48 protein-coding genes (2 of these 48 cut by a window edge) are annotated in these 57,671 nt (G+C 33.1%); 19 read left to right on the forward strand and 29 right to left on the reverse strand.

Annotated elements, in window-relative coordinates; all coding sequences use genetic code 11:
* Positions 1-37: the 3' end of a heavy-metal-associated domain-containing protein gene (locus tag CLU82_RS06695; RefSeq protein WP_100842358.1), read on the forward strand. 344 nt of this gene lie to the left of the window's left edge; 37 of the gene's 381 nt are visible here — the last part of the coding sequence; its start codon lies beyond the left edge, outside the window; its stop codon occupies positions 35-37.
* Between the two features lie 204 nt (positions 38-241).
* Here CLU82_RS06695 and gldD read toward each other — a convergent pair whose 3' ends face one another.
* The 6 genes from gldD to mutY all read right to left on the reverse strand — a co-directional run bounded on the left by gldD (position 242) and on the right by mutY (position 5,812).
* Positions 242-805: a gliding motility lipoprotein GldD gene (gldD, locus tag CLU82_RS06700; protein ID WP_100842359.1), complete on the reverse strand. Its 564-nt coding sequence runs from the start codon at positions 803-805 to the stop codon at positions 242-244.
* Positions 806-813: 8 nt separating this feature from the next.
* Positions 814-2,109, reverse strand: coding sequence for a gliding motility-associated protein GldE (locus CLU82_RS06705; protein ID WP_100842360.1), 1,296 nt, complete (start codon positions 2,107-2,109; stop codon positions 814-816).
* Between the two features lie 23 nt (positions 2,110-2,132).
* Positions 2,133-2,573, reverse strand: a complete 441-nt coding sequence (locus CLU82_RS06710; protein ID WP_100842361.1) for a single-stranded DNA-binding protein — start codon at positions 2,571-2,573, stop codon at positions 2,133-2,135.
* A 115-nt stretch (positions 2,574-2,688) separates the two neighbouring features.
* Positions 2,689-3,858, reverse strand: a complete 1,170-nt coding sequence (locus CLU82_RS06715; protein WP_157813333.1) for a hypothetical protein — start codon at positions 3,856-3,858, stop codon at positions 2,689-2,691.
* A 36-nt stretch (positions 3,859-3,894) separates the two neighbouring features.
* The gene (locus tag CLU82_RS06720) at positions 3,895-4,698 is read right to left on the reverse strand and encodes a tetratricopeptide repeat protein (RefSeq protein WP_232735227.1); all 804 of its coding nucleotides are present in this window, start codon (positions 4,696-4,698) and stop codon (positions 3,895-3,897) included.
* A 76-nt stretch (positions 4,699-4,774) separates the two neighbouring features.
* Entirely contained in the window at positions 4,775-5,812 is a 1,038-nt protein-coding gene (gene mutY / locus CLU82_RS06725; RefSeq protein WP_100842364.1) for an A/G-specific adenine glycosylase, read from the reverse strand.
* A 133-nt stretch (positions 5,813-5,945) separates the two neighbouring features.
* On the opposite strand from mutY, the gene CLU82_RS06730 reads away from it, so the two are divergent.
* A complete protein-coding gene (locus tag CLU82_RS06730) occupies positions 5,946-6,236 on the forward strand; it encodes an HU family DNA-binding protein (protein WP_035634379.1) in 291 nt (96 codons plus the stop codon).
* Positions 6,237-6,601: 365 nt separating this feature from the next.
* On the forward strand, positions 6,602-8,146 hold the full coding sequence (locus tag CLU82_RS06735) for a ribonuclease E/G (RefSeq protein WP_100842365.1): 1,545 nt from the start codon (positions 6,602-6,604) through the stop codon (positions 8,144-8,146).
* 328 nt (positions 8,147-8,474) lie between these two features.
* Here the strand turns inward: CLU82_RS06735 and CLU82_RS06740 are convergent, their stop codons facing one another.
* Complete coding sequence (locus CLU82_RS06740; RefSeq protein WP_100842366.1) at positions 8,475-9,647, reverse strand: MFS transporter; 1,173 nt, start codon at positions 9,645-9,647, stop codon at positions 8,475-8,477.
* A 130-nt stretch (positions 9,648-9,777) separates the two neighbouring features.
* On the opposite strand from CLU82_RS06740, the gene CLU82_RS06745 reads away from it, so the two are divergent.
* A complete protein-coding gene (locus CLU82_RS06745) occupies positions 9,778-10,611 on the forward strand; it encodes an AraC family transcriptional regulator (protein WP_100842367.1) in 834 nt (277 codons plus the stop codon).
* Between the two features lie 5 nt (positions 10,612-10,616).
* Here the strand turns inward: CLU82_RS06745 and pbpC are convergent, their stop codons facing one another.
* The 5 genes from pbpC to CLU82_RS06770 form a co-directional block, all read right to left on the reverse strand.
* Positions 10,617-12,992 (reverse strand): penicillin-binding protein 1C, encoded by a 2,376-nt coding sequence (pbpC, locus tag CLU82_RS06750; RefSeq protein WP_100842368.1) that lies wholly within the window; start codon positions 12,990-12,992, stop codon positions 10,617-10,619.
* 319 nt (positions 12,993-13,311) lie between these two features.
* Positions 13,312-18,978 (reverse strand): alpha-2-macroglobulin, encoded by a 5,667-nt coding sequence (locus CLU82_RS06755; protein ID WP_100842369.1) that lies wholly within the window; start codon positions 18,976-18,978, stop codon positions 13,312-13,314.
* A 181-nt stretch (positions 18,979-19,159) separates the two neighbouring features.
* Positions 19,160-19,603 (reverse strand): nucleoside deaminase, encoded by a 444-nt coding sequence (locus CLU82_RS06760; protein ID WP_100842370.1) that lies wholly within the window; start codon positions 19,601-19,603, stop codon positions 19,160-19,162.
* Between the two features lie 46 nt (positions 19,604-19,649).
* Complete coding sequence (locus tag CLU82_RS06765) at positions 19,650-19,943, reverse strand: type II toxin-antitoxin system RelE/ParE family toxin (RefSeq protein WP_100842371.1); 294 nt, start codon at positions 19,941-19,943, stop codon at positions 19,650-19,652.
* Positions 19,940-20,179 (reverse strand): hypothetical protein, encoded by a 240-nt coding sequence (locus CLU82_RS06770; protein WP_100842372.1) that lies wholly within the window; start codon positions 20,177-20,179, stop codon positions 19,940-19,942. The genes CLU82_RS06765 and CLU82_RS06770 overlap by 4 nt, the downstream gene beginning before the upstream one ends.
* 138 nt (positions 20,180-20,317) lie before the next feature.
* On the opposite strand from CLU82_RS06770, the gene CLU82_RS06775 reads away from it, so the two are divergent.
* Genes CLU82_RS06775 through CLU82_RS06790 form a run of 4 tightly spaced genes read left to right on the forward strand, consistent with a single transcriptional unit; the run spans position 20,318 to position 26,214 of the window.
* A complete protein-coding gene (locus CLU82_RS06775) occupies positions 20,318-22,678 on the forward strand; it encodes a mechanosensitive ion channel family protein (RefSeq protein WP_100842373.1) in 2,361 nt (786 codons plus the stop codon).
* Positions 22,679-22,705: 27 nt separating this feature from the next.
* Positions 22,706-23,347: a hypothetical protein gene (locus CLU82_RS06780; protein WP_100842374.1), complete on the forward strand. Its 642-nt coding sequence runs from the start codon at positions 22,706-22,708 to the stop codon at positions 23,345-23,347.
* 32 nt (positions 23,348-23,379) lie between these two features.
* Entirely contained in the window at positions 23,380-25,161 is a 1,782-nt protein-coding gene (locus tag CLU82_RS06785) for a 1-deoxy-D-xylulose-5-phosphate synthase (protein ID WP_100842375.1), read from the forward strand.
* 39 nt (positions 25,162-25,200) lie between these two features.
* Positions 25,201-26,214, forward strand: coding sequence for a DUF3078 domain-containing protein (locus CLU82_RS06790; RefSeq protein WP_100842376.1), 1,014 nt, complete (start codon positions 25,201-25,203; stop codon positions 26,212-26,214).
* 59 nt (positions 26,215-26,273) lie between these two features.
* Here the strand turns inward: CLU82_RS06790 and dgt are convergent, their stop codons facing one another.
* Positions 26,274-27,611 carry a dGTP triphosphohydrolase gene (gene dgt / locus CLU82_RS06795; RefSeq protein WP_100842377.1) on the reverse strand — a complete coding sequence of 446 codons (1,338 nt, stop codon included), beginning with the start codon at positions 27,609-27,611 and terminating at the stop codon, positions 26,274-26,276.
* A gap of 272 nt (positions 27,612-27,883) precedes the next feature.
* On the reverse strand, positions 27,884-28,345 hold the full coding sequence (locus tag CLU82_RS06800; protein WP_100842378.1) for an Lrp/AsnC family transcriptional regulator: 462 nt from the start codon (positions 28,343-28,345) through the stop codon (positions 27,884-27,886).
* A gap of 155 nt (positions 28,346-28,500) precedes the next feature.
* On the opposite strand from CLU82_RS06800, the gene metE reads away from it, so the two are divergent.
* Positions 28,501-30,825, forward strand: coding sequence for a 5-methyltetrahydropteroyltriglutamate--homocysteine S-methyltransferase (gene metE, locus CLU82_RS06805; protein WP_100842379.1), 2,325 nt, complete (start codon positions 28,501-28,503; stop codon positions 30,823-30,825).
* A gap of 96 nt (positions 30,826-30,921) precedes the next feature.
* Here metE and CLU82_RS06810 read toward each other — a convergent pair whose 3' ends face one another.
* The 3 genes from CLU82_RS06810 to CLU82_RS06820 all read right to left on the reverse strand — a co-directional run bounded on the left by CLU82_RS06810 (position 30,922) and on the right by CLU82_RS06820 (position 32,748).
* Positions 30,922-31,362: a hypothetical protein gene (locus CLU82_RS06810; protein ID WP_100842380.1), complete on the reverse strand. Its 441-nt coding sequence runs from the start codon at positions 31,360-31,362 to the stop codon at positions 30,922-30,924.
* Between the two features lie 278 nt (positions 31,363-31,640).
* Positions 31,641-32,390 (reverse strand): SDR family oxidoreductase, encoded by a 750-nt coding sequence (locus CLU82_RS06815; protein WP_100842381.1) that lies wholly within the window; start codon positions 32,388-32,390, stop codon positions 31,641-31,643.
* A gap of 70 nt (positions 32,391-32,460) precedes the next feature.
* Complete coding sequence (locus CLU82_RS06820) at positions 32,461-32,748, reverse strand: helix-turn-helix transcriptional regulator (RefSeq protein ID WP_100842382.1); 288 nt, start codon at positions 32,746-32,748, stop codon at positions 32,461-32,463.
* Between the two features lie 123 nt (positions 32,749-32,871).
* Between CLU82_RS06820 and CLU82_RS06825 the strand changes: the two genes are divergently transcribed.
* Positions 32,872-34,620 (forward strand): ABC transporter ATP-binding protein, encoded by a 1,749-nt coding sequence (locus CLU82_RS06825; protein ID WP_100842383.1) that lies wholly within the window; start codon positions 32,872-32,874, stop codon positions 34,618-34,620.
* Between the two features lie 54 nt (positions 34,621-34,674).
* Here CLU82_RS06825 and CLU82_RS06830 read toward each other — a convergent pair whose 3' ends face one another.
* The 6 genes from CLU82_RS06830 to CLU82_RS06855 all read right to left on the reverse strand — a co-directional run bounded on the left by CLU82_RS06830 (position 34,675) and on the right by CLU82_RS06855 (position 42,564).
* Complete coding sequence (locus CLU82_RS06830; RefSeq protein ID WP_100842384.1) at positions 34,675-35,199, reverse strand: hypothetical protein; 525 nt, start codon at positions 35,197-35,199, stop codon at positions 34,675-34,677.
* A gap of 95 nt (positions 35,200-35,294) precedes the next feature.
* A complete protein-coding gene (locus CLU82_RS06835; RefSeq protein ID WP_100842385.1) occupies positions 35,295-35,594 on the reverse strand; it encodes a hypothetical protein in 300 nt (99 codons plus the stop codon).
* Positions 35,595-36,783: 1,189 nt separating this feature from the next.
* A complete protein-coding gene (locus tag CLU82_RS06840) occupies positions 36,784-37,701 on the reverse strand; it encodes a hypothetical protein (RefSeq protein WP_100842386.1) in 918 nt (305 codons plus the stop codon).
* Positions 37,702-38,047: 346 nt separating this feature from the next.
* Positions 38,048-40,468 (reverse strand): ribonucleoside-diphosphate reductase subunit alpha, encoded by a 2,421-nt coding sequence (locus CLU82_RS06845; protein ID WP_100842387.1) that lies wholly within the window; start codon positions 40,466-40,468, stop codon positions 38,048-38,050.
* Positions 40,469-40,754: 286 nt separating this feature from the next.
* On the reverse strand, positions 40,755-41,732 hold the full coding sequence (locus CLU82_RS06850) for a ribonucleotide-diphosphate reductase subunit beta (RefSeq protein WP_100842388.1): 978 nt from the start codon (positions 41,730-41,732) through the stop codon (positions 40,755-40,757).
* 259 nt (positions 41,733-41,991) lie between these two features.
* Positions 41,992-42,564, reverse strand: coding sequence for a DUF3109 family protein (locus CLU82_RS06855; protein WP_100842389.1), 573 nt, complete (start codon positions 42,562-42,564; stop codon positions 41,992-41,994).
* Positions 42,565-42,837: 273 nt separating this feature from the next.
* Between CLU82_RS06855 and CLU82_RS06860 the strand changes: the two genes are divergently transcribed.
* The 3 genes from CLU82_RS06860 to CLU82_RS06870 all read left to right on the forward strand — a co-directional run bounded on the left by CLU82_RS06860 (position 42,838) and on the right by CLU82_RS06870 (position 44,347).
* Positions 42,838-43,413: a MarC family protein gene (locus CLU82_RS06860; RefSeq protein WP_369829044.1), complete on the forward strand. Its 576-nt coding sequence runs from the start codon at positions 42,838-42,840 to the stop codon at positions 43,411-43,413.
* Positions 43,414-43,535: 122 nt separating this feature from the next.
* The gene (locus CLU82_RS06865) at positions 43,536-43,739 is read left to right on the forward strand and encodes a hypothetical protein (protein ID WP_100842391.1); all 204 of its coding nucleotides are present in this window, start codon (positions 43,536-43,538) and stop codon (positions 43,737-43,739) included.
* Positions 43,740-43,741: 2 nt separating this feature from the next.
* Positions 43,742-44,347 (forward strand): FAD-dependent oxidoreductase, encoded by a 606-nt coding sequence (locus CLU82_RS06870; protein WP_100842392.1) that lies wholly within the window; start codon positions 43,742-43,744, stop codon positions 44,345-44,347.
* 10 nt (positions 44,348-44,357) lie between these two features.
* On the opposite strand, the gene CLU82_RS06875 is transcribed toward CLU82_RS06870, so the two are convergent.
* Genes CLU82_RS06875 through CLU82_RS06890 form a run of 4 tightly spaced genes read right to left on the reverse strand, consistent with a single transcriptional unit; the run spans position 44,358 to position 47,329 of the window.
* The gene (locus tag CLU82_RS06875; protein ID WP_100842393.1) at positions 44,358-44,669 is read right to left on the reverse strand and encodes a hypothetical protein; all 312 of its coding nucleotides are present in this window, start codon (positions 44,667-44,669) and stop codon (positions 44,358-44,360) included.
* A 46-nt stretch (positions 44,670-44,715) separates the two neighbouring features.
* A complete protein-coding gene (locus tag CLU82_RS06880; RefSeq protein ID WP_100842394.1) occupies positions 44,716-46,293 on the reverse strand; it encodes a S41 family peptidase in 1,578 nt (525 codons plus the stop codon).
* A gap of 1 nt (position 46,294) precedes the next feature.
* Positions 46,295-46,729, reverse strand: a complete 435-nt coding sequence (locus CLU82_RS06885; protein ID WP_100842395.1) for a dCMP deaminase family protein — start codon at positions 46,727-46,729, stop codon at positions 46,295-46,297.
* A gap of 9 nt (positions 46,730-46,738) precedes the next feature.
* Positions 46,739-47,329, reverse strand: coding sequence for a HupE/UreJ family protein (locus CLU82_RS06890; protein WP_100842396.1), 591 nt, complete (start codon positions 47,327-47,329; stop codon positions 46,739-46,741).
* 151 nt (positions 47,330-47,480) lie between these two features.
* On the opposite strand from CLU82_RS06890, the gene CLU82_RS06895 reads away from it, so the two are divergent.
* Positions 47,481-47,912 carry a TerB family tellurite resistance protein gene (locus CLU82_RS06895; RefSeq protein ID WP_100842397.1) on the forward strand — a complete coding sequence of 144 codons (432 nt, stop codon included), beginning with the start codon at positions 47,481-47,483 and terminating at the stop codon, positions 47,910-47,912.
* Between the two features lie 176 nt (positions 47,913-48,088).
* Here the strand turns inward: CLU82_RS06895 and fbp are convergent, their stop codons facing one another.
* The gene (gene fbp / locus CLU82_RS06900) at positions 48,089-49,108 is read right to left on the reverse strand and encodes a class 1 fructose-bisphosphatase (RefSeq protein WP_100842398.1); all 1,020 of its coding nucleotides are present in this window, start codon (positions 49,106-49,108) and stop codon (positions 48,089-48,091) included.
* A 170-nt stretch (positions 49,109-49,278) separates the two neighbouring features.
* On the opposite strand from fbp, the gene CLU82_RS06905 reads away from it, so the two are divergent.
* The 5 genes from CLU82_RS06905 (at position 49,279) to CLU82_RS06925 (ending at position 57,117) form a co-directional block, all read left to right on the forward strand.
* A complete protein-coding gene (locus CLU82_RS06905) occupies positions 49,279-49,758 on the forward strand; it encodes a GNAT family N-acetyltransferase (RefSeq protein ID WP_100842399.1) in 480 nt (159 codons plus the stop codon).
* 59 nt (positions 49,759-49,817) lie between these two features.
* Positions 49,818-51,074 carry an aspartate kinase gene (locus CLU82_RS06910; RefSeq protein ID WP_100842400.1) on the forward strand — a complete coding sequence of 419 codons (1,257 nt, stop codon included), beginning with the start codon at positions 49,818-49,820 and terminating at the stop codon, positions 51,072-51,074.
* Positions 51,075-51,287: 213 nt separating this feature from the next.
* Complete coding sequence (locus tag CLU82_RS06915) at positions 51,288-54,722, forward strand: hypothetical protein (protein WP_100842401.1); 3,435 nt, start codon at positions 51,288-51,290, stop codon at positions 54,720-54,722.
* Positions 54,723-54,785: 63 nt separating this feature from the next.
* Positions 54,786-55,373, forward strand: coding sequence for a hypothetical protein (locus tag CLU82_RS06920; protein ID WP_100842402.1), 588 nt, complete (start codon positions 54,786-54,788; stop codon positions 55,371-55,373).
* A gap of 682 nt (positions 55,374-56,055) precedes the next feature.
* Positions 56,056-57,117, forward strand: a complete 1,062-nt coding sequence (locus tag CLU82_RS06925) for a glycosyltransferase family protein (protein WP_100842403.1) — start codon at positions 56,056-56,058, stop codon at positions 57,115-57,117.
* 73 nt (positions 57,118-57,190) lie between these two features.
* Here CLU82_RS06925 and phoU read toward each other — a convergent pair whose 3' ends face one another.
* Positions 57,191-57,671, reverse strand: partial view of a phosphate signaling complex protein PhoU gene (phoU, locus tag CLU82_RS06930; RefSeq protein ID WP_100842404.1) — the 3' portion only. The gene runs 200 nt beyond the window's last position; only the last 481 of its 681 coding nucleotides appear in the window; its start codon lies off the right edge, out of view; its stop codon occupies positions 57,191-57,193.

A 57,671-nucleotide genomic window follows, 5' to 3' on the forward strand; every position in this document is an offset into this window, starting at 1 on the left:
CGGAAAAACATATAAAGTGAGTAATATGAAGTCTTAATTGACTAAATTGTTGAGACAAATTACTTCAATTTTCACAATTCAATTATAAAAAAAGCCAAAAGCTGAATTCTTAGCTTTTGGCTTTTTTGTTGCTTTATTTCGAATAAAAAAACTGTGACCTATTTATAGTGAGATTGCTTCGTTCCTCGCAATGACTTTGATTTCAAACTGAAAACTATATTCTTCAAACTGCAACATAAAACTATTTCCACTTCAAAGTTTCCATCAAACGCTGCATATCATTTTTCACATAACTTGCTGCTGGCATAATAGAATCAAAATTAGGCTTAGTATAAAAATAAACTGAACCAGTAACAAAATGTTTAACGCTATCAGTAGCGTAAAATTGAGAGTTGGTTGCCGCATTTCCGTCTACCTGATAAAACATCCCATATACTTTTTTATCTGGGTTTATAAATGGCTGTTCCAATATATCATCCGCTTTTATAACATGCTCATATGTCAATTTTTGAGCATCTCTTAACAACTTATTTATATTTCCATTTACTGATTTGTATGTAATATATATTGTCGCTTTCATCTTTGGATACGTAATTGAATATCCGCAACCTTTATCTTCTTTTACAATCGCTTTGGAGTTCACATCAAATTCAAATGGACAATTACTTTTAAAACCAATATATTCGGCTTCTGGATAATCTAGTCGCAAATAACTGGAAGGTTTAGGTAAAACATCATTTTTACACCCTACTACAGATAAGAAGAATGCAAAAAACACAACTAGAACGGTAATTTTTTTAAGCATTTTGTATTTTATTCAATCGTTACTTTAATTTGTTTGACACGTTTTTGATCTACAGATTCGATGACAAACGTACAGTTTTCAAAAACTATTTTCTGCCCTTTTTTAGGGAAATTACCCAACAGCTCCAAAATAAATCCTGCTAACGTTTCAGCTTCGCCTTTTTTCTCCTCGAATAAATCTTCATCAACATCAATAATTCTATAGAAATCTTTTAGATTTATTTTACCTTCAAAAATATAATTTCTATCATCAATTTGAGAAAAATTAACAGGCGCATCATCAAATTCATCACTTATATCACCAACTATCTCTTCTATAACATCTTCCAATGAAACCAATCCAGATGTTCCTCCGTATTCATCAACAACAACTGCCAAATGGCTTTTCATACTTTGAAAATCTTTGAGCAAATTATCTAATTTTTTATTTTCTGGAACAAAAAAGGGCTCTCTTAATAAAGTTATCCAATCAAATTCTACATCATTAATATAAGGAAGTAAATCTTTAACAAACAAAACGCCTTCAATTTGATCTATATTATCGCGATATACAGGAATTCTCGAAAATCCTTTTTCAATAATTTTAGGGTAAATTGACGCAAAAGACTCCGTAATTTCCAAAGCAAAAACATCAATTCTCGGACTCATTACTTGTTTAGTATCAGTATTACCGAAAGAAACAATTCCTTCCAATAACTTTTGTTCATCGGTTGAAGTTTCATCTGTAGCAGTTAATTCCAAAGCCTGTGAAAGCTGATCTACAGAGAAATTTGTTTTTTGTTTACCCAATTTATTTTGCAAAAATAATGTAACAGAACGCATAGGTATACTTACAGGCGATAAAACCTTATCTAATCCAGAAACAGGATAGGCAATCAATTGAGCAAATTTCACATTGTTTCTGCTGGCATATACTTTTGGTAAAACTTCACCAAAAAGTAATAATAGAAAAGTCACTAAAATCACTTCGATTATGAATTTTAAAACAGGAGAATTTATGGCTGCAAAAATATCTTTCCCAACAAAAGAGAATAAAATTACCACGCCGATATTAATGAAATTATTAGCGACAAGTAATGTTGCTAAAAGTTTTTTTGGTTTTTCTAAAAGCCTTGCTATAATTTTTCCTTTTGAATTATTTTCTAAAAGAGAATCTTCTAAATCTTTTTGTGATAAGGAAAACAAAGCTACTTCGGCGCCTGAAACTATTGCGGAAAAAAACAACAAAATAATAATTCCGATAAAACCGAATATTAAAGTAAAATCAACTTGAGAAGCAATCTCTAAACTGGGCTCTGGGTCCAAATTTGTAAAAATTAGTTAAACAATTAAAACGGCAAGTCATTGATTGGCAAGTCGTTATTTTGAGGGTCAAAGTTAGTGTTTTTTGTGGATTCCGAAGAATTTAATATCTTATTACTTTCCGCATCTTTTTTGGTAGTCAAAAAAGTAAACTCGGTTACTTGGATTTCCATAGTATGCTTTGTTGAACCATCTTCTGCTTGCCATTGTCTTGATTTAATACGCCCTTCCACATATATCTTATCTCCTTTTGAAAGATACTTTTCACAAATTTCGGCGGCTTTATTACGCACTACCAAATTATGCCATTCTGTAGAAACAATTTTTTCGTTAGTCGTTTTATTGATATAAACTTCATTTGTAGCCAATTGAAATCTCCCAATGCAGTTTCCTCCTTCGAAATAATGCATCTTAACATCCTCGCCAAGATGACCTATAAGCATCACTTTGTTTAATGATCCATTCATGATTGTGTGGTATTTCTATCAAAGGTACATTATTTTTTGAAATCTGCTTTTATTGGATTTAGCAAATATATTCCACAAGAAATCAACTTCATCTCAAACTATTCAACTTTACTACTTATCTTTTTTTAATCAAAATCCAAACTTGCTCATTAAAATTGACCTTATTGATTCCTGTTAATTTCTCCAATACTTTAAAATAGTTATCATTACCTTTTTCGTATTTCCCACAACTTAGTAATTCAACAACAGCAGGAAATCCTTTTTCTTTTTCAATTTTTTCAACGATTAAAGCGTTGATTAAGTAACTCACGATTAAATGTTTCTCTTTGCTTTCACCAAAATTATAAAATCCATCATACAAACTAAGCCAATCAGATTTGGGATTCGAAGCTACTTTCTCTTTGAATGTTTTAAGAATTTGTTCCCAACTAATCCCCCAACTTCCACCATATAAATAAGCACAACCTTCATCAACAGGTTTATTAATTAGATTTTTTTGAATTGCATTTCTCGCTCTTTCATGCCACAAATCGTGGGGATCAAAACTATTAAAATTGGTGTTATATGTTCCGTTAACCAATAAAGTAGTTCGATTTTCAATGGCATTAATAGTACCAACAGAATGCCCATTATACTCTAACTTATACAACACACCAATATTTTGCATCACTTCTAGCATGTCATTACAACCATACCAAACAATGCTATTTTCTGGTGCATTTAGCTTTTTATCAAATAAAGCTACATCCTTAACATAGTCTGTAGCGACTTTTGTATTTAATTCTTTTTTAAAATAAAAAATACTGTTTCCTATTTTTTTGGTTTGCCAAGAAAGTGTATTCCGTTTCAAAGGCGATAAAAAATAAAACTTATCATCCTTATATTTGGCCAATATCTCAAAGCTGGCAACCAAGATTGGCATGTTTTCATTTATACCTATATATGATAGCTGAATTATAAAATTACTTTTATCGATTTGCACGATATTATTCAAGTAGCTTTTGTAGAAATTATCATCTTTGAATTTTGCACTTTTCTCAATTCCTTTCATTTCATCCAAAAGAATAGAAGTTTCCAGCAAATCTTCTTTCAAAACAAAAATATTCTCTTTGTTTGGACTTTCTTTTTGTATCAAAAAACCATTTAAAGATTTTATAAGATGACTGGCTACCAAAGTATCTTTTGGCAAAATTACATTTGCAGGAACTATTAAAGGGCTGGTTTGAGCAAATGAAAGAGTCGAAATAAGAAGTAATCTGATTATTAGGAATTGTTTTGATTTCATATTTTGTTTATTATTAACATTCAACATAATATAGTTTTAAGACTTCCACCGCACTTGATAAGGATAAGTTTCATAAACAACATTATCTTCATTAATAGTATAACCCGATTTCCCGTCTTGTTTTGCTTCTTCATATAATTTTTTAGCTTCTTCTTTTTTATCCAAACGAACTAAACAAATCACTTTATAAAATTTCGCATCCGATAAATTAGGATATAGTTTTAATGCTTTATCAAAAACAATAATAGCTTCTTCCCACTTTTTTAGTTCATATTTTGAAACTCCATAATAAAATAAAGCCGTAGGATGTTCTAATCCTTGTCGGTTTCTGAAAATATCATCATTATAATCTTTAAAAAGTTTTTCGGCTTTAGAAAATTCATTGAGTTGCAAATAACACAACCCAATATAAAAATTATAGGTATGATCCATTACATAATTATTTCCAAACTTTTTAATACAATCCTCAAAATCTAAAATGGATTCTTTATAGGTTTTAACAAAAATACATTTAATAAAAGCTCGGTATGCTTGATGTTTTTCAGGATTTAATTCTACAGCTTTATCTAAATACACCATACCAATTTCATATTTTCTGGCTTTAAAATAAGGCATTGCTTTTTGTTGCCATAAGTAAGATATCGTACTGTCTTTTTTTAAACCGGTATCTAGACAATGTTGCCATTCTGACATTTCATAAGTGTAACTGTGCTTTTCGGCACAATTGGTAACGAATTCTTCTATTATAGCTTCTTGATTTTTCTTAATTGTTTCAGGATTAATTTGTGCAAATGTCAACATTCCAAAATGAAGACTTAGTAAGAGGAAGATTTTTTTCAATGTGATGATTTTTATTTTTGAAAGATAGAAAAATCTTACCTGTAAATCAAAACAAATATATTCTTACTACTTTACTTTATAATTTCTCTTCAATAAAATTATGAATTACTATTGGAAACGGAAATGTTTTGACGGTCTTGAGATCAATTCCCTTTTCAAGAGTTCCTTTTAAACTCGCTTTCCAAAACTTGATATGCAAATGTTGGTGCGAAAGTTTATGAATTATACTTTCGGAATTATATTCTAGCAAGCTCATAACTTTATTTCCATCAGGAAATAAATTCTGAATCTGGGGAGCAATTATCTCAAAATCTTCTACTTTCTCCGTCTCTATCAAAGGAAATTCATATAAATTATGCCAGATTCCTTTGGCTGTACGCTTTTGGATTAAGGTGTTTTCCTTATCGTCTATACCTATTATATAATTAAAGTAGCGATTTCGAACTTTTGTCTTCTTAGACTTCACTGGTAACTGATCAACAATTCCTTTTTCCAAAGCAACACAACTATCATTAAAAACACAAATACTGCAATCTGGATTTTTGGGAACACATTGTAGCGCACCAAATTCCATTATAGCCTGATTGAATTGTGCCGGATTGTCTTTTGGCATGAGCTCAAAAGCTAAAGCAGCAAATTCTTTCTTGGCGCTGGCTTGAGCAATATCAGTTTTTATATCAAAATAACGTGAAAGTACTCGAAATACATTTCCATCGACAACGGGAACGCATTCATTATAAGAGAACGAAGCTATAGCTGCCGCAGTATATTCGCCAATTCCTTTTAGTTTTAACAGATCTGAATAATTATCTGGGAAAACACCTCCCATTTCTTGAGCTACAATTTGCGCCGTTTTATGCAAATTTCGAGCACGGGAATAATACCCTAATCCTTGCCAAAGTTTCAAAACTTGTTCTTCATGTGCATTTGCTAAATCAAAAACAGTTGGAAAAGTTGTCGTAAAAGACAAAAAATAAGGCATTCCTTGCGCAACTCTTGTCTGTTGTAACATAATTTCTGAGAGCCAAATTGGGTAAGGATTGGTTGTTTTTCGCCATGGTAAATCCCGCTTATTCTGCAAGTACCAATCAATTAGCGTGTTAGAGAATTTCATCTTAATATTTTAGAAAACAAAAGTAAATGTTTATGTAATTAAATTTTAACGATTTAGGTTGATTAATTGTTTTTTAAATTCATATATTTGCACACTCAAAAAAATTATTACAACATAATAAAAAGGAAAGAAAATGACGAAAGCAGATATCGTAGCGAAGATTTCAGAAAAATTAGGTCTTGAAAAAGGTGATGTTCAAGCAACTGTAGAGACTTTTATGAACGAAGTTAAAAATTCACTTGAAACTGGTGACAATGTTTACCTAAGAGGTTTCGGTAGTTTTATCGTTAAAACAAGAGCTGAAAAAACTGGAAGAAATATTTCCAAAAATACCACTATCAAAATTCCAGCACACAACATTCCAGCTTTTAAACCTGCAAAAGTTTTTGTTGAAGGGGTTAAAGTAAACAACGAAGCAAAATAACACTATTAATTAATCATAAAATCTATTAGATATGCCAAGTGGTAAAAAAAGAAAGAGACATAAGGTAGCGACGCACAAACGTAAAAAAAGAGCGAGAGCTAACCGTCACAAAAAGAAAAAGTAGTTTTAAACTACTTTTTTCTTTTTTAAGTTCATTGAAATCGGATTTAGTCAAAAGTCGAAGATCAAAAGTTGGAAGACCAAAAATTGATGCTTATTGTCTAGTCCACCGGGTAAACAAACCTGTTCAAATATTGTTTAATCCATCCTTGAAAAGTTCATGGTTGGTAGTTAATTGTTAATGGATTTTTCCAAACAACCGACAACCTATAACCGACAACCTATTCACGGATAAAAATTTACAAATGAATAAAGAATTAATCATTCGATCTAGTTCTGATTTCGTAGATTTTGCCTTATTAAAAGATGGAAAACTAATTGAATTACACAAAGAAGAAGAGAAAAGCAATTTTCAAGTAGGTGATATTTTTATTGCCAAAATAAGAAAACCTGTTGCTGGACTTAATGCTGCTTTTGTAAATGTAGGCTTCGAAAAAGATGCCTTTTTACATTATCACGATTTAGGACCAAACTTAGCTTCCCAACTGAAATTCATAAAACTTGTAAGCGCAGGTAAAATAAAAGATTTTTCCCTAAAGAACTTTCAGTTTGAAAAAGAAATAGATAAAGATGGTACTATTACAGATGTAATTAGTGCTAATCAATCTGTTTTGGTACAAGTCGTCAAAGAACCAATATCGACCAAAGGGCCAAGATTAAGCGCTGAGCTTTCTCTAGCAGGAAGATTTATTGTTTTGGTTCCGTTTTCTGACCGAGTTTCTATATCACAAAAAATAGAAGACAAAAAAGAAAAGGAACGTTTGAAACGTCTTGTACAATCAGTCAAACCAAAAGGATTTGGCGTTATTGTTCGTACAGTAGCCGAAGGCAAAACCACAGTAGAATTAGAAAAAGATTTGCAGAACCTGCTTAGCAGATGGAATGCAATGTGTAAAAAATTACCAACTGCTCATCATCCTTCCAAAATATTAGGAGAGCTTAATAGAGCTTCTTCAATATTAAGAGACGTATTCAATGATACCTTTAGTGGTATTCAGATAGATGATGAAGAGTTGTACCAACAAACAAAGGATTATGTGCAGGAAATTGCACCTTCCAAACAATCAATTGTTAAGTTCTATCAGTCTAAAGACACTCCTATTTTTGAGAAATACAATATAGAGAGACAAATCAAGACTTCATTTGGAAAAACTGTTTCCATGAGTAAAGGAGCTTATCTTATTATCGAACATACTGAAGCTTTACACGTTATAGACGTAAACAGTGGAAACCGTTCTAATAAAGCTACCAATCAGGAAGATACAGCCATGGAAGTCAATATGATTGCAGCAGCCGAAATCGCAAGACAATTACGTCTTCGAGATATGGGCGGAATCATAGTCGTTGATTTTATCGATATGTCTAATCCCGAAAATCGTAAAGTCTTATTCGACTTCCTGAGGGAAGAAATGAGTGACGATAAAGCAAAACACAAAATCTTACCACCGAGTAAATTTGGGTTGGTCCAAATTACCAGACAACGCGTAAGACCAGAAGTTAACATAAAAACAAGAGAAGAAGATCCAAACAATGAAAATGGTGAAATTGAAGCACCAATATTAATCATTGACAAAATTACTTCTGATCTGGAAAGAGTTTTAAAAACCCACAATAAAGTTGTACTTAATGTACATCCATTTGTGGCTGCTTACCTCAGTAAAGGGTTTCCATCATTGCGTTCAAAATGGTTTTTTGAACACAAAAAATGGGTAAAAATCATACCACGTGACGCTTACACGTATTTAGAATATCATTTCTATGACAAAAAAGGAAATGTTATTTCAGAATAAAACAAAACCGCCTTTCGTGAGATTGGCGGTTTTTTTGTGGGTTATTCTCGTTGCGAGGAACTAAGTAATCTCATATCGAAAGTAACAAAACTTACTTGTAGCTATTTTAAGTAATAGCATTAGGAGCTATTTCCAACTATCCGCTATATCTTTTCCTTTTTAAAGAAAAAGGAAAAGGATGCCGCTACTATCTGGGCTAGGGCATTTGTTTTCAAAACAGCAAATAATATATTTACCAAAAATTAAAAGTTGTTATAAAAAAATCGCCTTTCTCAGAGATGAGAAAGGCGATTTTTTTATGTCTTGTAAATAGAAATAAAGTCATTTATTAAATTTTGACAGCTTGTAGTTTCAACATTGTCTTCTGACGTTGTACCAACATTACAGTAAACAAAACTCCCATTAAGGACATCCCTATTCCTACTAAATTAGGCGATGCATAACTAAATCCAGCTATCAAAGGCAATCCACCTAAAAAAGCTCCCAAGGCATTCCCTATATTAAATGAAGCTTGTATCGCTGCCGAAGCAATCATCTCGGCACCAACCGCAATCTGAATCATCAGCATTTGGATTGACGCAATAAAAGTAAACGAAACACATCCCGTCGTAAAAACTAACAACAAACTAATATAAGGATTAGAAGAAAAGAAATAAACCATTGTTAAATCCAAAGCCATAAGTAAAAACAAAGTAATAAGTGTTTTATCAGGTGGAAATGTATCCGCTAATTTACCTCCAATAACATTACCAACAACCATTCCTGCACCAGCTAATATCAAAATATAAGGTACTTCGGCAGCATCAAAACCAGAAATATCAGTTAATAAAGGAGCAATATAACTAATCCAACAAAACAAACCTCCTACTCCAATGGCAGTTATCAAAATCACCAGCCATGCCTCAACTTTCTTAAAAAGTTTCATTTGCTTTTTCATTGATACTTTATCATTAGAATGTAGATTTGGCATCCAAAAATAAAGAGAAATAAAGGTAAGAATCCCGAAAAGACCAATCAAAGCAAAAGTGAAACGCCAAGAAAAATGATGACCTACATAAGTTCCTATTGGTACTCCAATAAGATTAGCAATCGTTAATCCAGCAAACATAATCGATATCGCCTGAGCTTCTTTTCCTTTGTCAGCAAGGCGGCTAGCAACTACCGCTCCTACACCAAAAAAAGCACCATGAGGTAATCCAGACAACAATCGAGTTAAAAAAAAGAATTCGTAATTGGGTACAATTATCGACAAAGAGTTAAAGAAAGCGAGCATAGCCGCCAATATTAAAAGCGTTTTCTTCGGTGGATAATTTCGAGCAACAATGACCAATAAAGGCGCACCAATGACAACGCCAAGTGCATAAGCCGAAATTAAATATCCAGCGATTGGAATACTAACTTTCAAATCAGAGGCAACATCAGGTAAAATCCCCATCATCACAAACTCTGTAATTCCTATTGTTAAACCACCCAAAGAGAGTGAGAGCAAACTTTTTTTCATATTATCCTAAAAAAGATTATTAATTAACGTTGCATCATTAATATATCAACGCCTATTTTACATTGCAAATTTATTTAAAATAATTCCAAATAAATTGTAATTTTACAACATAAACTTGCAATTATAGGTTATGAAAACATTAAATCAATTTGATACTTTAGTGATTGATGAATTTGAGGAAGACAAATATCACCTCCCTACACATAGTCACACCTATTACGAGATTATTTACATTATCAAAGGCAGCGGAATTCATGAACTAAACAACAATTTGCTTCACTACCAATCTGGAGATTTATTTGTAATCTCAACCGATGATGAGCACTATTTTGACATTAAAAAAACAACTCGGTTTTTCTTTATAAAATTTACTGACACCTATTTTAATTCAAATAGAAAACTAACTTGCGACGAATTCCTGCTCAATACTCCAGAGAATATCATGCGTGATAAATCACTCAAAGAAAATGTGCTAAAACTTGATGAAACTTGCGCAAGCATATTAAAAAACACCATTGATAATATAAGGGCCTACAATTGTAAAGCCAATATTTCAACTTCACCAATTATATTTTACCAAATCTTATCCATTTTTGGATTGATAAAAGAAAGTCTGCAACAACAGAATATCAAAATCACAGGTTCTGGAATAGACAACGACCAGATTATCTCTTATATTCATCAAAATATTTACAAACCAAAACTGATTCAAATTAAAACTATCGCAGAACATTTTAATATTTCTCAAAGTTATTTTGGCACTTATTTCAAGCGGAATTTTTCAATAAGCTACAGGGATTACAGTAACAAACTGAGAGTAAAACTAATAGAAAAAAGAATTTTGAACAAGCAATTATCGATGAAGCAAATTGCTTTTGAATTTGGTTTCACCGATGAAAGCCATCTTTCAAATTATTTTAAAAAACAAAGAAACATAAAACCTAGCGCTGTTAGAGAATTATAATAAAGTCACTCCTTCACAATCTCAATTTTTCTTCTAATTTCATTTCCAAATTCATCCACCACGGTAATATAATGAAATCCTGTAGTAGCAGAAATAGGCATTTCATGAAACGTTTTGGTACTGCCCTTATAAACATTATCAACATACCAAAACAATTTACTTTCTCGTTGTGAATGTGCTACTTTTAAAATCACGGGCTGCACTTCACTATTAAAATTTTTGGTGAGGTAGATTTTGCTTTTGGCTTTAGGATAAATAAAGTCCATCGTTGTCGTTTGCGCTCCCATACAATCATTTCGAAACGGTGGCAATGGCAAATACTCTGTATGCTGGCTTTTGTAATACCAAGCCATTACAGGCGGTAATACAAACCAATTTTTGGTCACTATATTTTCTATGTTTTCACAACTGCTATTCACTTGAAATTGTTGTGTTTTATCTAAATGCACTGTTTTATGATAGGGACAAGTTGCTGTGTTTTTTCCTTTTTTGGAAACCCATTGTTTAATTGTTGGACAGCCTTCTTTAGCCAAATAACCACTCAAATTACACACCTCAACTTCTTCTAAATCTTTATATGGAGTATCAAACCATCTTTGCCTTGGCAATAAATTAAAAACATCAAATAAAATAGGTGCTGAACTTGTTACCCCAGTTAATGTTGGTCGTCCCTCGCCTGTTGCATTCCCAACCCACACTCCAACTACGTAACGACTATTTGTTCCAATCGCCCAAGCATCACGATTACCAAAACTAGTTCCAGTTTTCCAAGCAATTTTAAGTGAACTGTCATAGAATTTCCAAGCTTCATCACCTTCAGGGCGATTGACTTGTTCCATTGCATTATAGGTAAGCCAGATTGAACCGGCTCCTAAAATATTCTTCTGCTTGGTTTCATCACCAAAATTGACTTGAAAATCATTCTGATAATTGAGCTCGGCAAATTCATTGGTTCTGTATTGACCTTGATTTTTATTGAAAAAATTTAAAGTAGAAGACAAACCCGCATACGTCCTGCACAAATCCCACAAATTACTTTCGGCGCCACCCAAAATAAGTGATAAACCATAATGATCTGGTGGTTTAGAAATATCCCTCAATTTAAATCGCTGTAATTCTTCATAAAATTTATTCACCCCAAAATCCTGCAACATCAAAACCGCAGGAATATTCAAAGAACGCGCTAAGGCTCGATGAGCTGGAACCGCTCCATCAAATGTCAAGTTGAAATTTTGTGGCGTATAACCCGAAATTTGTGTTGGAATATCAGCCACCAGTGTATTCGGTAATAACTCTCCATCGTCGAGCATTCCTGCATACAAAAGCGGTTTTAGAATACTTCCTGTACTTCTTGGCGCATCAATAATATCAACATCTTTTTGATGATTACCGTCAGTTGGAGAATTCCCAACATAACTCATCACATTTCTATTAGACACATCAATAACCAAAATAGCCAAATTATGAACTTCATTCTGTTTGTATTGGTTGTAATAATACCTCGCAATTTGATTGACTCTATTTTGCAAACCAATATCAATAGTTGTTTTTACGCGAGTTCCCTCTTGATTCTTCGCGACACGTTGCAATAAATGTGGTGCAATTTGTGGCAAATTATATGGCTTTTGAGGCAAAGGTTCGTCTATAGAAAGTTCATAGGTTTGTTTATCGATTATTCCTTCTTGCTCAAGTTTTAACAAAAGCCTATTGCGTTTATTGAGTAACTTGATTTGGTTTTTTCCTGGATATATTAAACTCGGAGCATTAGGCAATACAGCCAAAGTAGCACTCTCCGCCCACGATAATTGATAGGCTTGTACTCCAAAGTACCGCCAAGAAGCCATTTCGAGCCCCACAACATTTCCTCCAAAAGGTGCATGAGCCGAATACAATTCTACTATTTCATTTTTAGAATAACCCAATTCTAAGCGAGTAGCGAGAATAAGCTCCATTACTTTCTCAAAATAGGTTCTTCCTTTGCCTTTTCTGGACAAACGAATCACTTGTTGTGTAAGTGTACTACCGCCACGAACGACTTTGCCTGCTTTTCTATTTTGCTGAAAAGCATTTACCATTGCCACAGGATTAAATCCGGGATGTTTATAGAAATATTCATCTTCAAAATAGACAATACATTTCTTGAATTTATCAGGAACACTATCTTGAGCAGGAAATCGCCATTGTCCATCTCTAGCAATCTTAGCACCAAGCAATTCTCCTTCCTTACTTTCAATAACTGTAGAATAAGGCTCTTGAAACAAGGTTCTAGGCAACGAGAAATAATAAATCATCAACAGCAAAAATGCTATTGATGATTTTATTTTATTTTGTTTTATCCAATTGATAATGCGCTGAAGCAAAGCAATTAATTTATTTTTCAAAGTGATTGTTATTTACCGCAAGCGTTGCAAAGTTATTCGCAATTCACTAGGGTTATTGAAATTCAAACTTAAATTTGGGCCACAGATTGTACAGATTAAACGGATTTACACAGATCATTTAACTTCTTGAATATATTTACGACTGTGCATTATATTGAAAAAAATATGTTACGCAGATTTATTAAAATTATTCTGAGTGAATCTGTAAAATCTGCGTGCTTTTTTAATAATGGTACACGTAACTAAAATCATATCTTTTATATTAATCATTTAATCTGCGTAAAATCAGCTCAATCCGTATCATCCGTGTGCCATTTATCTACTTTACCACCTGAACCCAGAATCCTTTAGTTCTCGCCAAAAAGGTATTATCATACATTGCCTCACATTGCAATCCAGGTAAATAATAAGTTCCTAAATAAGAGGCGTTCAATAATATACTAAAGGCTTTTACTTCGCCTGCTTTCAAACCAAAATAGAAATTGGTTCTATCATCTCGGATATCAATATAATCGGCAACATTGTTGGTTGCATCTCCATAATCAGTAAAACGAGTATTTACAATTTCAAAACCAGAAGGTAAAATTTGAGATAGCGCCACATTTTCTACACGCTCATTCTTTTGGTTTCTAACCGTTACCTCAGCAACAAACTCAGTTCCCTGATTTATTTTAGAAACATTAATCACACCGCCTTTTCTATTTTTAAAAACAATAGAAGCCGAAACATTACTTTGAATCGCATTTTCTTGACCAATAGGAAGAATTCCAGTATTCAATACCCGAACAAAAAGTCGGTTCTTTTTATTGTTTTTTAAAGTCACACTATTTGTTCCCATTTTGACAACCAAACTTCTATCAGAGATTGTTTTTAACGTTTTAATTGTTTCAGACTTTCCGTCTTTACTCCATTGAACATCCATTCCTTTTGAACCATTACTCAAAGAAAACTTAGCCATTGCATACAAACAATATGCTGTCGTTTGTGTACTCATCCACATATCGCTTGACATTTCTTTGGCTAATTTTGTAGCCATTGCGAATGCTTTTGATTTTTGACCTAGCAACACCATTGTCTCCAAAGTCATCGCACGATTCCTGTCACTAGAACCATAATAGTAATAATTATAATTAGATTCCTCGTCTATTTTAGTATTCAACAATAAAGTCAAACCAGCTGATTTTTGTCCTGCCAATACATAAGCAGAAGCCAAACGCAATTTACTTTCATTCGAAATTCCTTTGGTTTCTCGCAATCTATTCATCGAAGCCAAATCTGGAGCTCCGGCCAAAGCCAAAGTATATAAACGATACGACTGTGCTAAATCATTGCCATATCTAGATTCAAATCGCCATTGTTTGGCTTCTTTTTGTTGGTACGAAATCCATTTTGATTTGAAATTTATCGGTAAGAAATACCCTTTTTTCTCGGCTTCAATCATAAAATGTCCAGCGTAAGAAGAACCCCAATCATCTGCTTCAGTTCCGCCTTGCCAATACGCCATTCCTCCATTCGATAATTGGAAACCTCCTAGTCTTGTGATTCCTGCAGTTACATTTTTCTGAATTAAACCTTTTCGAGTAGCATCCAAATCAGCTATATCATTCAAATACAATTGCGGAAACACTGAGGAAGTCGTTTGCTCCACACAACCATGAGGATATTGAATAAGATATTGCAATCTGCCATTCAAATTAATAGTTGGCATTGATGAAATCTCCAATTTTGCCTTATTACTTCCAGCAACTCCAAATGTTTTCCATGAAATAGTTTTTGCACTATTTGGTTCTAAAATCACATCCGTAAATGTATTTGTCACTGGATTCGGATTGGTCATATCAATCTCTACATCATAAACCGATTTTTCTTTACCCGAAGTCGCTACAATTTGTACTTTTCCAATTCCGGTAACGCTACCAACAGCCAAATTAAAATAAGCCATTTTTTCATCAGGTTGTGCGAATGAAACTTTTTGCACAGCACTACCAATAACTTTTAATCCATTATTTGTCTTAATTTGAACCGTTACATTTTTGATGTTTTTTTCCATTGCAAAAACAGTAACAGGAATCGTCACTCTTTCGGATGGAGAAATTTTTCTTGGCAACGAAGCCAATACCATCAACGGACTGCGAACAGGAGTTGCTTTTTCGACACTACCATAAGCACTTGTTGTCGCATCACCAGCTACAATCATCGTTTTTACTGAACCAATGTATTTTGGTAGTTTTATTTGATGGGTTTTAGTTTGTCCTTTTTCTAATTTAAAAGGTCCCATATAAATCACAACAGGTTTAAAACGGTTAGCTTTTTTGGCTTTACCACCACCTAAATCCTGGTCCCCACCAATACTAAAGATCTGATTTACTTTTCCGCCATACGCTCCAATCACATCATCGTAAATATCCCAGGTTTTCACTCCCAAAGCTTCACGAACATAAAAACTATCCCAAGCATTTGGTGCTTTAAAACGAGTTAAATCCAACAATCCTTCATCAACAACTGCAATCGTATACGTCATTTCTTTTCCTGATTGTTCACTTACTTTCAAAGCAAAAGATTGTTCAGGTTTCAAAACATCAGGCATTACTAATTTAGGTTCAAGAATTGTGTTTTTATCAATTACTTCAATAGGAACAATTCCATACATTCTAATTGGCAAATCGTTTTTTGTCGAAGCATGAGGTTGCAACAATGTGATATTAAAATAAACATTCGGTGCCATCGCCGAAGTAATTGGAATACTCACTTTGGTTTCTCCTTTTTGGGTCTTCGCCCAAAGGGTTTGCACTACTTTAGAACCATTTTCAATAGAAATAAAAGCTCTGCCTCCTTCACTTGATGGAAATGAAATCTGTGCTTTTTCGCCAACAGCGTATTTTTCTTTATCGGTAGAAAAAACCAACATATTTGCCGTTGAAGCGTTCGTGTTTTTAGTTTTTCCAGACCACATTGGCCAATCTATATTAGCCGTTAATGCAGTTGCATGACCTCCAACCTCATCCGAAACTCGAATTAAATAACGTCCCCATTCTTCATCAGTCAAAGCAAAACTTACATTTCCTTTTCCATTAGCATCGGTATTTACTCTAAAAGTTTTATACGAAGTCGTCGCATCATCCGAATTGTAATTGGATAAATTATCACTAGAAGCATCCCACCACCAGCGCCATTCTACTTTGAATACTTTTACCTCTAAGTTTTTGACTGCTCTTGGTCTTCCATTTTCATCGACAGTAACAATGTCAAATTGATTTACTTTTCGGGTTTCAAGCATGCCGTAACGATTCGGCTCTGGCGATTTTATACCTACATATGTATTATAAGGTGAATACGTCGTTGCCATAACATCGGTACTAAAATCTCCTCCTTCTTCATAGACTTTGGTAATAAACGAAGCTCGCAACATACCAGGAGCCTGACCTTGAATTTTTGGGTCTACAACTGTGTTTGCTTTTCCGTTAGCATCTAATTTACCTGAAAAAACAGTAATCTCTTCGGTACTGAATTTTCGAACTAAATCATCAAAAATATACTTCTCATAATTCTTGAAGGTTGTCGCTTGTTGCGAAAATTTGGCTTGCATTTCTACATTCAGATTTTTGGCAACTGCTCCGTGAAGCCAAGTCACTTCGAGCGTGCTAGTGTTTGGATAAGAAGAAGAAAGTACCGCTCGTTTGAAACTATTTTTAATTTTTAAACGGTTGGGTTTTATGGTTTCAATTTTGATACTCTTGTAAAACTTAGCTCCACCAACGCTTACCATGGCTTCCCAATTTCCAGTTGGCGCATCCATTTCGGTTGGAACTGTAAAAGCATAATGATTCCATTCATTCGTTTTTTGAACGGTTTGATACGTCACTTTCCCATTAGGGTCGGCCAATCTAAACTTTATCGGGTGTCCCAAAGGCAATTTATTCGAAGCATCATTCAAAATAAAAGATAAATACAAATTATCACCCGGACGCCAAACGCCACGTTCCCCATAAATAAATCCTTTGAGTCCTTTTTGCAAAGTCTCTCCAGCCACATTAAAATTACTTACCGATAATGAAGTTCCGTCATCAAGCTTTACGTAAGTCGATTGTGTGCCATAAGTTACAATCGCAAAATAAGCGAACGTATCTAATTGAAAACTAGCAATTCCTTCACTGCTTGTCGCACTTGTGGCTAATTTTTGTTGCTGAAAACTGTATAAATCAACTCGCGCATTCGAAATTGGTTCGGTTGTAATGATATTATTTACGGCAAATAAGTACGATTTATTTTCGCCTCTTTTGGCTATCACACCAACATCCGAAGCCAAAATATTAGTTCCTATTCTAGCGTTGTAATAATATGAATTTGTACAAGGATCTTGACTTTCTCTCCATTCATAATCGTCATAATAGTAATCATCATAAGAGTTTTCACTATAATTCACATCTTTTTCATCTACTTCTTCTGCCTCTTCATTTTCGCTTTCGTCTGCATTAGCGTTTTCACATTTATATAAAGAATAGGCTTTTTTATACGAGAACTCCACTCTGTAAATAGCTCCCGGTTCTGGTGTAATAATTTTAGATAAATCCAAAGCAAAAGTGTTCCATTTACCCAAATTCACCAAGCTGTTCTCTTTTAAATTAATAGTCGATTTGGCAATAGGCTGACCTACTCTTTTTAGATTTCGAGTACCATTCAATTCATTATCCTGAAGAAACTGAAGAATATTGTTTTTGTAAATTTTATACACTTTTACATCTACAGCACTTAAGTTTACCGCTTCAAAATTGAGTTTTAAATTATTCGAACTTGGCAAAATAGTTCCACTTTTTAGAAAACGAACATTGGGTTTTATTTCATCAAAAGAAATTTTCTCAGAATAATTCGCATTTAGTTTTTTGCCATATTCACTTTCGATTCCTTGAAAAACCTCTAACAACAAATCTCCTGCTAGTTTTTGAGAAAAAACTGCTGGTTCTGGTTCAACAACTTCAACAACTGATTCCTCTACTACAACAGATGCAGAATCAACTGCAACTGCAGAAGTATCAGCAACTATTACTTCGGGCGCTACTTCGGGTATTACTTCAACAGGCTTTTTTACCTCTTTTTCATTATTAAAATATACTTTTAAAACATTACCTTGAGTAGAAAACTTTAAATTATTAGTATTTTGAATCGCTACCAAACCTTTAAAATCCTGACCTTTCTCTAATGGTTCCGAAAAATTAATAGATAACGATTGATTGCCTTCTCCCTGCAATTCGGATTTTATAATTTTAAACTCATTTAAAGTCGTAATTGGAAAATCGATAGTTCCTTTTTGGTCCATATCATAATCCGTTCCGTCATAGGAAATCGCAAGATTGCTTGTAATATCTACCCGCTGAATACTGTCAATTCTAAATTTGAATTCTCTGGCAACAGCTGGAGATTTTTCAAAAATGACATGTAAATCTTTTCCGTTATGTTCGGCTTCAACCAATTTTTTAGCAGTTTCAAAATCCATATTGTCCGCTGTTTTCAACACACAATTCAGATATTGATATTCTTTGCTATACGATTGAACATCGAGTGTATTAAGAGTAAAATCCTGTTTGATGGTTTTTACAGTAAAATTAAATTGGGAAAGTTCTTTGTGCTTTTCAGCTACTTTAGGATTGATTTTATCCAAATGCAAAGTCACTTGGTATTCGGTTCCTGATTCCAGCTTTTTTTCGGGTATAAAAGCAATGGTATTGTTCGAAAGTGCCACCACTTTTCCATGTACATTTGGAGAAATATCCAACAAATCATCATCTAAAACCTGATTGACTTTCCAATTATTATCGAAAGCCAAAACCACCCGAATATCAGATTGCGCCGAGACTATTCCCCCAGTAAAACTGACTATGTACTCTTTAAATAATGAAAAATCGGAATTAAAATCGGCAGCAGATTTTTTACTACAACCTTGAAACAAAAAAAATACACAAAACACGAAAATCAATCCTTTTGTTTTCACTTTTATTTAGAGTTAATGGGTTACGAATTAAAATTTTATAAAATAACCATCACGTTTTACAGTTAAAATCATAACTGCAAAATCGCTCATTATATTGTAGTAAAAGTATGTTTTTATTTAATTATTTTAAGAAGAATTTTCGGGATTTAAAAAATATTTTTTAGGAGTGTTTTTAAAATGTTTATTTTCTCCTAGAAGCAAAGAATCGCTTCATCAAATCCGCAGCTTCATTAGCTATAACACCTGAAACTACAGTAGTTTTAGGATGCAATTTGGTTCCCATAGTCATAAACCCACGTTGCTCATCACGAGCTCCAAAAACAATTTTAGAAATCTGACTCCAATACAAAGCACCCGCACACATTTGACAAGGTTCAAGTGTTACATATAAGGTACAATCTTTTAAATATTTTCCGCCTAAAAAATTCGCAGCTGCTGTTATTGATTGCATTTCGGCATGAGCGGTAACATCATTAAGTAATTCGGTCAAGTTATGACTTCTTGCTATTACTTTATCTGCAACAACGATTATGGCTCCGACAGGAATTTCGCCTTTTTCAAAAGCCATTTCAGCTTCCTGCAAAGCTTTCTTCATAAAATATTCGTCGGTGAAAGGATTTATCATTTGTTTTAAATACTTAGAAGTAAAAACCAAAAATAAGTTTTTAAATCTATAATTTGAAATTTTGAGGATTTCGATACGTTGAAAAAATATCGAGAATATAGATTCTGTTTTGTTCTATTCGGTAAACTATTTTAAAATTCCATTTAGGAAAAAATCGAATTTCTTCTGAATTGAATAATGGTTCTATGGGGTTTTTATCAGGAAATAAATTTAATTTTTCACCTAAATCAAATAAGGTTTCTACAACCAAATCAGCATTTTGTGGACTTTGCAGATAAATATAATTATAACAGTTTTGAATAGATTCTATAGCATTTGGAGACCAGACAACTGGCTTCATTTTTTTATAATTTTATTCCTTGCTTCTTCAGTTGTGTAGCCAGCTTCTCCTGCATCCGATAGTTTCATAATTCCACTCAAATGATTTTTATATTCAGTAGCTGTTAATGGTTTCCCATCAGTGGAGTAAGTATAAATATCATTATTCAGTAAATCTTCTATTTGATTTAGCAGTTGTACATTTTCAGTATCCAAGATTCTGTGTACAATATTTCTACGTTGTGTTTCTACATTCATAGCATCTAGATTTACTTCAAAGTTATAAAATAAAAGTTTAAATCATTTCAACATTAAAATATCAATTTTTAAATTATAACTTTGAATTTCTTATTCGTTTTATCCCATTTCACTAGTTAAATTTATATCCTTAATTATATGTTTTTAAAAGATCATTTAAAAAACAGTATCATAATTTCTCTTTGCTCAATTGTATTGCTGGTTTCTCCTAATGTAACCGCACAGCATAAAAAAAAAGTTAAAGCTGTTGTCACAACAGACTTCGACGAAAGCAAAGTACCTATATTAATCGGGAAAATTGAAACCTATACTTTTACCATTGACAGAAGCAGGTTTTTACTTGAAAGAGGTTACGATGTTTCTTCTATTGAAAACGCTTTGCCTGAAATTGAAAGAAGGGTAAAAGGCTTCAAGAAACGATTTGAAAAGCGTGGACAAAAAGCAAACTTACGCAGCCTTAACAGTTCGGTTATTTTACTTGGTGAAATATCCGAGAATTTGACTTCATATAAAGTACTTCTTTCAGGTTATAGTGATCAGCTGACCAAAAAAAATAAGGAAGTAAAAAAAATACTAAATGACCAGGAATTAAATGTTCAGGTTGAGGATTCTTTATTGCAAACACAATTAAAAGATGTAGTGACTGAGGCTAAAGAACTAAATAAATCACAGAAAAAGGTATTGGCTAAACTAAACTTATTGACTAGCCGCATTTCGATCAATTTATTTCAAACTCAGGATTTGTCTTCTGATATGGTTTATTTATCCATTTCAAAAAAGATAAATATGTGGTCACAAGAGGAAGCTCCTCTTTTTCAAGCAAAACCAAGCGAATATGAAAGTTCCTTTTTCGATATTGTTATAAAAGCCTTGGAGCGTTCGAGAAAGATTTTGATAATTTATTTGAGTACCAAAATTGATGTTATTGTTTTAAGCCTTTTGATATTTACCTGCTTAACTGCTTGGATGATATCGAATAAACGCCGAATTAAAAAACTAGGTGATTCAGAATCCATTTTATCGCAAGTAAAGTTTTTGAAAAAGAGTATAATTGTTGGGTCGTTATTCGCCTTTTTTAGCTACGTCCCTTTTATTTTTGGCAATCCTACAATGTCACTTTTGCACACTTTAGAATTATTCCGCCTTAGTTTGCTCTGCTTTTTACTATTACCATTTTTAACCCAGCAAGCTAAGGTTATGTGGTTTTCTTTATTTGGAATTTGGTTTTTTTATGCAATAGATGATGTTTTACTTGACTCAGCATTTGGAGAACGTTGGGCTTTATTTTTCATAGGTATTTTGTTATTGTTTTTGTGTGTTAAAATTATTCGCAGCAAAGGCAATTTATTAATTGGTATAGAATCCTCTCCAGCAACTAAAGCTTTGGTTATTTTTACCATTGTTCAGATCATTTTATCATTATCTTTTAATTTAACAGGACGATTATCACTTGCCAAGATATTTGGTGTTAGTGCTGTGCAGTGTTTAATGTTAGGAGCTAGTCTAAAAGTATTTTGCAGCATCGTTGTAGAAGCCATTTATCTGCAAACCGAAGCCTATCAGTCCAGTCGATTTTCGGACTTTATTAATTTTGAAGCACTTCAGCATCGCCTTATAAAGTATTTATGGATATTAGCGGCAGTAGTATTTTTTATAGCTTTTGCCAGAAATATTACCTTATATGAATTGCTGATTAATTCTTGTGCTGGTTTTTTTAACGAAACAAGGAGTATTGGAAGTTTTAAATTTACTTTTTTAAGCATTGCAATATTTATTTTTATCCTTTGGCTATCGTCCGTTATTTCTAGTTTTATTAGTTTTTTCTTTAGAGAACAAACAAATGCCACGGGAAAAAGAAGTGGTTTAAATTCGATGATGTTATTAATTCGTTTGGCAATATGGACAGTTGGTTTTCTTATAGCTGTAGCTGCAGCGGGTATTCCGATTGATAAACTTTCGATTATGCTTGGTGCTTTGGGAGTAGGTATTGGTTTCGGTCTGCAAAATATTGTAAACAACTTGGTTTCAGGTGTAATTATAGCTTTTGAGCGTCCAATTCAAATTGGAGATCAAATTGAAATTGGTAATAAATCTGGCGTGGTTAAAGAAATCGGTGTACGATCCAGTAAAATATACAGTTCCGAAGGTTCAGACATTATAGTGCCAAATGGTGATTTATTGTCCCAACATTTAATCAACTGGACTATGGAAGACAGAAGCAAACGTGTAGAGTTTACTATCGGTTTGCCTTATCATGCGGATATAGAAATGGCTCGTAAACTAATGGGTGAAAAATTAGCGATGAATGAGAAGATATTGACATTGCCTAAACCTACTATTGTAATTCAAGATTTTGGCGAATACGCAATTACGCTAAAAACCCAACTATGGGTTGCGGATTTATCTCATGCAGGAGAAGTAAGGACACAAGCCATGAATGCTGTTAAAATAGCTTTGACTGAGGCAGGAATTAATCTTCAAATTAAGCCGTTGAATTAAAAAAATAAATTAATTTTATAGCACTTTATGGAAAATAAGCACAAAATCACTATTCCGAAACCTTGTCATGAAGATTGGAATAAAATGACTCCTGATGAAACAGGCCGTTTTTGTAATAGCTGTTCTAAAAGTGTAGTCGATTTTACAAAAATGCTTCCGAATGAAATTCAGGATTTCTTCATAAAAAATGAAGGTCAAAAAGTTTGTGGTCGTTTTCAAAACAAACAATTAGATTCTATAATTATTCAAATCCCAAATCAGGTTTTGTTCTCGCAAGTTCATTATCATAAAATGTTCTTATTAGCATTATTTATTGCTATGGGAACCACTTTATTTAGTTGTAAACAAGAGAATGGAGATAAACAAAGAATAGACAAGATTGAAGTTGTAAAAGATACTTCGGAAGTTGAAAGAATTCAGGTTGGAGATACTCAATATAATCCAAATGATTCAACTCACATACCTCCTCCACCCCCACCTCCAAAATCTGGTCGAGTTAAACATATAAAACCCTGTACAAAGACAGAGGAAATTTTAATTAATAATGTAACTGCTGGTGATGTCCAAATTGAGAAAATTACAAAAGTTGACACAACACAAATTGATAAAAGTAAAGTCGACACGACTATTCAAAAAGCAATTGATTCTATAAAAAACAAATTAAATTAAATTTAAAACCGTAAATTCGTTTTTTACAAAAAATGAAAAGCAACTTACTACAAAATATCTACAACCCAACCGATTTACGCCAACTCGATGAGGCTCAACTTCCGCAATTAGCACAAGAATTACGTGATTTTATTATTGGAATTGTGGCTGTAAAAGAAGGACACTTAGGCGCCAGTCTTGGTGTTGTAGAACTTACGATTGCCTTGCATTATGTATTTAATACTCCTGAAGATTTATTAATTTGGGATGTAGGTCACCAAGCTTACGGGCATAAAATCTTAACCGAAAGGAGAGAAATTTTCCATACTAATCGTCAACTAGGCGGGATTTCAGGTTTCCCGAAAAGAGCTGAAAGTATATATGATGCTTTTGGTGTAGGCCACTCCTCTACTTCTATTTCAGCAGCTTTAGGAATGGCGATTGCATCCAATTTAAAAGGCGATTTCGAAAAACAACATATTGCAGTTATTGGTGATGCTTCCATCGCCTCAGGAATGGCGTTTGAAGGATTAAATCACGCTGGCGTTACTGATGCTAATTTATTGGTGATTCTTAACGATAATGCTATCGGAATTGACCCAAGTGTTGGTGCTTTGAAAAACTATTTTACTGCCATAAAAGAAGGAAAAAATCCGAAGCAAAATAATATGATTCGGTCATTGAATTTTAAATGTTCAGGTCCAATTGATGGGAACGATATTTTTGCAGTAGTAAAAGAATTAAAGCGTTTACATAAAATAAAAGGCCCTAAATTTTTACATCTCATTACAACCAAAGGAAAAGGACTGCAACAAGCCGAAGAAGACCAAGTAAAATATCATGCTCCTGGTAAATTTGATGCTTTAACCGGAGAAATCATTCCGAAACAAGAAGCACATTTACCTCCAAAATACCAAGATGTTTTTGGATTAACCATTTTAGATTTAGCCAAAAAGAATGAAAAAATTGTTGGAATCACTCCTGCAATGCCATCAGGAAGTTCTCTAAAATTTATGATGGATGCATTTCCAAAACGTGCATTTGATGTTGGTATTGCCGAACAGCACGCAGTGACATTAGCTGCAGGAATGGCAACCCAAGGAATGGTTGTGTATTGCAATATTTACTCAACTTTTTTACAGAGAGCCTATGACCAAGTGATTCATGATGTGGCTTTGCAAAATTTGCCCGTTATTTTTTGCTTAGACAGAGCGGGTTTAGTTGGCGAAGACGGAGCAACACATCATGGTGTTTTCGATTTAGCTTACTTACGTTGTATTCCAAACATGATAATTCATGCGCCTCTGAATGAAATTGCCTTGCAAAACATCTTATATACTGCACAGTTGGGATTAGATCATCCTATTGCAATACGTTATCCACGTGGCAGAGGGGTGACCAAAGATTGGGAAAACTTATATTTAGAAAAATACGAAACAATTGAAATAGGAAAAGCAAAACTATTGAAAAACGGATCAAAAACAGCCATTTTATCAACTGGAACTATTGGCAACAATGTTAGTATGGCTCTTTCAGAAATAGAACATCCAGAAAATTTTGCACACTATGATTTTGCATTTATTAAACCACTTGACGAAAAAGAACTTCATCTTATATTTAATCAATTTGAAACTATTATTACAATTGAAGACGGAGTAGTAAAAGGAGGCTTTGGAAGTGCTATTCTAGAATTTGCATCAACTCATAACTATAATTCTAAAATACAATTTTTAGGAATTCCCGACGTTTTCATTGAACAAGGTTCTATCGATGATTTGCAACAATATTGCGGAATTTCAATCAATAGTTTGAAAATAGTTTTCTCAAGTTATTGAAATTAATTATTTTGCACTCTAAAATACCACTAAACTATTATGACCTCTTTAACCAAATTTTTTGTAATTTTATTTTTACTATTTTTTACCTATAGTTTCTCACAAGTTAAGATAGTTACAAGTATTGCAGATACAACTGCTACCGAAAAAAATAATGATCAATTAACAAACATTATTGTAACCGCTAAGCCAGATACAATTACCTATTGGAAGCACAAAAACATCGTTGGGGTTGATATTTCTGAGATTGCTTTTGTGAATTGGAGTGCTGGGGGAACAAGTGCCATAACTGGACTTGTTAGAGGAGATCTTAAATATGATTACAAAGACGATTATCAGGTTTGGTCAAACGAGCTTTTTTTTAGGTATGGCTTAAATAAACAAGAAGGTATCGAACTCCGAAAAACAGATGATGCCCTTAAAATCAACTCAACTTATGGATTCAGAACCAATCCTACGTCGAATTGGTATCATTCAGCAAAATTCAATTTCAATACTCAATTTACAAATGGATACAATTATCCAGATACTGAAAATCCAATTTCGAAACCATTTGCTCCTGCCTATACCTTTTTAGGTGTTGGATCTGAGTATATTTATAAACCAGTAAATTTTAATCTATATTTATCTCCATTAACATTAAAGAGTACCTTGGTACTTGATCAAACATTAGCCAATACTGGAGCATACGGTGTAAAAAAAGCAGTTTATGATGCTGATGGAAATCTAATTTCTGAAGGTAAAAAAGCAAAAACAGAACTTGGTATCTTGATTACTTCCTATATTGAAAAAGAAATATTCACCAATATTATACTAAAAAACCGTCTAACATTATACACCGACTATTTGCACAATTTAGGTAACATTGATGTTGATTGGCAGTGTTATTCTTTTTTAACAGTAAACCAATATGTAAAAGCAAATGTCGGATTCAATTTAGTTTACGATGAAGATATTGATGTAATTAAAGAAGAAAATGGAGAAAAAATTAATGAAGGTCCAAAAGTACAGTTAAAACAAGTATTAGGAATTGGAATAGAATATGCATTTTAAAACATAAAAGAGAATCAGTTTTGACTCTCTTTTATTTAAAATATTTTCGTAATAAAAAACTAATAAGCCTTAATTGTTCTATAAAACAACAAAGCATTTCCATCTGTCAGCATAGAAACAAAATGACAAATATGAAGTAATCGTTCGTATAAATTTTCTTTGGACAATTGATGCTTTTCTGGTAACATTTTCAATATTAATCCATCATAATTAGACATTTCTCCATCAAATTTATTATTGAATGCTGTTATGAATTTATCAAGCAGCGTTTGTATAATTTGATATCCAACAATTTCTTTTTCTACAACTTCCCGGCTTTGATAAATATTTTTGACGCTAATCTTAATAATATCATCCATCTGAGCTTTATATTTGCTTTTATCCGTTAAAGCAAAAGGAAATTCGCCTCTCATAATAGCTTCTTCATTTTCAACAAAAACTTTTACAGCATCGCTGATTAAACTCCCGATAGCCAAAGCACGCAAATAACTAATTCTGTCTTCTTTTGTTTCTAATGTCTTGTATTTCGAGGTATCAATACTGTCTTTTACTAATTTTATTAAATATTCTAAAGCAAAATCCTCGGATACTAATCCTAAATTTATTCCATCTTCAAAGTCAATAATGGTGTAACAAATATCATCAGCTGCTTCTACTAGATAAGCAAGTGGATGTCTTTCGAAACCTATATCATCTCCTTTTTTATTTGGAATCATTCCCATATCAGAAGCTACTTCTTGAAAGAAAGTTTTGTCTGTTTGAAAAAAACCATATTTTTTGTCAGCAATATTCTTCGTTGGTTTTTTAGGCAAACTTTCTTTTGGGTATTTCATAAAAGCGCCCAATGTCGCATACGAAAGTCGGATTCCACCATCAACACCAGGGCGGGAACTGTTTAAAACCGAAAATCCGTTCGCGTTTCCTTCAAAATCTATTAAATCCTGCCATTCTTTAGCAGACAACTTGTCTTTGTATTTCAATCCTTTTCCGATAGAAAAATATTCGCCAATCGCTTTTTCTCCAGAATGTCCAAAAGGCGGATTTCCGATATCGTGCGCCAAAGATGCTGCAGCCACAATGGCTCCAAAATCATTCATTTGATAGCCATGAACTTCTTTTAAATGTGGATATTTTTCGATGATTTTTTTTCCAACCAATCTACCCAATGAGCGTCCAACAACGGAAACCTCTAAACTGTGGGTTAAACGAGTATGTACAAAATCAGTTTTAGACAATGGAATTACTTGTGTTTTGTCCTGTAAACTTCTAAAAGCTGACGAGAATATAATTCGATCATAATCGACTTCAAAACCCAAACGAGTATCGTCTTGTTCAATTCGTAATCGTTTTCCTTTGTCGCCTTGACGTTTTAAAGATAAAAGTTGTTCCCAGTTCATTATGATTTCGGATTGAAGATTTTTAATTTAAAAAACCAAAAATACATTTTATTTTAAGATTTTTAGCTACTTGTGGAGATTCCTCCTTCGTCGGAATGACAATATTGTGATGAATTCATTCGAAGAAAAAAACTATAACATTTTTTAAAAAATTTCTTCTTAATTATTAAAATTCTTAAAGTAAACACAAGAAATCCGTCATTTTTGTCATTCCGACGAAGGAGGAATCTTCGCAAGAAATTATGCAAAGTAATCACACACATATTTTTATATCAAAGAGGCAAAGTTGTACTGTGCTTGATTTCGCCCATTACAAAAATACTATTGGTGTTTCCGATATTCTCGATGGTAGATAATTTATGCATCACGAAATTCTGATAACTCGCCATGTCTTCAACCAAAATTTTGAGCATAAAATCGTAATCGCCTGCAATGTTATAACATTCTACAATTTCGGGTAAAGCCACAATATCTTTTACAAAATTGGCTCCGACGTTTTTGGCATGTTCTTTTAATCGGACGTTACAAAAAACAGTCATACCTTTTTTCAACTTTTGTTTGTCTAATAAAGCAACATATTTCGTGATATAACCGTCTCTCTCTAGTCGTTTAATCCGTTCGTAAACAGGAGTCGGAGTTAGATTTATTGTGCTTGCTAGCTCTTTTATGTTTATATTAGAGTTGTTTTGAAGCTGATTTAAAATCGCCAAATCGATTGTATCTATATTTTCCATAGGAATAATTACTGTTGAAAGTCGGTTTCTACATTTAATTTAGAATTAAAATCTAAATAATTACACAAAATTAGTTCATTTTAGTTAATAAAAGTCTTTAATTCAGAACAAAACACCATTATTATACATTTGTAAAGTAAAAAACACTAACACAAATGAAAACAAACAACCTTGGTTACCCGAGAATTGGAAGCAACAGAGAACTTAAAAAAGCTTCTGAACTGTATTGGGCAGGAAAAATTACTGTCGATGAACTTTTAAACGTTGGAAAAAATATACGTGCAACCAACTGGGAATTACAAAAAAACGCTGGAATTGATTTGATTCCTTCCAATGATTTTTCTTATTATGACCAAGTTTTAGATTTGACACTTACCGTTGGAGCGATTCCTGAACGCTATCAAGAAATTGCCAGAACAAGCAACTCATTGGACTTGTATTTTGCTATGGCAAGAGGTTCGCAAAAAGAAGGACAAGACGTTGTTGCCATGGAAATGACTAAATGGTTTGACACCAATTACCACTATATTGTTCCTGAGTTTACTAAGAATCAACAATTCAAATTGTTTTCTACTAAAATAGTTTCTGAATTTATTGAAGCAAAAAAACTAAATATTACGACCAAACCCGTTTTGATTGGTCCAATCACTTATTTATTATTAGGAAAAGAAAAAGAAGCTGGTTTTGAACGTATTGATTTAATTGAAAATTTACTACCTGTTTACTTCGAAATTTTAGAGAAATTAGAAGCTGAAGGCGCGACTTATATTCAACTAGACGAGCCGTTTTTAGCTTTAAACTTAACGGATAAAGAAAGAAATACGTATACAAAAGTCTATAACGAAATCAACAAAAGTTTTCCAAACTTAAAAGTGATTTTGGCTAATTATTTTGATTGTTTTGGCGAAAACTTAGAAACCGCTTTGGCTTTACCTGTTGATACTTTTCACCTGGATTTAGTACGTTGTCCGTTGCAATTGGATGATATTTTAGAATCTGGGAAATTGGCCAGCAACGTGAATCTTTCTTTGGGAGTTATTGATGGAAGAAATATTTGGAAAAATGATTTCAAAAAATCTCTAGCTATCATTGAAAAAGCGGTTGCTGCTTTAGGAGCAGATCGAATTTTAGTGGCTCCATCTTGTTCTTTAATTCACTCGCCTTGTGATTTGGATTTGGAAACGAATGACCAAACCTTAACTCCTGAAATCAAACAATGGCTGGCTTTTGCTAAACAGAAAATCAAAGAAGTTACTTTGTTGAAACAATTTGCAACGAATGAAACTGACAGAAATAATTCTATAAATTTTGCAGAAAATTCTCTAGCAAACCAAAACCGTAAGTCTTCGAAATTAATTCACAACGAATTAGTTAAAAATCGTGTAAAAGCCATCGCAAAAGGAGATGACCAAAGACAAAACACTTTTGCAACGCGAAGACAAAAACAAGCTGAGTCTTTGCAATTGCCATTATATCCAACAACAACTATTGGATCTTTCCCTCAAACTCCTGAAGTAAGAAGCTGGAGAGCAAAATTCAAAAAAGGTGAATTATCTCAAACGGAATATGATGCTTTATTAGAAAAAGAAACTAAAGAAACCATTCGTTTTCAGGAAGAATCAGGAATTGATGTTTTGGTTCACGGAGAATTTGAGCGTAATGATATGGTCGAATATTTTGGTGAGCAATTAGACGGATTTACATTTACTAAAAACGGTTGGGTTCAAAGTTACGGTAGCCGTTGTGTAAAACCACCTGTTATTTATGGTGATGTTTCTCGTCCAAATCCGATGACAGTTAAATGGTCGAAATTCGCACAATCATTGACTCCAAAATGGGTAAAAGGAATGTTGACAGGCCCTGTTACCATTCTGCAATGGTCGTTTGTTCGTGACGATCAAGCGCGTTCAGAAACGTGTACTCAAATTGCTTTGGCTATTCGTGACGAAGTAGTTGATTTAGAAAAAGCAGGAATCAAAATCATTCAAATTGATGAACCAGCCATTCGTGAAGGCTTGCCTTTAAGAAAAGAAGAATGGGCGAAGTATTTGGACTGGGCTGTTAAAGCTTTTAGAATCTCTGCTAGTGGTGTTGCTGATGATACCCAAATCCACACCCACATGTGTTACAGCGAATTCAATGACATCATTCAAAATATTGCCGATATGGATGCTGATGTAATTACTATCGAATGTTCTCGTTCGCAAATGGAATTGTTAGATGCTTTCGCTGATTTTAAATATCCAAACGAAATTGGTCCTGGAGTATATGACATTCATTCGCCACGTGTTCCTTCAAATGAAGAAATGGTACATTTGTTAGAAAAAGCAGCGGCTGTTATTCCAGCAAATCAATTATGGGTTAACCCTGATTGTGGTTTGAAAACACGTCATTGGGATGAAACCAAAAAAGCTTTAATTGAAATGGTAAATGCTGCTAAGAAAATGCGTGTTGCTGCCACTCAATTGGAAACAGTCTAGTAGAAATTAAACAAAGAGTTCATTAATTATTATTCATAAAAAAAGCTTCCGTTACGGAAGCTTTTTGTGTCTTAATTTTAGTTATCAGCAAATTTTTTATTTCAATACACTTTCTACTTTTTTCTGTGATACTTTGATTAAGTCGTTTTCTAAAGGAAAGCTGTACACAATCACAATTTTATCTTTTACAAGAATTTGCTCAGGATGTTCTTTTGTTGCTTTTTTACCGCCCCAAAACAATCCTTGCAAGAAGCCTTCCTGCTCGAACTTCTTTTCAAATTCAAAATACATTATGCTCCCACTATTTTTATTGTTCACAAAATTCTGTACCTCTTTTGATTTTACTTTGCCTATCAAAAAACCATACATTTCTGGACTATCATAAAATGTACAGGCCTGGATTGAGATGCATTGATCCTCATCTGTTAATTTATATCCTGCTGGAATTTCACTTTCAGTAAGCTTAATTTTATCGAAAGATTGAGCCGATGCACCAAAAGAGTACAGAATAATAAGAACGAATAGTAATTTTTTCATAATTTAATAAAGTATAAATATTTTTAAGAATTGTATTTGACCGCAAAAGAATTCAAATATAGCCATTAATTCTTACAATAAACAGATAAGAAAATAGTTCCCTAAAATTCTTCTGAAAACGAATGTCCTAGCCCTGATAGAAGTGGAAATCCTTTTTATTTTTTCTTTAAAAATAAAAAGATTGCAACGAATAGCAGGAAATAGCTCCAAATTCTAAAAACACAAAAAAGCCTGATAAATCTAAAATCTACCAGGCTTTTCATTGAATTAATACTTACTTATAAAGTCGCTGCTCCTCCATCCAATAACAACTCACCACCAATCATAAACTTAGAATCATCGGAAGCTAGATAAAGAAATCCTGCTGCCATTTCTTCTGGTGTTCCCAAACGTTTTGCTGGAATTCCTGAAGCATAATGGGTTTTAGTTCCGTTTGCTTCTTCTTCAGTAGCGCCGCCTCTTGAGAATATTGGTGTATCGATTGGCCCAGGAGATAATACATTGACACGGATGTTTCTGTCTAATAACTCAGCAGATAAGGTTCTAGCTAACGAACGAACCGCAGCTTTCGAAGCTGAATATGCCGCAGTTGAAGCAAATCCTTTGTGCGCAACCGTAGATGCTGTAATAATTACCGAAGCTCCGTCATTTAGATGTGGCAACGCTTTTTGAATAGTAAAGAAAACGCCTTTGAAATTGATATCACTAGTTTGATCAAACATTTCTTCCGTATAATCGGCAATTGGAGCAGCAATAAATATTCCTGCGTTAACTACTAATACATCAATTTTTCCGAAAGTATCTTTTATCGTTTTATACGTGCTATCGATTCTATTCAAATCCGAAACATCACTTACTAAACCAATTGAACCATTTGCAATTTCGTAAACTGCTTCGTCAATTGTTGTTTTATTTCTTCCTGTAATAGCCACTTTGGCGCCTTGTTCTGCAAATAATTTTGCTGTTGCTAATCCTATTCCGCTGTTACCTCCTGTAATTACGGCTACTTTATTGTCTAATTTTTTCATTTTTATTATAATTTGATTGTTTTAAGTATTTAAATATCTAAATATTTCGATGTTTTTAATTAAAAAAAAGCTAAAGCCCTAAATTCTTGATGTAGTCCGCATAAGCGCCACAAACTTCTTTATTTATGACGAATTTCAGATTACGGCCATCTTTGTCTGCGATTAATAAATCAGCATCAATTAATTGTTTAATGTGATGAGACATGGTAGATTGTGCTAAATTAAACTCGGCAGAAACATCACAGCATTGCGTACACGTTTCGCTTTTGCTGACAATTTTCATTATCTTTAAACGATACGGGTCGCCCAATGCTTTGGATATTTTTTCGACTTGCTTTATGTTTAATTCGGTAATCATGGGGCAAAGATAAAAATTTATTTTTAATACATCGAAATATTTCGATATTTATGTTTTAAATTTGCAAATGAAAATTCCAAAAGAATTCTTTTGAGTTCCATTTTTCTTCTAAAAATACGACATATGAAAATTTTATACGACTATATCAAAACCCACAAAACGCTTTTATATATCGCGTTATTTTTAGCCACAATTAATCAATGCTTTTCTTTATTCGATTCTATTATTATTGGTAAATTACTGAACGAATGTGGTGTTGGTGTTGCCAATTTCAATCACAATCACTTCACTTTTGTAAAAGCAGTTTTGGGTTGGTTAGGATTGTCACTTGGTGCAGCGATGGTTTCCAGAATTGCCAAGAACTTTCAGGATTATTACACGAATATTATCATTCAGAGAACTGGTGCGCAAATGTACACAGATGGTATTCAGAAAGCGTTGCAATTGCCTTTTCAGGATTTTGAAGACCAACGCTCTGGTGAAACATTAGGTAAACTTCAAAAGGTAAAAATTGATTGCGAAAAATTCATCACACTTTCGATTTCATTGATTTTTCAATCTATAGTAGGGATTGTTTTTGTCGTGGTTTATGCCGTAAGTATTCATTGGTTATTAGGTCCAATTTTCTTGGTAACCGTTCCTGTGATTGCTTTTATCAGTTCTTTTTTAGGTAAAAGAATTAAAAAAGTTTCAAAAGAAATTTTAGGAGAAACAACTGCTTTGGCTGGAGCTACAACCGAATCCCTAAGAAATATTGAATTGGTAAAAAGTTTAGGTTTAACCGAACAAGAAGTAAACCGGTTGAATGCCACAACAATTAAAATCTTGGGATTAGAACTCAAAAAAGTACGTTTCATTCGTTCGTTGAGTTTTATACAAGGAACGACGGTTCACTTTATGCGGACTAGTTTGGTTTTTGCACTTTATATGTTCATTTTTAATGGTATCATCAAACCTGGTGATATGATTACATTGATGTTCTTCTCCTTCTTTTTGTTTAATCCATTACAGGAATTGGGTAATGTGATTGCGACTTTCAACGAAACCAAAGCATCAATGGATAATTTTGGCGATTTAATGAACTCTGAAAGCGAAGAAACTCCTGAAAACCCTCAAACTATTGGAGCAATTAACCATTTGCGTTTTCAAAATATTTCATTTAAACACCAAACTGCTTCTAGTTATGCGGTAAAAAATATTTCTTTTGATGCCAAAGCAGGCGAAACAATAGCCTTTGTAGGTCCATCAGGAAGCGGAAAAACAACTTTGGTAAAAATGCTCGTTGGATTGTATAATCCTGCGGAGGGAGCTATTTTTTACAATGAAAAAAATGCAAAAGATATTGACCTTACCGAATTAAGACAACAACTTGGTTTTGTAACTCAAGATGCACAACTGTTTTCGGGAACAATAAAAGACAATTTACTATTTGTAAAACCTGACGCTACTGATGAAGAAATAAATGATGTACTGCAAAAATCGGCTTGCCAAAATCTCTTAGCTCGTGCCGAAAACGGTATTTACACAACAATTGGTGAAGGCGGAATAAAAGTTTCAGGCGGAGAAAAACAACGTTTGTCGATCGCCAGAGCATTGCTTAGAAATCCGCATTTATTACTTTTTGATGAAGCAACTTCGGCTTTAGATTCGATTACCGAAGAAGAAATCACCAAAACTATCCGCAGTATTTCGTCTAAGCAAGATCAGATTACAGTATTGATTGCGCATCGTTTATCGACCATTATGCATGCTGACAAAATATTTGTTTTGGAACAAGGACAAATCATCGAACAAGGGAAACATCAAGATTTACTGGATGAGAAAGGCTTGTATTATGCAATGTGGAGACAACAGATTGGGGAGAGAAAGTAATACCTCTCTCCTTTAAAATCAGGAAAAACTAAGCGACACGTTTAGGTTTAAGTACTAGTTGTTGCTTTTTCGTTTTTCGCTTTTTTCTTTATAATATTCTTCAAAAGATTTATCGTATCTAAGTAAAAAACTTAGTCCATCGGCGCGTTTTAAGGTTTGTTCTTTATTGGAATGCTCTGAGTTTATGATAATTTTATAGGTCTCTGAAAAATAAACGGGTCTTGATTCAATAGCGGTTATTTCGGTCTTGAATTCTTTGATTATTTTTTTTCGGGTGGTTACAAAAGTGGTATCCAGGGTCATTAGGATTACATCTGGATTTGTAGAATCGTCATTAGGTTTTTGAGTGTTATATTGAATTTCTATTTTTTTTCCGTCCTTTTTAAATTTTGCTTCCCAATTGAATTTACTTCCCATAGTGCCATAATTGGTACCTAACAATTGGATGGATTTAGTTTTTTTGTTTTCTAAAATACTAATTAGATAGGAGTAAAATTCATTGGCAGTAGTATTGGTTTGTGCCTTGGAAGAAATCGTAACACATAGAAATAAAAACAAAGTAGGAATCAGTTTTTTCATAGTAACCGGATGGTATAATTACATCAAATATACTTCTTTCTTGTATAAAATTTTAACCTGAAAATATACTTTTGGGACAAGGTCAAGACAAATTACTAAATCCATCTATCTATTAACTCCAAATAATAGTAGTATTCCTGATCGTTTCCATCGCCATCTTCGCCAACAAATTGTAATTGGATTTCTTGTAAAACTTCGATGATTTCATCTACTTCATTATCACTTAAATCAACAGTAAAATGACTGGTGGTAATGTCCTTTTTTTTATTCTGTTTTCCTCCTTTTGGGATTTCATTATGTTTAAGAATATCCAATAGTTTATCAATTAGTTTCACTTTCCCTGATTCAGAAAGCGCCTTAATAGTATGAGTAAGGTTTAAATAATCAATTGTCATTCTGTTGCAATTTTAAAGTTCTGTTTATACAGTAATAACTTAAACTGTTCTTAAATATTGTAACTATAAATAGTTGTAATTGCCTATTTGGTTCTCGGATGCTTGTCTGACAACTGGCTCATACTTATAATAAACTCCTTTCATTCTATAAATCATTAATCTGACAACGGTAATTTATAAGTTGGATAGGCGTAATTACAAACTGACCTGCCATAACTACAAATCGGATAGTAATAAATACAACTCGGATTGCCTTAACTACAAACTAGGACAGTATAACTATAAATCGGATAGCAATAAATACAACTCGGATTGCCTTAACTACAAACTGGGATAGCATAACTACAAATCGGATAGCAATAAATACAACTCGGATTGCCTTAACTACAAACTAGGATAGCATAACTACAAATCGGATAACAATAAATACAACTCAGATTAGCTTAACTACAAACTGGGACAGCATAACTACAAATCGGATAGCAATAAATACAACTCGGATTGCCTTAACTACAAACTAGGGCAGCATAACTACAAATCAGATAGCAATAAATACAACTCGGATTGCCTTAACTACAAACTGGGACAGCATAACTACAAATCGGATAGCAATAAATACAAACTGGGATGGCATAATTACAAATTTGGAAAACATAACTACAAGTTGACAGAAATAAATACAAGCGTATAAATATTCAAACTTATTTTAGAACTAGACATCGAGCTATTTGCGAAGATTCCTCCTTCGTCGGAATGACAATATTGTGGAAAATCTTTGAGGAGAAAAAGCCTAGATCGGTTTTATGTAACCTTTTTTAAACCCATTATTACGTAAAGAAAACACAAGCAACTCGCCAATATTGTCATTAAGTTTTTTAAAACACTAGTAATACGGAGCTACTTGCGGAGATTCCTCCTACGTCGGAATGACAATATTGTGGCAAATCTTTGAGCAGAAAAAGTCTAGATCGGTTTTATTTAACCTTTTTAAAACAAACTATTACGCAAAGAAAACACAAGCAACTCGCCAATATTGTCATTCCGACGTAGGAGGAACCTCCGTGAGTAGCTCGACAATTTTAGTGAATTATATATTTTTCTTAACTTAATCTTAGGACGTTTACCTTTACAGGCACAAGCGGGACGCTTGCTCTAGGCTAGGGGATAACGATTGGTAGCAACCGTTAATTTAATTCCGCTTAAGTCTTTCTTTAGATATTATTTCAAAAAAATTATTAAGCCATATTTCCGCAATAACAGCACTGGTTTTAAAGTTTTTTCCACTTTCTTTATCAGACCATCCCTTTTCATTTAATTTGCTTATGTCAAATTTCAATCTAGTACTACCAAGGCTTTTATTGCCTTCAAAATCATTTCTTTGGAATATATTAATAAATATATAATCTGGATTATGGTAATGTTGTATTGAGAGAAGTAGCCCGTAACTAACTATATCAATTCCGTTATTATTGTTTATATCTTGCCTTAAATTCCAATCAGGAAGTTTTTGGTTAATTTCTGTAATTTGATTTTTAAATTCAGAAATTAAGTTTTCAGATTCTAACCTTGCAAAATCAAATCCTTCTTGACCAGTTAAAATTCTTTCTCGTTGTTGAGCAAAAAGAATTTTATCCTCTGATTTTTTAACTTTGTCTGCTAAAGTTTCTATTGTAATATTACCTCCAAATTCTTGTATTCTTGATTCAATAACTGAAGCTGCACTTTCAATTCCCCATCTTTCTAATCCTATCCATAATCGATTTTTAGGTAACCACTTTGGCGGATTCACTGGTTTGTCTAAAGGTATAAAGGTTACAAAGTCATAACCAAATTCAAAACCTCGATTTCTTATTGCAGTTTCTTCAATCTTTGTCCACGGAGAATTACCCCAAGTATCTCTATATAATACAACAACAATTCTACTTTCTTTAAAAAAAACTCTATTAAAAAGTTCTTCTCCATCACGACCAGCTAGTTTTTTCTGTTGTTCTGAATATAGAAATGTTTTTACACTTTCTTTTAATAAATTATTAAGTTGGAATGCTAAATTTTCATCTTGCTGTAAAAATGAAATAGCTACATCAAATTCAAAATTTTCTGTTGACATATAGTTTTTTTTTATAATGGATGCTAACTCTTAAATAAAGACAATTCTTTAACATCGCGAAGTGTTTAAAATATTGATTATTGGTTTTTTATGTCTTAAATCACAATTACAGTCATTTGTACTTGCTTGATCACTTCGTTCCTCGCAATGACGAGAAGCTTATTATGAAACCAGATACCCTAGCCCTGATAGCAGTGGAAATCCTTTTTTGTTTTTCCTTTAAAAACAAAAAAGATTGCAACGGATAGCAGGATTAGCTCCTAAATAAAAAAGCCATTCTCCTCAATTATAAAGGAGAACGGCTGTTTCTTATTTTATGAAATGTTTCGTTCTAAGTTAATGCAACTTACGACCCACACATTTCGCATTCGTCTGGACCAGCATTTTTAGCTAATTCAATCATTGCTCTGTATTCTTCAGGAGTCATTTGATCTTCTACCTCAACCGCTGCAAGAACTTTAGGTTGTGGTTTAGAATCTGGAATAGCTTCCTCTTTTTTGTCGTTGTTTAATGTAAACTTAATTGCATCAACCGCTGCTTTAGTTCTCAAGTAATACATTCCAGTTTTCAAACCTGATTGCCAAGCGTAGAAGTGCATTGACGTTAGTTTTGAATAGTTGGCATCTTGCATGAACAAGTTTAAGGATTGCGATTGATCTACGAAATACCCTCTTTGACGAGACATATCGATGATGTCTTTCATAGACATTTCCCAAACGGTTTTGTATAATTCTTTTAAGTCTTGCGGGATGATATCAATGTTTTGAACCGATCCGTTTTGACGCATGATTTCTTGTTTCAAGTTCTCATTCCACAATCCTAGTCTAACTAAATCGTGCAATAAGTGTTTGTTTACCACGATGAATTCTCCAGACAATACACGTCTTGTGTAAATATTTGAAGTATATGGTTCGAATGCTTCGTTGTTTCCTAAGATTTGAGAAGTCGATGCTGTTGGCATTGGCGCAACCAATAAGGAGTTACGTACTCCGTTTTTAACTACTTCTTTTCTCAAGGAAGCCCAATCCCATCTTCCTGACAATTCTTCGTCTTTCATTCCCCAAAGGTTGTGTTGGAATTCTCCATTAGACATTGGAGATCCTTTGAAAGTAGAATAGGGTCCTTCTTCGATTGCCATTTCCATAGAAGCTGTACAAGCTGCGAAATAAAGGGTTTCGAATATCTCTTGGTTTAATGTTTTCGCTTCATCACTTGTAAATGGCATACGCAGCATGATAAAAGCATCTGCCAATCCTTGTACTCCAAGACCAATTGGTCTGTGACGCATGTTAGAGTTTTCTGCTTCTTTTACAGGGTAGTAATTTCTGTCGATTACTCTGTTCAAGTTACGAGTAACACGTTTGGTTACATCGTATAATAATTGGTGATTGAATGCCCCGTTCTCTACGAACATTGGCAACGAAATAGAAGCCAGGTTACAAACTGCTACCTCATCACTTGATGTAAACTCCATAATCTCAGTACATAAATTCGAAGAACGAATAGTACCTAGATTTTTTTGATTTGATTTTCTGTTTGCTGCATCTTTGTACAACATATATGGTGTTCCAGTCTCGATTTGAGATTCTAGAATTTTCTCCCATAACTCACGAGCTTTGATGGTTTTTCTACCTTTTCCTCTGAATTCGTAATCGGTGTACATTGCTTCGAATTCTTCTCCGTACACATCATACAAACCTGGACATTCGTTAGGACACATTAACGTCCATGTAGAATCTTCCTGTACACGTTTCATGAATAAATCTGATGTCCACATTGCGAAGAATAAATCTCTTGCACGCATTTCTTCTTTACCTGTATTCTTTTTCAAGTCTAAGAAATCGAAGATATCCGCATGCCAAGTTTCGATATAAATTGCAAAACTTCCTTTTCTTTTTCCTCCTCCTTGATCTACGTAACGAGCGGTATCGTTGAATACTCTCAACATTGGAACAATTCCGTTGGATGTTCCGTTTGTACCACGAATATAAGAACCCGTTGCACGAACGTTGTGAATAGAAAGTCCTACTCCACCTGCAGATTGCGAGATTTTTGCTGTTTGTTTTAATGTATCGTAAATACCATCGATACTATCATCTTGCATTGCCAAAAGGAAACAAGAAGACATTTGAGGTTTTGGTGTTCCTGCGTTGAACAACGTTGGAGTTGCGTGAGTAAAGAACTTTTTAGACATTAAGTCATACGTTTCTAAAACCGATTTTAAATCACCTAAGTGAATTCCAACCGAAACACGCATCAACATATGTTGTGGACGCTCTACGATTTTACCGTTTATTTTCAATAAATACGAACGCTCTAATGTTTTAAAACCAAAGTAATCGTAGTTAAAATCTCTATTGTAAATGATATGCGAATCCAAAAACTCTGCATTCTCCATAATCACTTTATGAACCTCTTCGGCTAATAATGGTGATTCTTGATTGGTTCTTGGATTGATATAGTGATACATCTCATTCATCGTTTCCGAGAATGATTTTGTGGTATTCGAATGTAAATTTGATATTGCAATACGAGCAGCCAATTGTGCATAATCTGGGTGAGCAATTGTCATAGATGCAGCTGTCTCTGCTGCAAGATTATCCAGTTCAGATGTAGAAACGCCATCGTATAAACCCTCAATAACTCGCATAGCAACTTTAACCGGGTCTACCAATTCGTTCAAGCCATAACATAACTTTTTAATTCTCTCTGTAATTTTGTCAAACATTACAGGCTCCTTGTGGCCATCTCTTTTTACTACAAACATACTTATCAAATTTTTTAATTAATGAATTGTGACTTACGAACAGTAGGAATTCATAATTCATTTTTTTTACTCGGTGTCAATCCATAACGTACTTCGATATTTTGTTTCATCGCATAAAATGAAATGAAACAAAACGTCGTTATATGTCCCAAAATAATTGGGCTGAATTAACTTAGTTTTTAGATTTGGGAATCTTGAAAAAAACTACTTAATTATAATTATTATTTTATTTATTTTTTAACTCCATCCAAATACTTATAACGCATTTGAATGCCAAAATCGTATTCTAAAAATCAGCGTCGAAGCTTATTTTTTGGGAATCTCCTTCAGAAACTTTAACTCCTGATTTTTGGTATTCGGCAACTTTTTTCTCGAAGAAATTAGTTTTCCCTTGAAGTGAAATCATATCCATAAAATCGAATGGATTTGAAACATTGTACTCTCTCTCACAACCCAATTCTACTAATAACCTATCGGCTACAAATTCCAGATATTGTGTCATCAAACCAGCATTCATACCAATCAAACTTACTGGAAGTGATTCGGTAATAAATTCTCTTTCTATATTCAAAGCATCAACGATGATACTTCTAATTCTTTCTGTTGGAACTTTACTAATCAAATGGTGATTGTGCAAGTGTACTGCAAAGTCACAGTGAACACCTTCGTCACGGGAAATCAACTCATTTGAAAATGTTAAACCTGGCATTAATCCACGTTTTTTCAACCAATAAATAGAACAAAACGCACCTGAAAAGAAAATCCCTTCTACAGCTGCAAAAGCGATCAGCCTTTCGGCAAAAGAATCTGATTCAATCCATTTTAAAGCCCAATCTGCTTTTTTTCTGATAGCAGGAAAAACATCTAAAGCATTAAATAAATCTGCTTTTTCGTTTTCATCCTTTACATAGGTATCAATCAAAAGAGAATACGTTTCACTATGAATGTTTTCCATCATGATTTGGAAACCATAGAAAAATTTAGCTTCAGCATATTGTACTTCATTCACGAAATTCTCAGCTAAGTTTTCATTTACAATTCCATCAGAAGCTGCAAAGAAAGCTAAGATGTGTTTTATGAAATAACGTTCATCATCATTTAGCTTATTATTCCAATCATTTAAGTCTTGCGACAGATCAATTTCTTCAGCTGTCCAAAAACTAGCTTCCATTGATTTATAAAACTCCCAAATATCTTGGTGTTTGATAGGGAAAATTACAAATCGATTCTTGTTTTCTTGTAAAATTGGTTCTATTTGAGACATTTGAGTTGAATGTTTATTTTGATATTTTTAATAAAAATGGATGCAAAAATTGAATTACAAAGATTGTGAAATAATGCGGTTATTAAAAGCCAAACTTATTCACAATACCCCCTAGTTTTTAACAAAAAATAAAAATAGGAATAATTTTCATACAAATTATAAATAATTGATTTTCAAAGTTTTGAAATAAATAAAGTAGCTTAAACTCCCATAAAATAACGAAATTTAAAAAGAAAAAGAGAAAATCTCAGAGATAACCTTATAAACCTTTTTTTAAGTCTTCGGCTACTTTTTCAAGTTCCAAATACCAATCATTACCAAAGCGACGGATAAGAGCTTCTTTGACAAATTTATACACAGGAACTTCGAGTTCTTGCCCTAAAGAACAGGCTGCATCGCAAATATCCCATTTGTCGTAATTAACGGCTGCAAACTCGGTAAAATCTTTTACACGTATTGGATATAAATGACAAGAAACCGGTTTTTTCCAATCAACTATTCCTTGATTGTAAGCTTGTTCAATTCCACAAAGTGCAGTTTTCCCGTCAAAAATGACGTAAGCACAATCTTTATTGTCAATTAGTGGTGTTTCCAGATCACCATCAGTTCCATTTACCCAAGTTCCTTGCGCTTCTATAGCTGCAATTCCCTCTTTTCTTAAAAATGGTTTTACTTTAGGATATATTTCTTCCAGAATTTTTGTTTCTTCCAAACTCAATGGCGCTCCAGCATCGCCATCGACACAACAAGCCCCTTTGCAAGCTGACAGATTACAAACAAATTCTTTTTCGAGTATATCCTCCGAGACGATGGTTTTTCCTAGTTGAAACATTCTGCAAAGGTAACCAAAGATTCAAGAAATAAAAAACTACTCTCCACTAACCACACTAAAACAAATCAAATTAACACATTGCAACAATTTTACTTACATAAATAACTTGTGTTTATTTTCATCTGCCGTAGCAACCCATTAATTCTGTGCGTATTATTCAAAAAAAGAAATTCTGTTGATTTAACAATAGAACTCTTAAAATGAAAAAAATATACGTATTTTTGATAATCAAAAGGATACCATTTTAATTATTCATTAAAAACTAAGACTATGATGGATTTCAACATAAAAGAGATAATAACTGTAGGAATGGTTCTTTTCGCTGTAATTGATATAGTGGGATCTATTCCTATCATTGTTGGATTGAGAGCCAAACATGGTCATATTGAATCAGAGAAAGCAGCCTTGGTGGCTGGACTGATTATGATACTATTTTTATTTATAGGAGAAGAATTCCTGGGACTGATAGGAATCGATGTTCACTCATTTGCTGTGGCTGGATCTTTTGTATTATTCTTTTTGGCTCTGGAAATGATTTTGGGAATTCGGATTTACCGTGATGAAGAAGCCAGTTCTGCTTCGATAGTTCCATTAGCTTTTCCACTCATTGCTGGTGCAGGTACAATGACTACATTACTCTCTTTGCGTTCACAATTTCATACCCTAAATATTATTATAGCCATTATACTCAATATTATACTCGTTTATATTGTTTTGAAGTCCTCTGGGAAAATTGAAAAAATGTTAGGAAAAAATGGACTTGGCGTGATTCGTAAGACCTTTGGTGTAGTCCTTTTGGCAATTGCTGTTAAATTATTTGCTGCTAATGTTAAAGGTTTGTTTCTCTAATAAAAAAAATTATAAATTTACCCCCTAATATATTTTCTCGGTAAAGATTACTTCGTGTTTAAACTTATTTGATGACAATTATGAATTAAAACTTTACCGGTAAAAAAACAAAAATTAAACCTATGAAAATTTTCACTAACATCTTAGTGCTTTTAGCCGTTTCGCTTCTAGTTTTCAATATTACTTTAATTGATTTTCACAATCCATTTAAAGGAGATAGTGTAATCGCACTTGTTGGTGTAGTCGCTTCGTTTTGTGCAGTATTAATTCTTCTTATTTTTAGAATGTCTAAAAAAATAGTTGAAAAAATGAACGACAACGCATAACTGTGTTTGATGTACTAATTATAGGCGGAGGTGTTTCAGGAATATCCTGTGCACTCGTATTGGGCTCTGCCAAAAACAAAGCTTTTGCTTCCAATAAGAAAATTGGGATTTTTACCCATCAAAAGACTTCTGCTCTACAAGAAGCGCTTTTTAACAATGCTTACGGAATTCCTCAAGGGAAATTAGGATCGGATTTATTAATCGAAAGTATCGAGAATTTATCCAATAGTTATCCTCACATCACTCAAATTCCTGAAGAAAAAGTAATAAAAATAAAAGGACAATATCCTGAATATACTGTTATTACTAACAAAAATTCATACCAAACCCATAATATAGTAATTGGAATAGGTTCTGCCAATACATTTGCTATTGAAGGCTTGATGCAATTTGTTGAACCTCACAAAAAAGCTTTACCAGAAAAACAAAGAATCCAGCTCAAGAACATCGACCACAAAGTAACCGATGGTATTTATGTAGTAGGAACTCTTGCGGGATGGAGAAGTCAACTGGCGATTGCCGCAGGAAGCGGAGCCGCTGTTGCTACCGATTTACTTACTTTATGGAATGAAGGAACACAAACTCATTCTCACGATAGTATTCGATAGATTATTTTTTTTACTTAATCGAAATAATTTCTTTTACTTTCATGTGCTTTTCAGTTTCAGTTTTCCAAATTTCTCCTTTTAACGAAACTTCCTCTCCTACTTTAAGTTGTTTGTAATTTTGAGGACCTCCAACATTTACGATACTTATTACAGCAAAATAAACTTCGTTTTTATCTGTATTGATTTTTGCAGTATAACCGTCTTTTCCAAACTCAACTGAAACTACTTTTCCAGAAATTGTATTTTTATCTTTCATACATGCACAAGAAATTGAAAAAATCAAAAGCATTGAAACTGCCAAAAATCGAATTATATTTTTCATATTTATTTTTTTAATCTATATCTAAATTACCGAAAACTTTCTAAAATTATTGTTTTCCATTCAAAACTGCTTTTATCATCGCATCCTCTTTCAAAACCATTTGATAATAATAACTATCGCCGTACAGTTGTCTGGCAAATTCAGCATTGACATATCTTTTTACCAAAACTTTATATTTATCCAATTCAATTACCAATCCATTTTGAGTAAGGTATTTTTGAAAAGCATTAAAATACAAATCAGTTGCATTGATTTTAGTTCGGAATTGATCAAAAGGCATTTTGGCAAAAGCGTTTCTATTTTTATCTAACTGTTCAAAAACAAAATGACCCACAATTCCAGATTGCAATAAATACGAAACATTTTCGGTTCCGTGTTCTGCTTCTAAAGGCACAAAAACATCAGGCACAATTCCGCCACCGCCGTAAACAATTTTACCTTTTTTAGTCTTGAACTTCAAAGAATCTACCACTTTGATACTATCTTTTTTATACAATTCTCCGTGTAAAAAACGAGACTCAGATTCTTTAAAATATTCCTCCTTTCCTTTCGAATAAGGTTTTTGAATAGATCTTCCTGTTGGTGTATAATATCTGGCAATCGTAAGTCGAACAGCCGAACCATCATTAAAATCCATTTCACGTTGTACTAATCCTTTCCCAAAAGAGCGTCTTCCTACAATCGTACCACGATCATTATCTTGTATTGCTCCTGCTAAAATTTCACTAGCCGAAGCACTGTTTTCATTAATTAAAACAAAAACATTACCTGTTTCAAAACTACCTTTTTCAGTAGCAAATGTTTTTTCTGTTGCTTCTTTTGCACTTTTTGTAAAAACAATCAATGTTTTGTCTTTCAAAAATTCATCTGCAATGGCGATTGCTTCCTCCATATAACCTCCACCATTATCCCGAACATCAATTACAAGAGATTTTATACCTTGCTTTTTTAAAGTAGCCAAAGCAGTTTGAAATTCAGCATAAGTAGTTTCGGCAAAACGATTAATCTTGATATACCCTATAGTCGAATTTAATCGCAAAGCTACATCAACACTTTTCAAAGGAATTACATCACGTTTGATGGTAACTTTTATTTTTTTGTGTTCAGATTTTCGGTAAATAGTCAAATCAATTTGAGAACCAACCTCTCCTTTTAAAGTTGCAAACAAACTGTCATTAGGCAATTTTCTACCAAACAATTTCGTTTTATTCGCAAATAAAATACGATCGCCAGCCAAAATACCGCCTTTAGCAGAAGGTCCGTTTTTTACAGGAGCTATAACAGCAACTGAATCTTTAAACATGTAAAAATTAATTCCTATACCAACAAAATCACCTTTCATAGTCTCAGCAATTTCAGCTTGCTCTTGTGGTGGAATATATACTGAATGGGGATCTAACTTTGCTAGAATATTATCAACCGTCAGACTTACTATTGAATCTGTATTAACATCATCAACATATTCATTGTCGATAAAATCAATCAGTTTATTAAGTTTCTCTTTGGTATTTTTTTTCGCAATAAAAGATTTGGAAGATGGAGATCCGGAAATACTGCCTATAAAAATTCCGAGAGCAAAAATGCCTCCAATAACTATCGGTAAATATTTATTATTAAATGTCATTTTATTCGTCTTCTAAAACAGGAATATGCTCTACTTCTATACCTGCCTTTATTAAAAATTGCAAACCAGAATCATCACGATACCCATTATGATACACCACTCTTTTTATTCCAGATTGATGAATTAGCTTACTACATTCTTTACAAGGCGAAAGTGTAATATACAAAGTAGCTCCTTCACAAGACTGAGTAGATCTTGCCACTTTTAATATGGCATTGGCTTCGGCGTGTAAAACATCCCAACGAGTTAGCCCCTCTTCGTCTTCACAACAATTTTCGAATCCTGAAGGTGTTCCATTGTATCCGTCAGATATAATCATTCGGTCTTTTACAATAATCGCTCCTACTTGTTTTCTTTTGCAATAGGATAATAATCCCCATTCTGTTGCTATTCTAAGATACGCTTTATCGTATTTATTCAATTTAATTTTCTCCATAAATCATTATCATTTCCAGATTTCGCTTCCCAAAATCATTGGTAAAACTACACCAATTATGAACGCCGACATCACCAAAGCCCAATCACGTTTTGAAAAACGAAAAACAGTTTGTACAATATACGACAAAATTAGCACTACAATAACAACTACTATTTGTGCAGCTTCTATTCCTAATGCAAATTCACTCATAGGTAGTAATTTGGAAGCATTGCTTCCTCCGAGTATTGTTTTAAAATAATTTGAAAACCCTAATCCGTGTATGATTCCAAAGAACAAAGTTATTATAAAAACCAAATTAACGCTATCATTTTTACCTGTTTTTCCAGCAGTAAATAAATTATAAAATGCCGTTATTAAAATAGTAATTGGTATCAGTAATTCTACCACATTTACTTTGACAGCAATAATTCCAAAAACCGAAAGAAACAGTGCTGTAGTATGCCCTAAAGTAAACACCGTTACTAAAAGCAAAATTCTTTTCCAGTCATTAAACGAAAACGGAACAGACAATGCAATTAAAAATAAAACATGATCATAGGCGTGAATATTCAATACATGTTTTAAACCTATCTGAAAGTAAATTAAAAAATCTGACATTGCTAAATGAATTAAATTGATAAGGGGACGTAAACTTACGATTAATTTTGAAAATGAAATATTAGAAACTAATCATATTAAAAACGAACAAAAACTAAAATTAGTACTAAAAAAATAACTAACTTTATATCAAACCTTAAATACCAACACTATGCCTTTTTCAGACTTATTCAACAGTGAAAACATCCAAAAGAATCGAGGTCACTTTTCTGCCCTAGTGCGTATAGCACATGCTGACGGCAATATTACAGAGAAAGAACAAAACTTTTTGGATAAATTAGCTGTAGCACTTCAAATTTCTAAAGAAGAATATGAAGAAATTTTAGAAAACCCATCCAAGCATGAAATCAATGCTCCATACTTATATGTTGACAGACTTGAAGCTTTATATAAGCTTGCCAAAATTGTACATCGGGATCATCAATTGGGAGACTTGCAAGAACACTTATTAGTTAAGTTTGCATTAGCCTTGGGTTTTACTCCCAGCAATGTACATTACATAGTAAACAAAGCATTAAAACTAGTAGATTTAGACGTTGACGAAGAAACCTTCTTATATGAAATGAAAAACATGTACAAATAGTAATTACGAATTACGCTAATGATCATTATTTTGTTAGCATAAATTTCATTCTTAAATAAAGAAAGCTCCTGATAGTAGGAGCTTTCTTTTTGGTTTGTATTTAACTTAAGTAATTAGGTATATTTAATAGTATACTTAACACTCATTATAAGCGTAATTATTAATTCGTAATTGATTTAATACTTACTCAATTTTGCTTTATGCATAAACTCTTCGGCTTTTTTGACCATGTTTAAGCTTCCGCAAAAGAAAGGTACTCTTTCATGCAGTTCTGTTGGTTGAATTTCCATTATTCTATCAAACCCATCAGAAGCTTTTCCTCCAGCTTGTTCTACAATAAAAGCCATCGGATTGCATTCATACAATAAACGCAATTTCCCTTTTGGAGCTTTAGAACTTGTTGGATAAATATAAATCCCTCCTTTAATCATATTTCTATGAATATCCGAAACTAAACTTCCAATATATCTCGAAGTATAAGGACGTTCCTCTTCTTCAAGCTGACAATATTTAATATAATCTTTTACTCCTTGCGGAAAATGAACATAGTTCCCTTCATTGATTGAGTAAATATTTCCATCTTCAGAAAATTTCATATTGGGATGCGAAAGATAAAAAGTACCAATTGCAGGATTCAAAGTAAATCCGTTTACGCCATGACCTGTAGTATACACAAGCATCGTTGAAGTTCCATAAATCACGTAACCTGCTGCAACCTGAGCAGTTCCAGGCTGTAAAAAATCTTCTAAAGTTACAGGAGTTCCTATTGGTGTAATTCTTCTATACACTGAAAAAATTGTTCCCACAGAAACATTTACATCAATATTTGAAGAACCATCCAAAGGATCCATCAAAATTACATATTTATTATTATGACTGCTGTCACTTCCTTCAACGGTAATAAAATCATCATTCTCTTCTGAAGCAATACCGCAAACAATTTCGCGATTAATTAAGGTTTGTATAAAAATTTCATTGGCATATACATCCAATTTTTGTTGGTCTTCCCCTTGAATATTTTGTTCTCCAGCTGCACCCACAATATCTACTAATCCTGCTTTATTCACTTTATAGTTGACTACTTTGGCGGCCAACCGAATTGAGTTAATAATTCTGGATAATTCACCCGATGAATACTGAAAAGCTTTTTGATTTTCAATGATAAATTCGCCTAATGTTTTGTTTCTTTCTTCCATTACGAAATCGATGTAGTTAATTTGAAGTCACAAATATCGTTTTTTTTGTGATAATGAAAAGAATAATACTTAGATAGTTTATCAGTATTGTATATTTGCTACATATTCCACAAAAACTAGTTCCTAATTGACTGTTTTTTAATAGAATTATAGTATAAAAACACGAAATCATGAAAATACGCAAAGGTCAAAAAGAAGACATGAGTGGTGTTTTGACACTAATTCAGGAACTAGCGACATTCGAAAAAGAGCCAGATGCAGTTTTAATTACTGTAGAGGATCTTGTTAATGATGGTTTTGGCGAAAAACCATTATTTGACGTTTTTGTAGCTGAAGTAGCGAACGAAATTGTAGGCATCGCTTTGTACTATTATAGGTATTCAACTTGGAAAGGAAAAACAATCCATCTTGAAGATTTAGTTATTAAGGAAAGTATGCGTGGAACAGGATTAGGTTATGCTTTATATTCTGAAATTATCAAACAAGGTCAAAAAGATAAAGTGCGACGAATTGAATGGAATGTATTGGACTGGAACACACCAGCCATTGAATTTTATGAAAAATCAGGAGCTAAAATATTAGACGAATGGCGTGTAGTCCAAATGGATGAAGCCGCTGTTAACTATTTTGTAGAAAATAAATTAAAATAAAAATGTGATTAATTTCAGACTAATAATCTGAAAAAATGAAATCTAAAATCTGAATTAAAATGAGGGTATTCAAATTTGGAGGTGCTTCTGTAAAAGATGCAGCCGGTATCAAAAACGTGTATGACGTTTTACAACAAGTGGGTTATGAAGATGTGTTGGTTATTGTTTCGGCTATGGGAAAAACGACTAATGCACTTGAAGATGTAATCAAAAATTATTTTGATAAATCTCCCGAATTAAATTCATCGGTACAAGAAGTAAAAAAATACCACAACCAAATACTATTGGATTTATTTGAAGATGAAAAGAATGACGTTTTTGCAGCTGTAAATACTCAATTTTCAGACTTAGAATATTTCTTAGCACACAATAAATCACCAAATTATAACTTTGTTTACGATCAGATCGTGAGCTTCGGGGAATTGATTTCGACTACAATTTTGAGCCATTTTATGGCTTTCAAAGGAATTCAAACGCAATGGCTGGACGTTAGAAACTTTGTAAAAACAGATTCTACTTACCGTGATGCAGAAGTTGATTGGGATTTAACACAAAAAAATATTGCCAATAATGTTAAACGCAAAATCCTAAACATTACCCAAGGGTTTTTAGGATCTGACGAAAATAATTTCACTACTACCTTAGGACGTGAAGGTTCGGATTATTCAGCTGCGATTTTCGCTTATTGTCTAAATGCAGAAAGTGTAACGATCTGGAAAGATGTACCAGGTGTAATGAATGCTGATCCAAGATATTTTGAAAATGCAAGTTTGCTTAATCAAATCTCTTACCGTGAAGCTATCGAGCTTGCCTTTTATGGTGCATCAGTAATTCACCCAAAAACATTACAGCCTTTACAGAAAAAAGAAATTCCATTATACGTAAAATCTTTTATCAATCCATTGTTAAAAGGAACAGCTGTTGCCAAAGGTGTAGATCTTGAGCCGTATTTACCTTGTTTTATTGTAAAAAGAAATCAACTATTAGTTTCCTTATCTTCAATAGATTTTTCTTTTATCATGGAAGAAAACATCAGCGAAATTTTTGGTTTATTCCACCAATTCAAACTGAAAGTAAATTTAATTCAAAATTCAGCGATTAGTTTCTCTGTATGTGTTGAAGATAAATTTGGAAATTTCAATGAATTAAATGCGATACTTTCTAAAAAATTCAAAGTAGATTTTACAGAAGATGTAACTTTATATACCATCAGACATTTTAACGAGCAAGCTGCTCAAACCGTAGAAGACAATAAAAAAGTGCTACTGAAACAAGTAAGTAGAGAAACTATGCAAATTGTCACTAAAGAAAATTAAACACAACCAAACTACAACTAACTATTAATGACCGTTTAAAAAGAGGCAACTCTTTTTAAATAAACAAAAAAATGGAAGCTGATTATTCGGCTTCCATTTTTTATTTTAAGATCTGAAAGATTAGGCTTTTACAGGAAGCAGTTACAATTACAACCGAACTCAAATTATAAAAAGAATAAACACTATTTTTGACGCTTTAGAGTTATACTATTTATGCTAAAAAAGGTATTATTTTGGATTGTCATTTTTTATTTTTCTGGACTTCACGCTCAGGAAATAGATTCTGCTTATAGCACCAAAAAAATAGCATTCTCTACGGATACTATTCATCTGGAATCTGTGAGTATCAACCCAAGTTATTTTAAAATTTTCGACACTAAAAACCAAATAATTGACAGTACTTCATACGAAGTAAACTTTCCCAAAGGCATTCTTTTATTTAAAAATCAAAACAATTCACCTACTGATTCTCTTACGGTTCATTATCTAAAATTACCCGATATTTTAACCAAAGAATATACCATTTACGACCGTAGTAAAATGATTGATAATGATGCTACCAATCAAAATTTATATCGAATCGAAAACCCAACGACGACCAAGAACATTCCGTTTGACGGGCTTGTTGCTGTAGGTAGTCTTTCTAGAGGTGTTACCGTTGGCAACAATCAAAACGCTGTGGTCAACTCTAATCTGGACTTTAAAATCACAGGAAAAATATCTGAGAAAGTCAGCATTCGAGCCTCAATTCAAGATACCAATATTCCGGTTCAGGAAGGCAGTTATTCCCAACGCCTGAACCAATATGATAATATATTCATGGAACTATTTACCGATAGTTGGAATATTCGTGCCGGAGATGTTTTTATTGGCAATGACTACACTCGTTTTCTAACTTTCAACAAGAAAATACAAGGATTATCAGCAACCGTTAACTTTGGAGACGAAGACAAGAAGACAACCGTTTTTGCATCAGGCGGGCTCGTGACAGGAAACTATGCCAGTAGTAATTTCAAAGGGCAGGAAGGAAATCAAGGTCCTTATAAATTAGTTGGGAAAAATGGTGAATTATATGTTTTAGTCATCATTGGTTCTGAGCGGGTATATGTTAATGGAATTTTAGTAAAAAGAGGACAAGACAATGACTATATAATTGATTATAATTCTGGGGAAATTGTTTTTACACCACAATTCCCTATTAATTCAGAAATGCGAATTGTTGTAGAATATCAATATTCGGAGAACAATTACTCTCGATTCATCACCTATGATGGAGGAACTTTTACAGACAAAAAATGGAATTTTGGTGCTATCGTATATTCTGAAAGTGATTTAAAAAACCAACCCGTTCAGCAAAATCTTTCTCCAGAACAAGCTTTGATTTTGAAAGAAGCTGGAGATGATACCAGTTTGATGGTTGCCCCGTCAGCAGTTGTTGCAGACTACGACGAAAAAAAAATACAGTATAAAAAAACCATACTAGGAACCAGTACTGTTTATGAATATTCTACAGACTCGACAAACGAATTGTATAATGTTTCGTTTACTTTGGTCGGTCAAGCCAAAGGAAATTACATTTTGACCAATCCAACCAGTGTCGACAAAATATTTGAATATGTAGCTCCCATAAACGGTATTCTACAAGGTAATTACGAACCTATAATTCAATTAATGGCGCCTATAAAATCTCAGGTAGCTACTTTCTTCGGGAAATACAATCCCTCAGAAAAAACAGCTGTAGCTTTTGAATTGGCTGTTAGCAACAGCGATCAAAATTTATTTTCATCTATAGACGATAGTAACAATAAAGGCGTATCAGGTCAAATCAATGCAAAACAACGACTATATTCCAAAAAATGGAACATAGATGCATTTGCTAATTTTCAAGCCGTTCAAACCAATTTTAAACCTGTAGAAAGAATTAACAGTATTGAGTTTTACCGCGATTGGAATGTCAACGCTACAACAACTACTGGAAATCAAAGCTTGTTAGGAACTGGTCTTAATTTTAATTTAATACCCAAAAAAGATTCTACAACTGTAGCCAACATTACGTATGCTTTCGAAAAACTAGCACTTTCCAATACGTATTCGGGAATAAAAAACAACCTCCACGCTAATTTTGAATTCACAGATTGGAGCATCAAAAACGATGGAAGCTATTTAAAAAGCGATGATATAGAAAACAATTCAACATTTTTGAGAAACCTTTCTCAGATACGTTATCATCACAAAAAAAATTGGATTGGGAGTACCATTCACTTTGAGAATAATCAGGAAAAAAATAAAATAACTCAACAATTCTCATTACTCAGCCAACGCTTTTCGGAATACGGAATATACGCAGGTCATGGTGACAGCACCAAAGTATATGTTCAGTTGGGGTATGCCAGAAGGATAAATGACAGTGTACAAAACGGATTGTTGCAAAGAGTAAACACATCAAATACTTATAATTTTCAATCTAAATTATTACAAACAGAAACTAGAGATATATCTTTATTTGTAAACTATAGAGAATTAGACTATACCGATCCAGCACTAAAAAACACACCTTCGCTTAACTCAAGAATCGTGTATAATGATCAATATTTTAATAAACTCATTCAAAGCAATACACGATACGAAACCAATTCCGGAACCATGCCCTTTCAGGATTATACGTATGTAGAAGTTCCAGCTGGTCAGGGAAAATACACTTGGAATGATTACAATGGCGATGGAATAAAGGATTTAGAAGAATTTGAAATTGCTCCTTTTTCTGATTTGGCAACCTATACCCGAATATTTTTGCCGAATCAAATTTATATCAAAACCAATCAAAACAGATTCTCACAATCGTTTATCGTCAATCCAATTATTTGGCAAAACGACAAATCATTCAAGAAAATACTATCTTATTTTTATATGCAGACATCGTTTATCATGGATCGAAAAGTCAAAAATGATGGAGAACATTTAGTCCTCAATCCATTTCAATCTTCAGATGAAGATATGTTGGGACTCATTAAAACATTTACCAATAGTCTGTCCTATAATCGAGGAAAAAGAGACCATTCGGTAACTTATACTTTTACAAAGAATGAAACTCAAAATTTGCTATCTATTGGTACCATCAAAAACTACAACAACTTTCATCAATTGGAATATCAACATTTATTACAAAAAAGTTGGCTATTTGACATCATTGGAAAAACCATTCATAACGCAACAGAGTCTGCAACATTTGCCGAAAAAAATTATACTATAGAAGGTTATTTATGGTTTCCAAAAATTAGCTATCTGTTCTCAAAGAATGTAAGTCTGGATGTTTTTTATGAGTACATCAACAAAGAAAATCAAATTGGAAGCTTAGATACTTTAACACAAAACCGATTTGGTACCGCCTTTAGTTACACAGGAACTTCCAAATTCAATATCAATAGTGAAATCTCTTTATATAAAAATGACTTTATAGGTAACGAATATTCTTCGGCGGGATATCAAATGTTGGAAGGATTGCAAAAAGGGCAAAATATTACCTGGAGGACTTTATTTCAAGTAAATCTGACTAAGTTTTTAGATTTGAATTTAATTTACCAAGGTCGAAAAAGCGAAACAAGCGATGCTATCCATACAGGAAGCGTTGAATTAAGAGCTTATTTTTAAACAATTTAGCATACACTTTAAAAAAAAATAGTAAATTTAAGTCTAATTTAAACCTAACACGCTATGAAAAAATTATTGTTATTAAGTTTCTTCTTCATTGTTTCAAATACTTTTTACGCGCAAACAACCAAAACTAAAGAGCAGACAACTGTAGAAAAAGCAACAAAAAGCACAAAAAAAACAGCAGCCAAAACAACTAAAGATTCTAAATCTACTGTTGACAAAACTGTAAAAGACACTAAAAAAACTGCTGATAAAACAACTAAAGATTCCAAATCTACTGTTGATAAAACTGTAAAAGACACTAAAAAAACTGCTGATAAAGTAACTAAAGATTCTAAATCTACTGCTGACAAAACTGTAAAAGATACTAAAAAAACTGCTGATAAAGTAACTAAAGATTCTAAATCTACTGTTGATAAAACTGTAAAAGACACTAAAAAAACTGCCGATAAAGTAACTAAAGATTCTAAATCTACTGTTGATAAAAAAACAAAAGAAGTTGCTAAATCTTCAGACAAATCAAAAACCGCTGTAAAAACTGCTGATAAAGCGACTGGAAAATACAATGGTAAAACGGTGTACACTGGCCCACAAGGAGGTACTTATTACATCAATTCAAACGGAAATAAAACCTATATCAAACAATAAATTTATTCTTAGAATAATTATTAAGGCTTCCCATTATTGGTAAGCCTTTTTTGTTTACTTAAGTTTTTTTAATTAAAAATCCTATCTGGTACATATTTCAAGTCTATTTCTGGGAACTCAAATCTTCATCATGATTTCTATTTTCTAAAATCTTGCAGAAACCCATCCGAAGGAGACAACAACTTCTCCGAAGACAGTAATTGGGAGTCCGAAGCTAGTTTGATGCGTTCCGAAGACCGTTTAAAGGAGTCCGAAGCATACAACAGGAAGTCCGAAGCTCGTATCAGGCTGTCCGAAGTATGCAACAGGGAGTCCGAAGCTCGTATCAGACCCACGGAAGATCGTTTGAAGGCGACGGAAGATCATATCAGACCGACGGAAGCTTACATCAGGGCATTATTTTTTCTTCGGATGCCCTATTTTACTGGATGGAATACACAAATCGTTACCAAGAACAAAACTCTCGCTTTATAAGTCTGCAACCATTGTTTTCTATATTTGAAAAAAGAATAAAACGAGACAAAACTTTCGCATAGAATTCGTAAGTATCTAACTCTTGCAATTAAATAAAATTTATCACTATACTGATTTTATTAAATAATCATTTAGTAATACCTTGCAAACATTAAAAGACAACCCTTCAAGTATCTTTAGACTTACAACTAAACCGTAAGACTTACACATGAATTTGAACTCTGAAAATAAGACCATTTTGATAGCTCCCTTAAATTGGGGCCTGGGTCATGCTACACGTTGCATTCCTATTATTAAAGCTTTGCAAGAAAATAATTTCACTCCCATAATTGCCTCAGATGGTATAGCCCTTGAATTACTTCGCAAAGAGTTTCCCTATTTAAAAACCCTTGAATTACCTTCTTATCAAATTGAATATGCTAAAAATGGTAAAAACTTTAAATGGAAATTGATAAAAAGCTTACCCAAGATGTTGGAAGCTATTAGTGAAGAAAAAAGTATTGTAAAAAAATGGATTAAAAAATATGAAATAGACGGAATCATATCTGATAATCGTCTGGGTGTTTTTTCGAAGAAAATACCTTCTGTTTTTATAACCCATCAATTGAATGTAATGACTGGAAATACAACTTGGATTACCAGCAAATTACACCAACAAATTATAAAAAAATATACTTCTTGCTGGGTTCCCGATGTAAATTCAAAATTAAATCTCACTGGAAAATTGGGACATTTAGAAAACAATTCTTTAAAGGTAAAATATCTGGGACCATTAAGTCGCATGCACAAAATGGCATTACCTATGCAGTACAACTTGATGATTATTTTATCGGGACCTGAACCACAACGCGGGATGCTGGAAGCGCATCTTACCGAAGAGGTAAAACGTTTTGATGGAAAAGTAGTTTTTATAAAAGGAATAATTGAAGCTGAACAAAAAAAAGAACAAATAGGCAATGTAACGTATTATAATTTCATGAAAACCCGTCAACTGGAGCATACTTTCAATGAAAGTGAAAAAGTACTTTGCAGGTCTGGTTATACTACCATTATGGATTTGGTAAAACTTAATAAAAAAGCCTTTTTTATCCCAACTCCTGGGCAGTATGAACAGGTTTATTTGGCAAAAAAACTACAAGAAGAAGGTCTTGTACCGTTTACTTGTCAAGAGTCCTTTAAAATTGAAGATATTGCAAAAATTGAAGAATATCAAGGACTACCACAATTAGATACTACCGTTAATTGGGAAGAATTATTTAAAGTCTTTTAAACAACAAAAAGTCGGAACGTCAAAAAACGGTTCCGACTTTTTTCTTATCTTACTATTTTATCTTAAATAAAAATTATTCTCCAGATACTATATCATCCATTTTATCATGTTTGATAATTTTTGCATTGACCATAAAATAAACATATTCGGCGATATTGGTACAATGTTCAGAAATACGCTCTAAGTGTTTTAAAACTATTACCAAATTAGTACCCGAAACAACCGCTTTGGAATTCACTTTCATTTCATTGATAATATCATGAACAGCCTCATCACATTTATTTTTAATTTCTTTGTTCAAAACAAATATCTCTCCAATTGTACTTCCTTCACGAGTTATAAAACAATTGTTTGTTTTAACAGTAATCACTTCAACTAATTTGGAAATATCCGCAATATTGAACTTTACGATCAAATCGTGTTTTTCTTTTATGTTTTTTGCCTTTTTTACAATGCTGATCGATAAATCACCAATTCGCTCAATCTCATTACTAATTTGCATTGCAGACATAATAAAACGCAAATCGGAAGCTACGGGTTGTTGCAAAGCAAAA

Origin of the sequence: Flavobacterium sp. 5 (assembly GCF_002813295.1) — a bacterium.
In the GTDB taxonomy this organism is placed as follows: Bacteria; Bacteroidota; Bacteroidia; order Flavobacteriales; family Flavobacteriaceae; genus Flavobacterium.

Bases quoted from the DNA above. Each gene is read 5' to 3' on its own strand.
- CLU82_RS06715 (WP_157813333.1), bottom strand. From the start codon at position 3,858: ATGAAATCAAAACAATTCCTAATAATCAGATTACTTCTTATTTCGACT.
- CLU82_RS06765 (WP_100842371.1), bottom strand. From the start codon at position 19,943: ATGAAGCCAGTTGTCTGGTCTCCAAATGCTATAGAATCTATTCAAAAC.
- CLU82_RS06760 (WP_100842370.1), bottom strand. From the start codon at position 19,603: ATGATAAATCCTTTCACCGACGAATATTTTATGAAGAAAGCTTTGCAG.
- mutY (WP_100842364.1), bottom strand. From the start codon at position 5,812: ATGAAATTCTCTAACACGCTAATTGATTGGTACTTGCAGAATAAGCGG.
- fbp (WP_100842398.1), bottom strand. From the start codon at position 49,108: ATGGAAGAAAGAAACAAAACATTAGGCGAATTTATCATTGAAAATCAA.
- CLU82_RS06845 (WP_100842387.1), bottom strand. From the start codon at position 40,468: ATGTTTGTAGTAAAAAGAGATGGCCACAAGGAGCCTGTAATGTTTGAC.
- CLU82_RS06865 (WP_100842391.1), top strand. From the start codon at position 43,536: ATGAAAATTTTCACTAACATCTTAGTGCTTTTAGCCGTTTCGCTTCTA.
- CLU82_RS06825 (WP_100842383.1), top strand. From the start codon at position 32,872: ATGAAAATTTTATACGACTATATCAAAACCCACAAAACGCTTTTATAT.
- CLU82_RS06860 (WP_369829044.1), top strand. From the start codon at position 42,838: ATGGATTTCAACATAAAAGAGATAATAACTGTAGGAATGGTTCTTTTC.
- gldD (WP_100842359.1), bottom strand. From the start codon at position 805: ATGCTTAAAAAAATTACCGTTCTAGTTGTGTTTTTTGCATTCTTCTTA.
- metE (WP_100842379.1), top strand. From the start codon at position 28,501: ATGAAAACAAACAACCTTGGTTACCCGAGAATTGGAAGCAACAGAGAA.
- CLU82_RS06710 (WP_100842361.1), bottom strand. From the start codon at position 2,573: ATGAATGGATCATTAAACAAAGTGATGCTTATAGGTCATCTTGGCGAG.
- CLU82_RS06810 (WP_100842380.1), bottom strand. From the start codon at position 31,362: ATGAAAAAATTACTATTCGTTCTTATTATTCTGTACTCTTTTGGTGCA.
- CLU82_RS06875 (WP_100842393.1), bottom strand. From the start codon at position 44,669: ATGAAAAATATAATTCGATTTTTGGCAGTTTCAATGCTTTTGATTTTT.
- CLU82_RS06835 (WP_100842385.1), bottom strand. From the start codon at position 35,594: ATGACAATTGATTATTTAAACCTTACTCATACTATTAAGGCGCTTTCT.
- CLU82_RS06730 (WP_035634379.1), top strand. From the start codon at position 5,946: ATGACGAAAGCAGATATCGTAGCGAAGATTTCAGAAAAATTAGGTCTT.
- CLU82_RS06735 (WP_100842365.1), top strand. From the start codon at position 6,602: ATGAATAAAGAATTAATCATTCGATCTAGTTCTGATTTCGTAGATTTT.
- CLU82_RS06905 (WP_100842399.1), top strand. From the start codon at position 49,279: ATGAAAATACGCAAAGGTCAAAAAGAAGACATGAGTGGTGTTTTGACA.
- CLU82_RS06770 (WP_100842372.1), bottom strand. From the start codon at position 20,179: ATGAATGTAGAAACACAACGTAGAAATATTGTACACAGAATCTTGGAT.
- CLU82_RS06790 (WP_100842376.1), top strand. From the start codon at position 25,201: ATGACCTCTTTAACCAAATTTTTTGTAATTTTATTTTTACTATTTTTT.
- CLU82_RS06895 (WP_100842397.1), top strand. From the start codon at position 47,481: ATGCCTTTTTCAGACTTATTCAACAGTGAAAACATCCAAAAGAATCGA.
- CLU82_RS06880 (WP_100842394.1), bottom strand. From the start codon at position 46,293: ATGACATTTAATAATAAATATTTACCGATAGTTATTGGAGGCATTTTT.
- CLU82_RS06800 (WP_100842378.1), bottom strand. From the start codon at position 28,345: ATGGAAAATATAGATACAATCGATTTGGCGATTTTAAATCAGCTTCAA.
- CLU82_RS06745 (WP_100842367.1), top strand. From the start codon at position 9,778: ATGAAAACATTAAATCAATTTGATACTTTAGTGATTGATGAATTTGAG.
- CLU82_RS06920 (WP_100842402.1), top strand. From the start codon at position 54,786: ATGAAAAAATTATTGTTATTAAGTTTCTTCTTCATTGTTTCAAATACT.
- CLU82_RS06785 (WP_100842375.1), top strand. From the start codon at position 23,380: ATGAAAAGCAACTTACTACAAAATATCTACAACCCAACCGATTTACGC.
- CLU82_RS06910 (WP_100842400.1), top strand. From the start codon at position 49,818: ATGAGGGTATTCAAATTTGGAGGTGCTTCTGTAAAAGATGCAGCCGGT.
- CLU82_RS06885 (WP_100842395.1), bottom strand. From the start codon at position 46,729: ATGGAGAAAATTAAATTGAATAAATACGATAAAGCGTATCTTAGAATA.
- CLU82_RS06850 (WP_100842388.1), bottom strand. From the start codon at position 41,732: ATGTCTCAAATAGAACCAATTTTACAAGAAAACAAGAATCGATTTGTA.
- CLU82_RS06855 (WP_100842389.1), bottom strand. From the start codon at position 42,564: ATGTTTCAACTAGGAAAAACCATCGTCTCGGAGGATATACTCGAAAAA.
- CLU82_RS06915 (WP_100842401.1), top strand. From the start codon at position 51,288: ATGCTAAAAAAGGTATTATTTTGGATTGTCATTTTTTATTTTTCTGGA.
- dgt (WP_100842377.1), bottom strand. From the start codon at position 27,611: ATGAACTGGGAACAACTTTTATCTTTAAAACGTCAAGGCGACAAAGGA.
- CLU82_RS06780 (WP_100842374.1), top strand. From the start codon at position 22,706: ATGGAAAATAAGCACAAAATCACTATTCCGAAACCTTGTCATGAAGAT.
- CLU82_RS06890 (WP_100842396.1), bottom strand. From the start codon at position 47,329: ATGTCAGATTTTTTAATTTACTTTCAGATAGGTTTAAAACATGTATTG.
- CLU82_RS06830 (WP_100842384.1), bottom strand. From the start codon at position 35,199: ATGAAAAAACTGATTCCTACTTTGTTTTTATTTCTATGTGTTACGATT.
- CLU82_RS06815 (WP_100842381.1), bottom strand. From the start codon at position 32,390: ATGAAAAAATTAGACAATAAAGTAGCCGTAATTACAGGAGGTAACAGC.
- CLU82_RS06820 (WP_100842382.1), bottom strand. From the start codon at position 32,748: ATGATTACCGAATTAAACATAAAGCAAGTCGAAAAAATATCCAAAGCA.
- CLU82_RS06840 (WP_100842386.1), bottom strand. From the start codon at position 37,701: ATGTCAACAGAAAATTTTGAATTTGATGTAGCTATTTCATTTTTACAG.
- CLU82_RS06775 (WP_100842373.1), top strand. From the start codon at position 20,318: ATGTTTTTAAAAGATCATTTAAAAAACAGTATCATAATTTCTCTTTGC.
- CLU82_RS06740 (WP_100842366.1), bottom strand. From the start codon at position 9,647: ATGAAAAAAAGTTTGCTCTCACTCTCTTTGGGTGGTTTAACAATAGGA.
- CLU82_RS06925 (WP_100842403.1), top strand. From the start codon at position 56,056: ATGAATTTGAACTCTGAAAATAAGACCATTTTGATAGCTCCCTTAAAT.